This is a genomic window from Pseudomonas pisciculturae (assembly GCF_015461805.1).
Taxonomy (GTDB): Bacteria; Pseudomonadota; Gammaproteobacteria; order Pseudomonadales; family Pseudomonadaceae; genus Aquipseudomonas; species Aquipseudomonas pisciculturae.
Window position 1 is genome coordinate 57,672 of sequence record NZ_JACVZE010000003.1, and the last position, 57,671, is coordinate 115,342.

The window sequence follows — 57,671 nt, forward strand, 5'->3', positions numbered from 1 at the left end:
TTCTGGTTCTACACGGACCCAACCTGAACCTGCTCGGCACCCGTGAACCGGGCGTCTACGGGGCAGTGACCCTGGAACAGATCAACCTCGATCTGGAACGCCGGGCCCGTGAAGCTGGCCACCATCTGCTCTACCTGCAAAGCAATGCCGAGTACGAATTGATTGATCGTATCCATGCCGCGCGCGGCGAAGGCGTGGACTTTATCCTGATCAATCCCGCCGCTTTTACGCATACAAGCGTTGCTTTACGTGACGCGCTGCTGGCGGTGAGCATCCCATTCATCGAAGTGCATTTGTCGAACGTGCACAAACGCGAAGCTTTCCGCCATCACTCTTACTTCTCCGACGTAGCGGTAGGTGTGATCTGCGGCCTTGGCGCCAGCGGTTACCGACTGGCCCTGGAGGCCGCCCTGGAACAACTTGAACAACCGGCCAAGCGCCCCTGACCGACCCTTGGGAGTTGATGATTCATGGATATCCGTAAAGTTAAGAAACTGATCGAACTGCTGGAAGAATCCGGTATCGACGAGCTGGAAATCAAGGAAGGCGAAGAATCCGTACGGATCAGCCGCCACAGCAAGACCCCGGCCCAGCAGTTCTACGCGCCGCAAATGCAAGCACCGGCTCCTGCCGCTGCTGCTCCGGCCGCTGCACCTGCCGCTGCCGCACCTGCTGCGCCAGCCGCACCTGTGCTGAACGGCTTCGTGGTCAAGTCGCCAATGGTCGGTACGTTCTACCGCACCCCGGCACCGACCTCGCCAGCCTTCGTTGAAGTCGGCAAGACTGTGAAAGTGGGCGACACCATCTGCATCGTTGAAGCGATGAAGATGATGAACCACATCACCGCTGAAAAAGCCGGCGTCATCGAATCCATCCTGGTAGAAAACGGTCAGCCGGTTGAGTACGACCAGCCGCTGTTCACCATCGTTTGAACCGCGGAGCGCCTTCGATGTTGAAACCTGCGAAGAAACTGCAAAAAGTCCTGATCGCCAACCGCGGCGAGATCGCGCTGCGTATCCTGCGCGCCTGTAAGGAAGAGGGCATCAAGACCGTCGCTGTTTACTCGACGGCCGATACCGAATTGATGCACGTGAAACTGGCGGACGAAAGCATCTGCATCGGCCCGCCACTGGCCACGAACTCGTACCTGAAAGTGTCCAACATCATCGCGGCCGCTGAAGTGACCGGCGCTGATGGCATCCACCCAGGCTACGGCTTCCTTGCGGAAAACGCCGATTTCGCCGAACAGGTAGAGAAGTCCGGGTTTGCCTTCATCGGCCCGAAAGCCGAGACCATTCGCCTGATGGGCGACAAGGTGTCGGCCAAGGACGCCATGATCGCAGCCGGCGTGCCAACCGTTCCTGGCTCCGACGGCCCGCTGCCGGAAGACGAGGAAACCGCTCTGCGCATTGGTCGTGAAGTCGGTTACCCGGTGATCATCAAGGCCGCCGGTGGCGGTGGTGGTCGCGGCATGCGCGTTGTGCACAAGGAAGAAGACCTGATCGAAGCCGCCAAGCAGACCCGCTCCGAAGCGGGCGCCTGGTTCGGCAACCCGATGGTCTACCTGGAAAAGTACCTGACCAACCCACGTCACGTGGAAGTGCAGGTATTGTCCGACGGCCAGGGCCACGCCATCCACCTGGGCGACCGCGATTGCTCGCTGCAACGCCGTCACCAGAAGGTCTTGGAAGAAGCACCGGCACCGGGCCTGGATGAAAAGGCCCGCGAAGAAGTGCTGGCCCGCTGCGTCAAGGCGTGCATCGACATCAACTACCGTGGCGCCGGTACCTTTGAGTTCCTCTACGAGAACGGCCGCTTCTACTTCATCGAGATGAACACTCGTGTGCAGGTAGAGCACCCGGTTTCGGAGATGGTCACCGGTATCGACATCGTCAAGGAGATGCTGAGCATCGCCGCTGGCAACGTGCTGTCCTTTACCCAGGACGACGTGAAGATGCATGGCCACTCCCTGGAGTGCCGCATCAACGCCGAAGACCCGAAAACCTTTATCCCAAGCCCTGGCCTGGTCAAGCATTTCCACGCGCCCGGCGGCAACGGCGTACGTGTGGATTCGCACCTGTACAGCGGCTACAAGGTTCCGTCCAACTACGACTCGTTGATCGGCAAGCTGATCACCTGGGGCGCCACCCGTGACGAGGCCATGGCCCGTATGCGTAACGCCCTGGACGAAATCGTGGTCGACGGCATCAAGACCAACATCCCGCTGCACCGGGACCTGGTTCGTGATGAAGGCTTCTGCGAAGGTGGTGTGAACATTCACTACCTGGAACACAAGCTGGCCAACCAGTAAGTGCTCCACCCAACAAAACCGCCTTCGGGCGGTTTTGTTGTTTCTGGCACCTGGGTTTTCTGGATGCACACAGGCCAAATGTGGGAGGGGGCTTGCCCCCGATGGCGGTGGATCAGGTACATGTATTGAGACTGACACACCGCTATCGGGGGCAAGCCCCCTCCCACATTTACCCAGTACAGTCGTGTTATTACGCGCGCTCGCGTAAACTTGCGCGCTTTCGCAGCCCCTCCCCGCTGCACATTCAATTTTTTCAAAGGTGCCCGCCATGCCTTGGCTGCAAGTCCGTCTCGCCATCAGCCCAGAACAAGCCGAAACCTTTGAGGACGCGTTCCTGGAAGTGGGCGCCGTCTCGGTGACCTTCATGGACGCCGAAGACCAGCCGATCTTCGAACCCGAACTCAACACCACCCCGCTGTGGTCCCACACCCATTTGCTGGCCCTGTTCGAAGACGGCACCGATGCCGCCAGCGTGCTGGCGCATATGGAGTTGCTCACCGGCGGCCCACTGCCGGAGCATCACAGCGAAGTGATCGAAGACCAGGACTGGGAACGCAGCTGGATGGATAACTTCCAGCCGATGCGTTTCGGCCAGCGCCTGTGGATCGTGCCAAGCTGGCACGCCGCGCCCGAGCCTGAGGCGGTCAACCTGCTGCTGGACCCGGGCCTGGCGTTCGGCACCGGTACCCACCCGACCACCGCCCTGTGCCTGGAATGGCTCGACGGCCAGGACCTGACCAACTGCAACGTGCTGGACTTCGGTTGCGGCTCGGGCATCCTGGCCATTGCCGCCCTGCTGCTGGGCGCCAAGGAGGCAGTGGGCACCGATATCGACGTGCAGGCCCTGGAAGCCTCCCGCGATAACGCAGGCCGTAACAATATTCCTGAAGACAAATTCCCACTCTACCTGCCGGAGCAACTGCCCCAGGTGCAGGCCGATGTGCTGGTCGCTAACATCCTCGCGGGCCCGCTGGTGTCGCTGGCACCGCAGCTGTCGAGTCTGGTCAAGCCGGGCGGGCGCCTGGCGCTGTCGGGCATCCTTGCCGAGCAAGGTGAAGACGTAGCCGCGGCTTACTCGAAGGATTTCGAGCTGGACCCGATCGCTAACCGCGATGGCTGGGTACGCATCAGCGGTCGTCGGCGCTAGAATGAGCGCTTGCCTGAATCGGATAGCCGCATGACCGACAGTTTCGTCACCCAGTGCCCGCATTGCCAAACGCGCTTTCGCGTCAACCACGGTCAATTGAACGTGGCCCGCGGCGTGGTGCGTTGCGGCTCGTGCCTGCAAGTCTTCAATGCCGTTCGCCAGTTGATGGAGCAACGCGCTGCCGACAATGCAGCGCCGGAGCCTGAACTGCCGGCCGCCACCGAGCCTGAGCCGCCACGGGCAATCAGCCAGAAACAATGGACCGCGCAAGACCTGGACCTGGACAACCTGGACCTGGACGAAGAACTGGCCAAGCTGGAACGCCGCGAGATTGCGCACACGCTGCCAGTGGGCGCAGAACGTCGCCAGCCCGGCACCGATCGTCGACAAAAGGACGATGCCCTCAGCGCCAGCCGTGACACGGTCAAGGCCGAAGAGGAAAAGTGGGCCGCCAGCCTGTTCAGCGAGCCCCCCGAAGAACGCGCCCTGGCCGCCGAAGACGCACCCGAACCGATCCCGGCCCCTGCGACCAAGCAGCGCACCGAACCGTCCATGTCGTTCCACACTGACGATCTCGACGATGAACCGCCGCTGCACACCGCGCCGCAAAACGACGATATCGACCCGCCGTTCACGCCTCTGCCCCCAGCCACCGAAGAGGCCGAGCCGCAAGAACGCCCCCAGCCCCGGCGCAAGCGCCCGCATGCCGAAAGCAGTGCTCACGACGACCTGCTCCAGGACCTCGAAGACGACCCGCTGCACCTCTATGCGCAAAAACGCCCGTCGAGCGTGGGCCGCCGCCTGGTCTGGATACTGCTGGTACTGCTCGCCGCCGCGGGCCTGGCCGGCCAATACATCGCCTACCAATTCGACGACCTGGCCCGCCAGGACGCCTACCGCCCGTGGTTCCAGCAGGTGTGCCCAACCTTGGGCTGCACCGTGCCCTCGCGGGTAGATATTGCCCACATAAAGAGCAGCAACCTGGTAGTGCGCAGCCACCCGGACTTCGCAGGGGCGCTGGTGGTGGATGCGATCATCTATAACCGCGCGACCTTCTCCCAGCCGTTTCCCCTGCTGGAGCTGCGCTTTGCCGACATGAACGGCGGCCTGATCGCCAGTCGTCGCTTCAAACCTGCCGAATACCTCAGCGGCGAGTTGGCCGGCGTCAGCGAAATGCCCTCGCAGACGCCGATCCACATCTCCCTGGATATCCTCGATCCAGGCAACAAAGCCGTGAATTACAGCCTGAGCTTCCACTCGCCCGAGTGAAACGGCTTATGTCATTAGGTTTGACGGCGGATTCTTGACTGTGCGCCCGGCAACCAAACCGCTGGCGATAAAGAAATAACTGTTCAGATTTTATCCAATTCAGCCTTTATCCAGTCATCGAGAGCGGGTATCATGCCAACCCTTTTTCGAACTCTAATGATCCGGCCCCACAACAGGGAAGTCCTATGTCGGCGGTACGCATCGGCCCATATACATTGCACAACGGCTTGATTCTCGCCCCGATGGCGGGCGTCACCGACCAGCCCTTTCGTCAGCTGTGCAAGCGTTTGGGCGCAGGTCTTGTAGTCTCGGAAATGGTCACCAGCGACATGAGTTTGTGGAACACCCGCAAATCGCGGATGCGCATGATCCACGAAGGTGATCCCGAGCCCCGCTCGGTACAGATCGCCGGCGGTGATGCGCAGATGCTGGCGGATGCGGCCCGGGCCAACGTGGAGTTGGGGGCGCAGATCATCGACATCAACATGGGCTGCCCGGCCAAGAAGGTCTGTAACAAGGCCGCCGGTTCCGCGCTGTTGAAAGATGAGCAGTTGGTTGCCGAGATCCTGCAGGCCGTTGTCGCCGCAGTCGATGTGCCGGTGACCCTGAAGATCCGTACTGGCTGGGACCGGGACAACAAGAACGGCCTGACGGTGGCGAAGATCGCCGAACAGGCAGGCATTACAGCGCTGGCAGTGCATGGCCGCACCCGCGCCGACCTTTACACAGGTGAAGCCGAGTACGACACCATTGCCGCGATCAAGCAGGCGGTGTCGATGCCAGTCTTTGCCAATGGCGACATCGATTCAGCCGAGAAAGCCCGGCGCGTGCTGCACGCGACCGGTGCCGATGGCTTGTTGATTGGCCGGGCCGCCCAGGGGCGGCCATGGATTTTCCGTGAAATCGACCATTTCCTGCGTACCGGCGAAGTCTTGCCGGCACCGGAGTTGATCGAGGTGGAACGTATTCTGCTAGAGCATCTGGCCGCCCTTCACACGTTCTATGGAGACGTGATGGGCGTGCGAATTGCTCGTAAGCATGTGGGTTGGTATCTCGCAACCCTGCCAGGCGCCAGGGAGTTTCGCGCCGGGTTCAATCGTTTGGATGAAACGCAAGCACAGGTCACCGCCGTTCGTGAGTTCTTTGCCGAACGAGACAAGAGCCTGAGAGCAGGGGACGCAGAAGGGGTGGCCGCATGACGATGATGACCGAGACTTTAGTGAGTGGAACAACGCCCGTGAGCGACAACGTCAATTTGAAACAGCACCTGAACACGCCGAGCGAAGAAGGCCAGACCCTTCGCGGGAGTGTCGAGAAGGCGCTGCACAATTATTTCGCCCACCTTGAGGGCGCTTCCGTCACGGACGTGTACAACCTGGTGCTCTCCGAAGTCGAAGCGCCGTTGCTCGAAAGCGTGATGAACTACGTCAAGGGCAACCAGACCAAAGCCAGTGAGCTGCTGGGCCTTAACCGTGGCACCTTGCGCAAAAAGCTCAAGCAGTACGATTTGTTGTAAGCATTCAATCAAACCAGAAAGGCGCCCGCGTAAAAAACGGTCGCCTTTTTTGCTGACTCCTTTGCTTTTGATGGAAATTGAAATGACCGACCAGACTACCCGCCTGCCGATCCGCCGCGCCTTGATCAGCGTCTCCGACAAGACCGGCATCCTCGAATTTGCCCGGGAGCTGGAAGCCCTGGGCGTGGAAATCCTCTCCACGGGCGGGACCTTCAAACTGCTGCAGGACAACGGCGTGGCCGCAGTGGAAGTGGCGGACTACACCGGTTTCGCAGAAATGATGGACGGTCGGGTCAAGACCCTGCACCCGAAAATCCACGGCGGTATCCTCGGCCGTCGCGGCACCGACGACGCCATCATGGCCGAACACGGCATCAAGCCGATCGACCTGGTGGCCGTTAACCTCTACCCGTTCGAAGCCACCATCAACAAGCCTGGCTGCGACCTGCCGACCGCGATCGAAAACATCGATATCGGCGGCCCGACCATGGTTCGCTCGGCAGCCAAAAACCACAAAGACGTGGCCATCGTGGTTAACGCCAGCGACTACGCCAACGTACTGGAAGGCCTCAAAGCCGGCGGCCTGACCTACGCCCAGCGTTTCGACCTGATGCTCAAGGCGTTCGAACACACTGCCGCCTACGACGGCATGATCGCCAACTACATGGGCACTGTTAACCAAGCCGCCGAAACACTGAGCACCGAAGGCCGCAGCCAGTTCCCGCGCACCTTCAACAGCCAGTTCATCAAGGCCCAGGAAATGCGCTACGGCGAGAACCCGCACCAGAGCGCGGCGTTCTACGTTGAGGCCAAGCCGACCGAAGTCGGCATCGCCACCGCAACCCAGCTGCAAGGCAAAGAGCTGTCCTACAACAACGTGGCCGACACCGACGCCGCGCTGGAATGTGTGAAGAGCTTCGTCAAGCCAGCCTGCGTCATCGTCAAGCACGCCAACCCGTGCGGCGTGGCCGTAAGCCCGGACGCTGAAGGCGGCATTCGCCAGGCGTACGAACTGGCCTACGCCACCGACACCGAATCGGCCTTCGGCGGCATCATCGCCTTCAACCGTGAGCTGGATGCCGAGACCGCCAAGGCGATCGTCGAACGTCAGTTCGTGGAAGTGATCATCGCCCCATCCGTAAGCATCGAGGCCCGCGCCATCGTTGCCGCCAAAGCCAACGTGCGCCTGCTGGCCTGCGGCGAGTGGTCGGCTGACCGCGCTGCTGCGTGGGACTACAAGCGCGTCAACGGTGGCCTACTGGTTCAGAGCCGTGATATCGGCATGATTGGCAGCGAAGACCTGAAAGTGGTGACCAAGCGCGCACCGACAGAGCAAGAGATCAACGACCTGATCTTCGCCTGGAAAGTGGCCAAGTACGTTAAATCCAACGCCATCGTCTACGCCAAGAACCGCCAGACCATCGGTGTCGGCGCCGGCCAGATGAGCCGTGTGAACTCGGCGCGTATCGCCGCGATCAAGGCTGAGCACGCCGGTTTGCAGGTAGTGGGTTCGGTGATGGCGTCTGATGCGTTCTTCCCGTTCCGCGATGGTTTGGACAATGCCGCGAAAGCGGGCGTGACCGCCGTGATCCAACCGGGTGGTTCGATGCGTGATGCCGAGGTGATCGCTGCTGCGGACGAAGCCGGCATCGCCATGGTCTTCACGGGTATGCGCCACTTCCGCCACTGATCCAACATTGCCTGGTGGGCACTGGCTTCTGTGGGAGCTGGCTTGCCTGCGATGCGGGCGACTCGATGTTTCAGATGCACCGAGTCGATGCCATCGCAGGCAAGCCAGCTCCCACAGAAAAGCGGCCCGCATTGCTTCCAGAATTCAGCGTCATCCGAGGTTTTTGAAATGAATGTATTGATCATTGGCAGCGGTGGCCGTGAACACGCCCTGGCCTGGAAAGTTGCCCAGGACCCACGCGTCCAAAAGGTTTTCGTTGCCCCCGGCAACGCCGGCACCGCCATTGAAGCCAAGTGCGAGAACGTCGCCATCGACGTGCTGGCCCTTGAGCAACTGGCCGATTTTGCTGAAAAGAACGTCTCGCTGACCATCGTCGGCCCTGAAGTCCCACTGGTTGCCGGTGTTGTGGACCTGTTCCGCAGCCGTAATCTGGATTGCTTCGGCCCAACCGCCGGCGCTGCCCAGTTGGAAGGTTCCAAGGCTTTCACCAAGGACTTCCTGGCGCGCCACAAGATCCCGACCGCCGACTACCAGAACTTCACCGAGATTGAGCCAGCCCTGGCTTACCTGCGTGAAAAAGGCGCACCGATCGTGATCAAGGCCGATGGCCTGGCCGCCGGTAAAGGCGTGATCGTCGCCATGACCCTGCAGGAAGCCGAAGACGCCGTACGCGACATGCTCGCCGGCAACGCCTTTGGTGATGCAGGCTCGCGCGTCGTAATCGAAGAATTCCTCGACGGCGAAGAAGCCAGCTTTATCGTGATGGTCGACGGCAAGAACGTGCTGCCGATGGCCACCAGCCAAGACCACAAACGCGTCGGCGATGGCGACAGCGGCCCGAACACCGGCGGCATGGGTGCTTACTCCCCTGCCCCGGTGGTCACGGCTGACGTGCACAAGCGCGTGATGGACCTGGTGATCTGGCCGACCGTGCGTGGCATGGCCGATGAAGGCAATGTGTATACCGGCTTCCTGTATGCCGGCTTGATGATCGACAAAGCCGGTAACCCGAAAGTCATCGAGTTCAACTGCCGCTTCGGCGACCCGGAAACCCAACCGGTGATGCTGCGTCTACAGTCGAGCCTGGTACTGCTGGTGGAAGCCGCGCTGGCCCAGGCCCTGGACAAGGTCGAAGCGCAATGGGACCCACGCCCGAGCGTCGGCATTGTGCTGGCAGCCGGCGGTTACCCTGCCGACTACGCCAAGGGCGACGTGATTGAAGGCCTGGACGCGGCGGCTACGCTGGAAGGCAAGGTGTTCCACGCGGGCACTGCGCTCAAGGACGGTAAAGTTGTAACCGCAGGTGGCCGTGTGTTGTGTGCCACCGCCATGGGTGCCAGTGTCGATGCCGCGCAGCAGCAGGCGTACAAGCTGGCCGCGAAGATCGACTGGAACGGCTGCTTCTACCGCAAGGACATCGGCTACCGCGCCATCGCCCGTGAACGGGGCGAAGAGCAGTAAGCAGCGGCCTTCAGTAGCTATCCGTTCGGTTAGGCAAGGGCCTTTGGCCCTTGCCGTATAAAGGCCTGCCGCGCATAGTTAACCTCGTGCATCAACCTACGAAGGGATTTCGCCGTGCGCTGGCTCAGGATCGCCATAGGTTTCACTGTCAGTCTGCTGACACTGCTCTGCTTGTTCCCGGCCCAGGCCGCCGCGCAAGGCAGTGGTTGGGCAGTTTTGCTTGATGAACAGGCCGATCTGCAACTGAGCGACATCCGCTCCTCTCGCTACACCAATCAATTCAGCCCCATCGAACTGGACCGGATCACTGCCGCGCAGCCGGACGGTGCGTTGTGGGTACGTTTCAAGCTGCAACCCGGCAAGCACGAGCAAGTGCTGCGCATATTCGCCCCGGACCTGGCCCACCTGAGCCTCTACGTGCTCGACGGTGACACGCTGGTGGAACAACAGAGCACCGGCACTCGCCAGCCCCAGGCTGAACGCCCGCTGCCCAGCAGCGACTTTATGCTGCCCATGCCCCAAAGCCAGAAACCCCTTGAGGTCTACCTGCGCCTGGTTTCAGAACACGAACTGCGCCCCTATATCACCCTGGAACCGGCCGTGCTGGCCGCTGCCGATCAAACCCAGACGCTGATCTACGGCCTGTTGTTCGGCTGCCTGCTGATGCTGATCCTGCATAACCTCACGCGCTTTGCTTACCATCGCTCCCGCAGCAGCCTGTGGCTGGCGGCCTGCGAAGTGCTGCTGATGCTCAGTCTGGCGCTGCTGCTCAACGTAGTGGGCCCTTGGCTGCCAAACTGGCATGCGATCCAGACACCGGGGGCCTACCTGGCGCTGTTGCTGACCGCGCCATGTGGGTTGATGTTTGCCTATCGCTTCTTCATGCCCTTGGGCCCCCACCCGCTCAACAAGCTGTTGATGGGCGACATCCTGTTTATCGTGCTGTGCGGCCTGTTGCTGTTGTTCGTCAACACCTTGCCGTTGAACTTCATCACCTACGCCCTGGTGGCGCTGGCCGGCTTGAGCATGCTGTTTGTCTCGGCCTATCACTGGCAAAAAGGCTACCGCCCGGCACGCCTGTTCGTGGCGGCGATGGTGGTGTTCAACACCGGCACGCTGATCATTCTGCCCGCGTTGCTCGGCCTGACGCTGCTGGCACCACAGGGTTTGATCATCACGTTGCTCGCCTTCATCTGTCTCAGCGGTTTGCTGATGAGCCTCGCCCTGGGTGAGCGCCAGCGTGCGATTGTCGAGGCACGATTCAGCCTCAGCCGCGACCTGGCTGCCAGCAATGCCGAGATCGCGGCCAAGGCCGAGTTCCTGGCCAAGATCAGCCACGAGATCCGCACGCCCATGAATGGCGTGCTGGGCATGACCGAACTGTTACTGGGCACGCCACTGTCGGTGAAGCAGCGGGACTACGTGCAGACCATCCACAGCGCCGGTAATGAACTGCTCACGCTGATCAACGAAATCCTGGATATTTCCAAGCTCGAATCCGGGCAGATTGAGCTGGACGATGTGCAGTTCGACCTCAATGCGCTGATCGATGACTGCCTGAGCATCTTCCGCGCCAAGGCCGAACAGCAAAACGTCGAGCTGATCAGTTTTATCCAGCCTCAGGTGCCCCGCGTCATCAGCGGCGACCCGACTCGCCTGCGCCAGGCAATGTTGAGCCTGCTGGAAAACGCCCTGCAAAAAACCGACGAGGGCGAAGTGCTGATCGTGGTTGCCCTCGACGACCGCAGCACCAAGCCACGCCTGCGCATTGCCGTGCAAGACAGCGGCCTGCCGATGGAAGCTGCCGAGCGCGACGCCCTTTTGCACAGCGAACTGCACAGCAAGAACTTCCTCTCGGCCACCCGCCTGAGCGGCCACCTGGGCCTGGTTATCGCCCGGCAGTTGATCCTGTTGATGAACGGCGAGTTCGGCATCAAGAGCGGCAGCCTTCAGGGCAGCACGTTGTGGCTGACCTTGCCGCTGGACCCGGAGCGCCTGGAGCACCCCACCAGCGACCTCGACGGCCCACTCAAAGACGCCCGCGTGCTCGTGGTGGACGACAACGACACCTGCCGCAAAGTGCTGGTGCAGCAATGCAGCGCCTGGGGCCTGAACGTCAGTGCCGTGCCATCGGGCAAGGAAGCCCTGGCGTTGCTGCGCACCAAGGCGCACCTGCGCGATTACTTCGACGTGGTGCTGCTGGACCAGAACATGCCCGGCATGACCGGCATGCAACTGGCGGCCAAGATCAAGGAAGACCCGAGCCTGAACCACGACATCCTGTTGATCATGCTCACCGGCATCAGCAACGCGCCAAGCAAAATCATTGCGCGCAACTGCGGCATCAAGCGCATCCTCGCCAAACCGGTGGCTGGCTACACCCTCAAGACCACCCTGGCCGATGAGTTGACCCAGCGCAACAAGGGCAACACACAACCGCGCCTTGCCCCCACCGCGCCAGCCGCCGTTACCGTGCCTGCGGACTTCCGCATCCTGGTGGCCGAAGACAACAGCATCTCCACCAAAGTGATTCGCGGCATGCTCGGCAAGCTCAACCTCAACCCGGACACCGCCAGCAACGGCGAAGAAGCGCTGGAGGCGATGAAAGCCCAGCGGTACGACCTGGTGTTGATGGACTGCGAAATGCCGATCCTCGATGGCTTCTCCGCGACCCAGCAACTGCGGGCGTGGGAAGTCAGTCATCAACGTATTCGCACGCCGATAGTGGCGCTGACGGCGCATATTCTGTCGGAGCATAAAGAGCGTGCACGCCAGGCCGGGATGGATGGGCATATGGCCAAGCCGGTGGAATTGTCGCAGTTGCGCGAGTTGGTGGAGTACTGGGTGGCGCAGCGCCAACAGCGCCCCGAGCACGCCCCGTCTTAAGATTGAAATGCAGTTAACTGTGGGAGGGGGCTTGCTCCCGATAGCGGTGTATCAGCCGATTCTCTATTGGCTGACACACTGCTATCGGGAGCAAGCCCCCTCCCACATTTTGACCGTGCCGCCTGATAGACTCCCTACACTTCCCCCGCCGCGAGCCGTCCCCATGCTCCACGTGTTATTCAGCGTCTACCTGAAAATGCTGGTGCTCTACAGCCCGTTTTTCGTGCTGTCCTGCTTTATCAGCCTTACCCGTGGCTATTCCAACAAAGAACGGCGCCGCCTGGCGTGGAAGGTGGCGTTGGCGACGCTAGTGTCGAGCGTGTTGCTCTACCTGTTTGGCCGGGTGATTTTCAGCGTGTTCGGCATCACCGTGGACGCCTTCCGCATTGGCGCCGGCAGTGTGCTGTTCATCTCAGCCCTGGGCATGGCCCAAGGCAAATCGGCGGTGCAGACCGACAATGTGCAGCAGGACGTGACCATCGTGCCGCTGACCATCCCCCTCACCGTCGGCCCCGGCACCATCGGTGCACTGCTGGTGATGGGCGTGAGCCAGCCCCATTGGGATGACAAGCTCACCGCCATCCTCAGCATTGCCCTGGCCAGCCTCACGGTGGGCGTGGTGCTGTATATGTCCAACCGCATCGAACGAATTCTGGGTGACCAGGGCTTGCAGATTGTCAGCCGCTTGATGGGCCTGTTTGTGTGCGCCCTCGCCGCGCAAATCATCTTTACCGGGGTGCGCGGTTACCTGGTGCCTTAGATGCGGTATTTGGCGATTGCCAGTTGCACCTTGTCACCCGCGCTCTCGCGCATCAGTTGGATGGTTTTTTCGTTGACCACCGAAGTATTCAGCACCAGGCAGGTCTGCCCGCTGAAAGCCTCGAACGAGGCGCTGTCCCATTCCAGGAATGGCAGCCCCACCTGCTTGTTCACGCCGTGTGAGCTGTAAGTCACCAGCACCATCGTCACTTCGCCCGCCGTTTCAGCACAGGACGCCAGGCCAAAATCACCGCCCTGATGCACGGTGCTATTGCGCTTGAACAACTCAAACGTAGCCGGTAGCTGTTTGAGTGCCTCCAGCGCGTCGGCCGCCAGCTTGGGCAGCACAGTGATCAGCGGCCCGCCCAGCGAAGTCGACGCCAACATGCCCGCTATCAAGTTCAACGCCGCCCACTGCACCGTCAAGCCTTTACCCGCACTGGAAACCCGTTCAAAGCTGCTGCGCACCGGCAACCAACCCAGGCTGACCATCACTTTGATAAATTCGTCGTACCAACTTTCGGTGCCTCGGTGGACCTTCAATACATCGCTGACGTAACTGCTCGCCAGCAGGTAGCTTTTGCGGATGTATTCGCGGTTCAGTGCAGACACACCCTCAACAAACGAAATGACGCCGTTGTTGACCACGGCCGCGTTGCTGTCATCTGTCGCGTCCACCGGCAACGACGCAGTCAACTTCCGTGCCCCCGGTAGCGTGTACGCGGCAATCAACTTGCGCCGTTTCGCACTGATAATCCTTTTGTGATGTCGCTCCATTTCCAGATCTCCACAAGCACCCCAACATGGGGCTTGCTCCAACACTAGACCAGCTGCCGACGGGCTTTCCATGCCCCAAACATGCCTTGCGCAATGCGCTCCCCAGCGATCACTGGACGCCTTTGAGTTTCGTCGACAAAAAAAGAAAAAGCCCCGGACAACCGTGGGCAATGACCCACCGTCGTTCGGAGCTTTCCGGCATTGGCCAAGTCGTTTTCAGGAGACCGGTTTTTCGCCATACCAGCGCGGCGTGTATACCCACTCACCGCCACCGGCTCGCGGGAAGACGCACGTGGTGGACGAGCCGATCAGCACCATGGTGCGCATGTCCACCTGTTCGGGCGTCAATTGCCCAAGCGTAGTGACACGCAGTGTCTGGCCCGGACGACCGATATCACGACCCAGCACTACCGGCGTTTCAGGCCTGCGGTGCAATGCAACGATTTCCAGCGCGCGGCCCAACTGCCACGGCCGCGAGCGGGAGATCGGGTTGTAGAACGCCAACGCCAGGTCGGCCTGGGAAGCGAGGTCCAGGCGTTTTTCGATGATCGACCAGGGCTTGAGGTTGTCCGACAGCGACATCACACAGAAGTCATGCCCCAACGGCGCACCCGCCTGGGCCGCAGTGGCCAGAGAGGCCGACACACCCGGCAGGATCTCCAGGTCGACCTGATGCCACGCCGGGTCGCTGGACTCGTGCAACGCCTCGATCACCGCAGCGGCCATCGCGAACACGCCCGGGTCACCAGACGACACCACCACCACCGATCGGCCTTGGGCCGCCAGCTCAAACGCATGGCGTGCGCGCTGCATCTCTTCGCGGTTATCGGTGCAATGCTGCACTTGATCGTCACGAAACGGGCCGGCCATGCGCACGTAGGTTTCGTAGCCCAGCACATCGGTGCAGCGCGCCAGTTCAGCCTTGACCGCCGGCACCATCAACTCGGCAGCACCGGGGCCCAGGCCGATCACGGCGAGACGACCACGCACGCGGCCCACTTGCGACAGGTCCAGCGGCTGTTCAGCCACATCAATGACGATATCGGCAGCTTGGCTGACGTGGGTAAAACGCAGGGGCACGCTCAGTTCCAACGCAGCTTCATGCAACGACGCTTGAGCCATCTGCGTATCACTGGCCAACAGGCACGCCAGCGATTGCAAAGCGATACCGGCCTCATGCAACGCCGCGCGCACGCGCTCAGCCAGTTGCGCGCCGGGCTTGCAGGTCACGCTGACGTTTTTCGGGTAGATCAGCAATTCATTGGCCGCAGGTAAGCGCGCGGCACTGCCCACGTGAATGGCCAAACGTGCCTGCTCATCCTGCGGCAAATTGGCTTGATCCAGCCACGGCGCAGCGCCTTCGATGCGCACGCTTTCACCGGCCAGCAGGTCGCTGACGAAGCGCTTGCCCAGTTCCAGGTCGGCCAGTTCATAACCCTGCGGCGGGTTGAGCAGGCAGGTGCCAAACCGCAGCTCGCCACTGGTAGTGATCGCGGCGGCGACATTCAATGCAGCGCCGATTTCCCGCGCCATGACATTCACACCGCCCAGGCCACCGAGCAACGGCACCACGGCGCTACCGTCTTCGGCAACGGCCAGCACGGCGGGCTCTTCGCCTTTCTCCAGCAGCAGCGGCGCCAGGGTGCGAATCACAATACCGGCGGCACACAGCGCAATCAGCGGCGTGCCTTGCTGGTAAAGCTGACGCAGGGTGGCGCCGAATTCGTTATAGGCCAGGTCTGCACCTTCAACGCGGCCCGCCAGGCCATGGATCAACGCGTCGGGGTAAACCTGCTGGATCTTGCGCGCCGTCGCCAGGCTGCCCTGGCCGAGGATGACAATCGCCGGGCGCATCAACCTTGCCACCGTTCACCGGGCACGATGATCAGCGAGAAGTACGGCGACGACGATGGGTCGACTTGATCCAGCGGCACGATCTTTTGATTGGCCATGGTGGCGCGTTCTACATACAGCGCACGCCCGGCCAAGCCGAGTTCTTCGAGCACTTGGCGCACTTTGGGGAAGTTGCGCCCCAGCTTCATGATCACCGCCGCATCGGCGTCCGCCAGGCGACGTTTGAGATCGTCATGGGGCAGCACGCCCGAGAGCACCGACAGGCTCTGGTTGCGATACACCAACGGCGCGCCGAGCACCGAGGCGCCGCCGAGCATTGAGCACACGCCCGGAATCACTTGCGCTTCGTAACGCTCAGCGAGGCGGTCGTGCAGGTACATGTAGGAGCCGTAGAAGAACGGGTCGCCTTCGCAAATCACCGCCACATCGCGGCCGGCATCCAGGTGCGCAGCCACGTCGACGGCAGCTGCGTCGTAGAAATCGCTGATCACTTGCTCATACGACATCGGCGCCGGCAACACTTCGGTGGTCACCGGGTACACCAGCGGCATTAGGGTCTGCTGCGCCACCAAGTGGTCTTCGATAATGCCGAAGGCGTTGCCCTTTTTACCCTTGGCCACGAAGTACGCCACCACGGGTGATTCGCGCAGCAGGCGCAAGGCCTTGAGGGTGATCAGTTCCGGGTCGCCGGGGCCTACGCCCAGGCCGATCAAACGTCCGCGAGCCGGCATTATTCGACCTCCGTGGCCAGGGCATTCACCGCAGCGGCGGCCATGGCACTGCCGCCCAGGCGACCTTGCATGATCACGAACGGCACGCCACGGCTGTCGGCGGCCAGCATCGCCTTGGATTCGGCGGCGCCGACGAAGCCCACCGGGAAGCCGAGGATCAACGCCGGTTTCGGCGCGCCTGCGTCAATCATTTCCAGCAGGTAGAACAAGGCGGTCGGCGCGTTGCCGATCACCACCACACTGCCCTCCAAGTGTGGGCGCCACAGTTCCAGGGCGGCGGCGGAACGGGTGTTGCCCAGTTCCCGCGCAAGCTCCGGCACGCTGTCGTCGCGCAGGGTGCAGATCACTTCGTTGTTGGCCGGCAAGCGCGCACGGGTCACGCCTTCGGAGACCATTCGCGCATCGCACAGAATCGGCGCGCCAGCGGCCAGCGCATCGCGCCCGGCCTTGCCTGCGCCTTCGGAGAATTGCAGGCCGTCGATGGCATCGACCATGCCGCAGGCGTGAATCACCCGCACCGCGAGTTTTTCCAGGTCGGCCGGGATGCGGTCCAACTTGGCTTCCGCGCGAATAATGGCGAAGGAGTTGCGATAGATCTCCTGACCGTCGCGGATGTAATCAATCATCGGTGTTGCTCCGTGGGCGGGCGCGCAGCAAGGCGCCCGTCGCTTCAATGGAAAGGGCGTGCGCGTGCAGCCGGCCGAAACCTGGGTAGGCTGCATCGCGAAAATAGAGGTCGTAGTGGCCGGGGCTCACCGCCAGCAAGGTGACGGGCGCGGTGTGCGCAGCGGCGCAGGAACGCGGGCAGCCGGACAGGTGCACGTCGAGCTCGGGGTGCAGCGCAGCCAGTTGCACCGCGTCGGCCTTGGTATCGGCCAGGGCTTTGCCGCAGCCACTAGAGCCGGTGCAGGCCGTCATGCGCGCCAGGGGCTGGTCGACTGAACACAGAAAACCAAGCTGCGCCAGGCGCTCGGTCACGGCGTGCGGTTTTTCGAGGTTGGGCAGTAGCACGCCCTGCCAGGGGGTGAAGCGCAGCGTGCCGTCGCCGTAGTCGCTGGCCAGTTGTGCGGCGCCTTTGAGCATCGTCGAATCCAGACGACCCAAGGGCGCGATGGCGGCGACGTAGAACTGATTCTTTTGCGCCTGTGGATAAGTGCCGAGGTGCAGCAATGCACCGCTGGGCGGGCGTTTGAAGCCATCCGATGGCAGCAACGGCAGCCTGAGGCGGCTCGACAACTTATCCACAGCCAGATGACGCATACGCGTTTGCTCTGGCGTGGCGAGATCGAGAAACGCCTCCAGCACAGCCACCACCAGTGCGTGGCCCTGCTCCAGCGGCACAGCGGCTACCGGCGCATCCAGCCCCGGGCAACCAGCAAGACCGAACGCAAGCAGCGTCTGGCCATCTCGCACAAACGCCGACAGCCACAGGTCATGGTGATGTTCGAGCATCGCCAGGTCCTCGCCGCCATCCAGTTGCACGGCAAACTTGGCCGACAACTCATGGAAGCGCGGGTGGCTTTGCAGGGTATTGAGGATCTGCTCGGCCAGCGGGCGCGTGTCGAACAGCATCTGCGGGTCGATACCGGCGCTGGGGCTGAGCATCAGGTTGCGTACATCGTCACCGGCGGCGTTGTTGGGGCCGAGGTCGGCCGCCAGCAACATCGCAATCAACGCGTTCTCTTCAGTGCCAATGCCGCGTATCTGCAGGTTGGCGCGGTTGGTCGCCTCGATCACCCCGCCGGCATAGGCCTGAGCGGCGTCCGCCACCGCATGGGCCTGCTGTGCGGTGATGGAACCACCGGCCAGTTTGATCCGGCAAATGCCGCCGTCCAACGCCTGGACAATACGCAGCAACCCCGGACAAGCCGAGGGGCGCAAGGTATTTACAGCGGGCATTGGTTTCACGGGGCTACCGGTTGACGGGTAAAGGCGCGGTATTATGCCTGCTTTGTCCGGTGGCATGAAAAGCCTGCCCGTCGGATGTCGTTCAAGGAATCTTTATGTCGCCCTGGCTGACGGTTGTAGGCATCGGTGAAGACGGCTTCAAGGGGCTGGGCAGGAATGCCCGGCATGCCCTGTTGCGCGCCACGCGGATTATAGGTGCTCAGCGCCAGTTAGACCTGTTGCCGGTGTGTATTCGTGGCGAGCGCGAGTTGTGGCCGAGCCCGTTTTCCCTGGAGCCGGTGTTAGCGCGGCGTGGTGAGCCGGTGTGCGTGCTGGCGAGCGGCGACCCGATGTTTTATGGGGTGGGCGCCAGCCTATCGCGCCAGGTAACGGCTGATGAGCTGCTGATTTTGCCGGCGCCCTCGTCGGTGTCATTGGCGGCCGCGCGCTTGGGCTGGCCGTTGCAGGAAGTGGTGACATTGTCCGTGGTGGCCCGGCCGTTGGCGGCGTTGAATGCGCATTTGGCGAGCGGCGTTCGGCTGTTGGTGTTGAGTAACGATGGCGGCAGCCCTGCTTTGATTGCGGCCCTATTGGCTGAATCCGGGTTTGGTCCAAGTCGTGTGAGCGTATTTGAACACTTGGGCGGCGCGGATGAACGGCGTCTCGATGGGCTGGCTGTTAATTGGCAACACGCTGGCGTCGCCGACTTGAACCTGGTCGCCATCGACTGCGTGGCTGAGCCGCAGGCGCTGCGCCTGTCGCGTCTGGCCGGGCTGCCCGACTCTGCGTTCAAACACGACGGCCAACTCACCAAACGCGATGTACGCGCCATGACCCTCGCCCGCCTCGCCCCCATGCCCGGTGAACTGCTGTGGGACGTAGGCGCTGGCAGTGGCTCCATCGGGATTGAATGGATGCGCGCCCACCCCAGCTGTCGCGCCCTGGCGATTGAAGCCGACGAAGGCCGCCAAGGCCTGATCGAACACAACCGCGACGCCCTCGGCGTGCCCGGCCTGCAACTGATCCGCGGCAAAGCACCGGATGCCCTGCAAGGCCTGGAAGCCCCAGACGCCATCTTCATCGGCGGTGGCGTCACCCGCGACGGCGTGCTCGACACCTGCTGGCAACACCTGCGGCCCGGTGGCCGTTTGGTCGCCAACGCCGTGACCCTGCAAAGCGAAATGACCTTGATGAACTGGCGCGCCCAGCATGGCGGCGAACTGACGCGCATCCACGTGGCCCAGGCGCAGGCGTTGGGGGCGTTCGATACCTGGCGCCAGGCGCTGCCGATCACCTTGCTCGAAGTGGTCAAGCCGCTATGAAACGCATCCTGCTGCTGGGCGGCGTGACGGAAGCCCTCGCCATCGCCCGCACCCTGGGCCCGGAACATATCTACAGCCTGGCCGGAGTTGGACGGGTGCCGACCGACCTGATCTGCCAAGTCCGCGTTGGCGGTTATGGCGGGGCTGAAGGCCTGGCGCAGTTTGTTCGGGATGAAGGGATCAGCCTGATTCTCGACGCGACCCACCCGTACGCGGCGCAGATCAGTCGCAATGCAGCCGAGGCTGCACGGTTGAGCGGCGTGCCTTGTTGGGCGCTGCGCCGACCGGCGTGGCAGCCGCAGGTCGGGGATGACTGGCGTGAGGTTGGCGATTGGGCTGAGTTGATTGAGGCGCTGAAACCGTTCAAGCGTCCGCTGTTCACATTGGGGCGTGAGCCGTTGCAGCACCTCGATGAAATCCCGCCGGAGCAGTTCTGGACACTGCGGGCGCTGGATGTGTACCCGGGGAATGAGCGGTGTGAAGTGATAGGCGCACGCGGGCCGTTTCTGATCGAGGATGAGCGGGTGTTGTTCGAGCGCCGTGGCATTGATGTGTTGATCAGCAAGAACAGCGGCAGCACAGCGACGGAGCCGAAGCTGGAAGTGGCGCGGGAGCGTGGGGTGCCGGTGTTGGTGTTGAAGCGGCCGGTGTTGGCTTCGGTGGACCGAGAATTCACTACCGTGCCTGCATTACTACAGGCAATCACCCATATCTAGACACCACAGATCCAATGTGGGAGGGGCGGTGCGACGATTCGACTTGCCCCCGATAGCTGTGGATCAGTCAGCACATTTTCAGCTGACACACCGCCATCGGGGGCAAGTCGAATCGTCGCACCGCCCCTCCCACATTTTGAGCTACGTTGTTAGCAGCTAGCGGCGTACTCCTGCCCAATGCCAGCGTGCACACGATCAGCCAACAACTGCGCCAGCTCAATCAACTGCGCAACGCTCAGCAACTCCTCTCGTTTAGAACCTTCCAGACCAAACGCAAGATCACAGCTCAGTGCATTGGCCGAGGCGAGAGTTTCGCTGAGGTTGATTAGCAGGTCTTCGGTGCTTATGCCGTCGGCTACGGTGAATAGCCGGATGGGGGCTTTAGAGTTAAGGGTTGATTCAGTCATGGTGACGCTCCGTGAGAAAAAATAGAGGCGCCTTAATGCTTGCGGGCCGCGACGCCCGGCCGCTGCGTTTGCAGCGGTGTACGAAGACTAGAGATCGAGTGTCCTAGGGACAACCTCAAAGGCTTGTCGGAAATTTCTGCTTATCCAATTAACCCGCCTAACCGCCATCCACTTGGCCTCGCCCCGAAAAGCCGAATCATCCTACAAACCCTTCCGAACTGGCTGGCTAGCTCAGCCAAAAGCCCCCGCCCTAACCTCCCCGCTCGCGGTTTTGAGTCAACCAGCCGCAGTGGGGATGCCTGCTTTTGCAGTGCGTCGCAACTTGCCATCGTGTATCCCAAGGAATACGATCAAAGATGATTCATTTCAAGAAATCCAAAGAATTTCAGGAGTGGTTCGTATCATTACGCAGTAATCCTGCCCGCGTCCGTGTGATGACAAGGATAGATAACGCAACATATGGAAATTTTGGCGACTGTGAGTCTGTAGGAAACGGCGTATCAGAAATGCGCATCCACTACGGACCCGGGTACCGGATTTACTTCACGCGTAAGGGCGATGTGGTTTACCTCCTGCTGATAGGAGGTGATAAATCAACACAGAAGCGCGACATCCAACACGCGAAGAAAATTGCTGATGACTTTGAAAAACGGAGTAACCCATGACCGAATTTACTGATTTCGACGTCGCGGAATACCTCAAGACCCCCGAAGACATGGCCGAGTATCTTGAAGCCGCCTTCGAAGAGGATTGCGGGGATGGACTGCTGATTCGTACAGCCCTGAACAACATCGCCCGCGCCCAAGGCATGACCCAAGTAGCCCGCGACGCCGGCCTCGGACGAGAAAGCCTATACAAAGCCCTATCCACCACTGGCAACCCCGAGTTTGCGACTATCATGAAAGTCATGAAAGCGCTGGGCCTCAAACTTCACGCCACGGCGGTCTGACTGCGACACCAAACCACACCACCCCTTTTTACTTATCCCCTACGATCAGGCTAAATACCCGCCTGATCGTTTAACCCTACGGATTGTCCGCCATGGCCCGTCAACGCTTTGCAATCGTCTGGATCGCCTGCTTCGCAGTGTTGTTCAACGCCTTTGCCATGCCGATGGCCGGTGCAATGCAGCAGTCGGATGACCCGGTCAAGCAACTGATGTGGGGCGGTTTCTGCTCCTCCAACGGCGCCAGTCTCAAGACCATCGCGCTGGGCAAGCTGGAAATTCCCGCGCCGCAGCAGGACGATCACTCCACCATGCAGCATTGCTGGTGTTGCTCGGGCTCGGCGCCGTTGGTGGCGTTGCCGGGGCATGTGCCGCAGTTGTATGTCGCGCACTTCAATACCTCACAGAGCTTGCCGCCGCCCCAGCTGCAAAACCCTACCCCGCGCCAGCAATGGCCGAGCCTCAACCCCCGCGCCTCTCCCACGGTCTGATTTATTCGCAAGTGAACTGCGTTTAAAACCGTTTTGGAGAACTGCCATGCTCAAATCTTCCCTGCTTCTGGCCGCGTTGTTGCTGCCGGTGTTCAGTGCTGCCAATGCCGATGACTACAAGGCCGGCGACCTGTTGGTCAGCGATCCGTGGTCCCAGGAGTTGCCGCCGAATGCGCCGACCGTCGCGGCGTACTTTGTGATTCATAACACCGGCGAAAGTCCCGACCGCCTGCTCAGCGTCGAGACGCCGGTGGCAGACAAGGCCGAGCTGCATGAACACGTCATGCAGGGCGACTTGATGAAGATGCAGCAAGTACCCAGCGTGGCCGTACCGGCCAAGGGTGACCTGACCTTCGCGCCGATGGCTTATCACGTGATGCTTGTGGGCCTCAAAGACCGCAGCCTGTTGGCCGACGGCAAGCAATTCCCGCTGACCCTCACCTTCGAAAACGCCGGCAAGGTCGAGGTCGAGGTGTCGGTACAGAAAGTACCGCCGATGGCCAGCCACATGCACAAGCACCCTCAATAGGCTGACACTCGATGGGCGCCCCTCGCGCCAGGTTGTCTCCACGCCCACGCTTGATGCGCGGCAGCTGGATCAGCCTGTTCGCCATGCTGATGATCTTTATCGGTCCGCTGATTTCCCAAGCGATGCCGATGGATCATCACGCCGGTATGTCCATGGACATGCCGATGGAACACGGCGAATCCCATCACTCCAAAGCACCGGCCGAACATCACGCCCTCTGGTCCAAGTGCGGCTATTGCGACCTGCTCTACAGCTGCCCCGCCCTGCCCGGCGGTGTATCAACGTTCACCCTCAACCCCCCACCACCCGCCAACGCCCTTACCCCCGCCACGCGCCTGGGCCATGCCCGGCAGAGCATCTTCCCCGGCGCCCGCAGCCGCGCGCCCCCCATCAATGCGTAAGCACTTCACATAGCGCTACTTCACACCGGCCGACCCCAGATAGACAGCCGCAGGCTGCTGGCCGTGTTGTTTACGATTGATTGATGGAACGTGTCATGTCCAGATTGACTGCTGACTCCCGTTTGGGATGTACCCCCGTGCTCGCTGCCCTGTGCGGCGCGCTACTGACCCCCTATGTTCAGGCTGACGAGCACGCCGAGCATGAACTGACCCCCACGGTGATCACTGCGATTGCCCCTAGCTCGCCGCTGACCGTGGTCACCAACCCCAAGGACCCGCGCCAACCGGTGCCCGCCAGCGACGGCGGCGACTACCTCAAGACCATCCCCGGCTTCGCCCTGGTGCGCAACGGCGGCACCAACGGCGACCCGGTGCTGCGCGGCATGTTTGGCTCGCGCCTGAATATCCTCACCAATGGCAGCATGATGCTCGGTGCCTGCCCTGGCCGCATGGACGCGCCCACCTCGTACATTTCCCCGGAAACCTACGACAAACTCACCGTGATCAAAGGCCCGCAAACCGTGCTGTGGGGCCCAGGCGCATCGGCCGGCACCATCCTGTTCGACCGCGAACCGGAGCACTTCGGTGAGCTGGGCACACGCCTCAACGCCAGTGTGCTGGCCGGTTCCAACGGGCGCTTCGACAAGGTCATCGACGCCGCCGCCGGAGGCCCATTGGGCTACGTACGGGTGATCGGCAACCAGGCCCACGCCGACGACTATAAAGACGGCAACAACGACACCGTGGCCTCGCGCTACGACAAGTGGAACGGTGACGTGGCGGTCGGTTTCACCCCCGACACCGACACCCTCCTGGAACTCACCGCCGGCCGTGGCGATGGCGAGGCGCGCTACGCCGGGCGCGGCATGGATGGCTCGCAGTTCCTGCGTGAAAGCCTGGGGCTGCGGTTCGAAAAATCCAACCTCGGCGAAGTGCTGGACAAGGTCGAGGCCCAGGTCTACTACAACTACGCCGACCATGTGATGGACAACTACAGCCTGCGCACGCCGTCGGGCACCGGGATGATGGCCGGGCCGATGGCGTCCAACGTCGACCGCCGTACCCTTGGCGCACGCGTCAAAGCCACCTGGCGCTGGGAAGATGTGCAATTGATCGGCGGCCTGGATGCCCAGACCAACGAACACCGCCAGCGCAGCAGCATGGGCATCGACACCTACAAGGCATTGCCGCGCACCAAAGACGCCAACTTCCACAACTACGGCGTGTTCGGCGAACTCACCTGGTACGCCGCCGACCGCGACCGGCTGATCACCGGCGCCCGCCTGGACCGCGCCTCGGCCAAAGACTTCCGGCAAACCAGCGCCACCGCCGACAAGACCCGGGCCGACACCTTGCCGTCAGGTTTCGTGCGCTATGAGCACGACATCGCCGACACCACCCTCTACGCGGGCCTGGGCCACTCGGAACGCTTTCCCGACTACTGGGAGCTGTTTTCGCCCAATACCGGCGCAGTCGGTTCGGTCAATGCCTTCGACGGTGTGAAGCCAGAGAAGACCACCCAGCTCGACTTCGGCGCGCAGTACAAAGCTGACGACCTCGAAGCCTGGGCCTCGGGCTACATCGGCCGCGTGCAGGACTTCATCCTGTTCGACTACAAGCCCGGGATGATGGGCACCACCTCCCAGGCCCGCAACGTCGACGCGCGCATCATGGGCGGCGAACTGGGTGCGGCCTACAAGCTGACGCGCCACTGGAAAACCGACGCCACCCTGGCCTACGCCTGGGGCAAAAACAGCAGTGACGGCAAGGCCCTGCCGCAAATGCCGCCACTGGATGCGCGCCTTGGCCTCACCTACAGCGAAGACGACTGGAGCGCCGGCGCGCTGTGGCGCGTGGTCGCCGCGCAAAACCGTATCGACCAAAACAAGGGCAACGTGGTCGGCAAAGACTTCGACAGGAGCGGCGGTTTTGGCGTGTTCTCGCTGAACGCTGCGTACCGCATCAATAAAAACTTCAAGGTCAGCACCGGCGTCGACAACCTGTTCGGCAAAGCCTACGCCGAGCACTTGAACCTGGCTGGCAACGCCGGCTTCGGCTACCCGGCCAGCGACCCACAGGCCATCAAGGAGCCGGGGCGCACCCTCTGGACTAAAATCGACATGAGTTTCTAAAGCACCGCAGTAGGCGTCGGCCTTACCGACAAAGGGGTTGCCTGGCAGCCCCACTTACAAGATCCATCACCTTGCGGAGCACAACCTGATGAGCACTCAAAAAATCTCGTTCTACAACCTGGCCTGGCGCTGGCATTTTTATGCCGGGCTATTTGTGGCCCCTTTTATGGTGCTGTTGGCGCTGACCGGCATCATCTACCTGTTCAAACCCCAGCTTGACCCGCTGATGTACGGCGACCTACTCACCGTGCCGGCCGCCGAGCACGCGCTAAGCGCCGATGAACAACTGGTGCGCGCCAAGCTGGCCTATCCCCAGGGCGTGGTCAGCCAATACCTGCCCCCGGTCAGCCCCACCCGCAGCGCGCAATTCGTGGTGCACAACGAGGGGCGCGAACTGACGGTATTCGTCGACCCCTACCGCGGCACCGTGCTGGGCGAACAGGACGCCAAATACAACCTGCAAGCCATCGCCCGCGCGCTGCACGGCGAATTGATGATCGGCACCACCGGCGACCGGCTGATCGAACTCGCCGCCGGTTGGGGCGTGATGCTGGTGGTGTCGGGCCTGTACCTGTGGTGGCCGCGCGGCAAGTCGTCGGCCGGGGTGCTGTGGCCACGCTTGAGCAGTCGTGGCCGGGTGTTCTGGCGCGACCTGCATGCAGTCACCGGCTTCTGGGGTGCGGGTCTGTTGCTGGTCATGCTGCTCAGCGGCATGACCTGGACCGGTTTCTGGGGTAAGCAATACGCCGAACTGTGGAATAAATTCCCTGCCGCGATGTGGACCGACGTGCCGAAGTCGGACCAGCAGGCGGGTGCACTCAATAGCGCCCATCAACAGACCGTGCCCTGGGCCATGGAAAACACGCCGATGCCCGTGTCCGGCGCCCACGCCGAACACATGAACCATGGCGCGATGCACTCAGGCCCTGCCGCGCCAACCGTACGCCTGCAACAGGTGGTCGACCTGGCCACCTCGCGCAAGGTCGAGCCCGGCTACAGCATCACCTTCCCCACCACCGCCGAGGGCGTTTTCACCATCGCGGTGTTCGCCGACGACCCTCGCAATGACGCCACCCTGCATGTGGACCAATACACCGGCAAAGTACTGGCCGATGTGCGCTGGGAGCACTACAACCTCGTCGCACGCGCCACCGAAACCGGCGTGATGCTGCACGAAGGCAAGATGTTCGGCTGGGTCAACCAACTGATCGTATTGCTGATCTGCCTGATGATCCTGCTCAGCGCCGTCAGCGGTGTGGTGATCTGGTGGAAGCGTCGCCCGCAAGGCGGCCTTGGCGTTCCGCCGTTGCGCCATGACCTGCCGAAGTGGAAAACCGCGATGGTGATCATGCTCGCACTGGCGATCATTTTCCCGTTGGTGGGCGCTTCATTGATCGCGGTGTGGGCCTTGGATCGCCTGATCCTGTCGCGCTTTTTTGCGCAACATGAATCCGCCTCAGGTTCGGCATGAACCCGGCGAGATGCCCGACACAGAGCACTTCTGTAGCCTTGCGCGACTTTTGTCCCGCAGCGAATAAGTGTTAACTTATAACACTTACTGCGTTATTGTTGCCCGCCGCGCCGAGCGGCGGGCAACCCTCCAAGAAGACTGACCGACCCATGACCAAGTACCTTGCGTGCGGGCTGTGCCTGCTCGCCCTGCATAACAGCGCCCAGGCCCTGACCCTGCCCGCCAGCGCCGTCAACGCGACAGCGGTAGACGACGAACACGTCGACCCCAAGACCCCGACCACCGCCGGCTCACGTCTAAATCTCACAGCCCTGCAAACCCCGGGCAGCGTCGAAAGCCAGACCGGCACGCAGATTCGCGAACGCGGCGACGCCAGCGTGCAGGACGCCATCTCCCGCGCCACCGGCATCAGCCGCACCGGCACACCCGGCGATGGCGGCACCTCACTGTCGGCCCGTGGCTTTACCGGCCAGGGTTCGGTGATGCAGTTGTACGACGGCAACCGCATGTACATGGGCATGGGCACCTCGACCTTCCCGGTAGACACCTGGTCGGTGGAGCGGGTGGACGTACTGCGCGGCCCCGCCTCGGTGCTGTACGGTGAAGGTGCCACGGGTGCGGTGATCAACACCGTGCCGAAAAAGCCGTTTGAAGGCGAGATCGAAAACCACATCCGCCTGGGCTACGGCTCTTACGATCGCCAGCAACAAGCCCTGGACAGCGGCGGTTCGCTGACCGACACCCTGAGCTATCGCCTGAACCTCAACCGCCTGCGCAGCAACGGTTTTATCGACCATGGCGACTCCAGCAGCGACTTCGTCAGCGGCGCGCTGCGCTGGCAGGCGGCAGACAACCTGAGTTTTACCCTGGCCAGCGACTACGGCGACCAACGCCCGCAGAACTACTTCGGCACGCCGCTGATCAACGGCCAATTGCATAAAGGCCTGCGGGACAAAAACTACAACGTCAGCAACGACACCCAGCACTACAACGACCAGTGGACGCACCTGAGCAGCGAGTGGCAGTTGAGCGACAACGTCAGCGCCACCAACGAGCTGTACTACCTGAAAAACCAGCGTCGCTGGCAAAACGCCGAGAACTATAATTTCACCAACGGCCAGCTCACCCGCAGTGGCAACTACGCCATCAAGCACAATCAGGAGCAGGTGGGCGACCGTCAGACGTTCACCTTCAAGCACAGCCTGTTCGGCCTCGACAGCCAGACCGTGGCCGGCGTGGAATACAACCGTATTCGCTTTCGCCTGGCCAGTAACTCGCCGTTTACCGACAGCTTCAGCGACGGCCAAGCCATCGACGTGAACCACCCGGCAGCCGGGCAGTTTGCGAGCAACGACCCGTTCAAGCCGCTGTTCGCGACGACCACCAAAACCGTTGCTGCCTTCGCTGAAAACCGTCTGCAACTCACCGACAAGTTGGCACTGGTGACCGGTATCCGCCGTGACTACGCCCACGTCGAGCGCGATGATCTACGCGATGGCAGCCAGGCTGACAAAACCCTCACCGGCAATAACTGGAAGGCCGGGCTGGTGTATGCGATCACACCAGACATCTCTATCTATGGTCAGCAAGCCACCAGTACCGATGGGGTCGGCGGCTTGATTTCCTTGAGCCAGGGCCAGCAACAATTCGACCTGTCCACCGCCAAGCAGACCGAAATCGGCATCAAGCAAACCTTCTGGGACCAGCGCGGTGAATGGACCCTGGCCGCCTACCACATCGTCAAAAAGAAACTGCTCACCGACGTACCCGGCAACCCGGACCTCAAGCAGCAAGTCGGCCAGCAATCCTCCCGTGGCCTGGAAGCAAGCCTTGATCTGCAACTGCCACACGCCTGGCAGCTGCAAGCCAACGCGGCCATCGTGCATGCGCAGTACGACGACTTCGATCAGGCGGTGAACGGCGTACAGGTCTCCCGCGACGGCAACCGCCCGGTGGATGTACCGCGCCGCACCGCCAACCTGTGGTTGAGCAAGGCGGTGACCGACGACATCCGCGCCGGTGCCGGGGTGCGTTATGTGGATGCGCGATACGCCGACATGGCCAATCAGAACGAGCTGCCGAGCTACACGGTAGTGGATGCCACGGTGTCGTGGAAAGCCATGCGCAATACCACCCTGGGCCTGCAGTTGAATAACCTGTTTGATCGCACCTATGCCGTCAGCCAATACAATGACGGCCAACAGTGGATTCTGGGCGAACCGCGCTCGTTCTTCGTCACGGCGGACTACACCTTCTAACCACACTCAACACCGTTCAAATGTGGGAGGGGGCTTGCTCCCGATGGCGGATTACCTGTGCAGGATGTGTTGACTGACACACTGCTATCGGGAGCAAGCCCCCTCCCACATTTGGACTGTGTTGGACTTGAGAGAAACGATGACATCGCTAAGCCTCACCGACCTCAACTGGTCCCCAACCAGCCACTGCCATCACCAGTTCCACCTGCGTGACGCCAGCCTGCAAGTCGGTGCGGGGGAATTCGTCGGCCTGATCGGCCCCAATGGCAGCGGCAAGACCAGCCTGCTGCGTTGCGCGTATCGGTTCACTAAACCGGCACAGGGTGACGTGCTGCTCGAACATCAAAACGTGTGGAAACAGAGTGCCAAGTGGTGCGCCCAACGCATCGCCGTGGTGCTCCAGGAATTTCCCGACGCCTTCGGCCTGCGCGTAGACGAAGTGGTCGCCATGGGCCGCACACCCCACAAGGGTTTGTTCGATGGCGACACGTTACGCGACAGACAGCTGGTGCAAACCGCCTTGGAGTCGGTGGGCATGCAGGGCTTTGAAGACCACGCCTTCGCCACGCTCTCCGGCGGTGAAAAGCAACGCGTGATCCTGGCTCGCGCCCTGGCCCAGCAGCCTCAATTGCTGATCCTCGACGAACCCACCAACCATCTCGACCCGCGCTATCAGCTTGAACTGCTCAGGCGGGTCAAGCGCCTGAACATCGGCACCCTGGCCAGCATTCACGACCTCAACCTGGCGGCTGCATTTTGTGATCGCCTCTACGTGATCAACCACGGGCGCATCGTCGCCTGCGGCACGCCCCATCAAGTGCTGACGGTCGAGTTGCTGCGCGATGTGTTTGGCGTCGAGGCCTTGATAGACACCCACCCCCTGTCCGGCTACCCCCGAATCACCTGGATAACCCAACCATGATCCTGCGCGCTTTACTGTCCCTCACCGTGCTGTTCGGTACGGCCCAAGCCTTCGCTGAAGCCACCCATTACCCGCTGACGATCAAAAGTTGCAACCGCAACGTGACCTTCCAGCAAGCACCGCAACACGCGGTCAGCCACGACATCAACATGACCCAGATGATGCTCGCCCTGGGCCTCAAGCCGCGCATGGTCGGCTACAGCGGGGTGACCGGGTGGAAGTCGGTCACCCCGCAAATGGCCGAGACGCTGGACGGCCTGCCGGAACTGGCGAGCAAATACCCCTCGGTGGAAACCCTGCTCAATGCCAATGTGGATTTTTTCTTCGCCGGCTGGGACTACGGCATGCGCGTGGGCGGCGACCTCACGCCGAGCACCCTGCAACCGCTGGGTATCAATGTGTATGAGCTGACCGAATCCTGCGCCTTCGTGATGAAGCGCCCGGCCGCGACGTTGGAAGACACCTATAACGACCTGCGCAACCTGGGCAAGATCTTCGACGTGCAAGACCGCGCCAATACCCTGATCGCGCAGATGCAGGCACAGGTCGGCGAGGTGCAAAAAGACCTGCCTGCCGACAAACCGCGCGTGTTCCTCTATGACAGTGGCGAAGACCGCGCCATGACGTCCGGCCGCCTGGACATGCCCCAGGCGCTGATCGAGGCGGCGGGTGGGCGCAATATCCTCGATGACATTGACGCCAGCTGGACCCGCGTTAACTGGGAGACCGTGGTAGAGCGCAACCCGCAGGTGATCGTGATCGTCGACTACAGCGAAATCACCGCCGAACAAAAGCAGGCCTTTTTAATGAATAACCCGGCGCTGCAAGCCGTAGACGCCATCAGGAATCAGCGCTTTATCGTGATTCCCTATGTGCAAGCCACGCCGGGTATCGATAACGTGCTGGCCGTCGAGACCTTGGCCAAGGGGTTCCACGGCGAATGATGACTCGTCGCTACGCCTTGTTGCTTACCGCGTTGGCGGCGGTGTTGCTGGTGTCTTGCATCATCTCCCTGGGGTTTGGCCCGGCGCGGGTGCCGGTCGAGGTGGTGTGGCGCATCGTAGCGTACAAGGCCTTCGGCGTCGGCGAGGTCAATTGGTCGGCGGGGCAGGAACACATCGTCTGGCTGATCCGCGTGCCGCGCATGCTGCTCGGCGCCTTGGTTGGGGCTGGGTTGGCGTTGATCGGGGCGGTGTTGCAGGCCGTCACGCGCAACCCGCTGGCCGACCCGCACTTGCTGGGCGTGACCTCCGGCGCCACGCTGGGCGCAGTGGTCGTGGTGCTGCATGTGGGTGAAGTGATCGGCCTGCTGACCTTGCCTATCGCTGCGTTTATCGGCGCATTGGCGAGCATGCTGGTGGTCTTGGCGGTCGCCAGTCGCAATGGCCGCCTGGAGAGTGATCGCTTGCTGTTGTGCGGGGTGGCGGTGTCATTTGTGATGATGGCCGCCGCCAATCTTTTACTGTTTATGGGCGACCACCGCGCCGCCTCGGCGGTGATGTTCTGGATGCTCGGCGGCCTGGGCCTGGCGCGCTGGGAACTGCTAGCCATCCCCGCCGCCACGGTCGTGTTGGGGCTGTTGGTATTGCTAGGCATGGCGCGCCCGCTCAACGCCTTGATGGCCGGTGAGCAGACCGCCGTGACCCTGGGCCTTAACGCACGCACCGTGCGCTTGAAGGTGTTTGTGGTGGCGTCATTGATGACCGGCGTGCTGGTCTCGATCAGCGGCTCCATCGGCTTTGTCGGGCTGATGATCCCGCACATTGCCCGACGCCTGGTGGGCGCCGAGCATCGACGGTTGCTGCCGGTGTGCGGGGTGCTGGGCAGTCTGTTTCTGGTGTGGGTGGATGTGGCGGCGCGCACCCTGATCGCCCCCGAAGACCTGCCCATCGGCGTCGCCACGGCGGCGATTGGCGGGTTGTTTTTTATCGGTTTGATGCGCAAACACTGAATGCGCCCCGTTGTGGCGCACCCCCCTGCACTCAAGCGCCTCCGGCGCCATTTGATGGTGCGCCTCACTACCCACGCGCGCGGCCGACGCGACGGTTTCATGCCTTTGTGCGACTAGGCACAGCCCTTGCAAACCCTCTTGTATCTGTCCAATAACAACACTTGGGTTCTCGGAGATCGCACCATGAAGCGTCGCAGCTTGATCAAGGCTTTCACTCTTTCGGCATCCATCGCCGCCATGGGCATGACCTGGACAATCCAGGCCGCAGAGACCATCAAGGTCGGCATCCTGCATTCGTTGTCCGGCACCATGGCCATCTCTGAAACGTCGCTTAAAGACATGGCGCTGATGACCATCGACGAGATCAACGCCAAGGGCGGCGTCAACGGCAAAATGCTTGAGCCTGTGGTAGTGGACCCTGCGTCCAACTGGCCGCTGTTCGCCGAAAAGGGCCGCCAGTTGCTGACCCAGGACAAGGTCGCCGTGGTGTTCGGCTGCTGGACCTCGGTGTCGCGCAAATCGGTATTGCCGGTGTTTGAAGAACTCAACGGCCTGCTGTTCTACCCGGTGCAATACGAAGGCGAAGAGATGTCGCCGAACGTGTTCTATACCGGTGCGGCGCCGAACCAGCAGGCGATCCCTGCCGTGGAATACCTGATGAGCGAAGAAGGCGGCGCGGCCAAGCGCTTCTTCCTGCTGGGCACCGACTACGTGTACCCGCGCACCACCAATAAGATTTTGCGCTCGTTCCTGCATTCCAAAGGCGTGGCAGACAAAGACATCGAAGAGGTCTACACCCCGTTCGGCCACGCCGATTACCAGACCATTGTGGCCAACATCAAGAAGTTCTCGGCCGGCGGCAAAACCGCAGTGATTTCCACCGTGAACGGCGACTCCAACGTGCCGTTCTACAAAGAGCTGGCCAACCAGGGCTTGAAAGCCACCGACGTACCGGTGGTAGCGTTCTCGGTGGGTGAAGAAGAACTGCGCGGCATCGACACCAAGCCACTGGTGGGCAACCTCGCGGCCTGGAACTACTTCCAATCGGTGGAAAACCCGGTGAACAAAAAATTCGTCGCCGACTGGAAAGCCTACGCCAAGAAACACAACCTGCCGGGCGCTGACAAAGCCGTGACCAACGACCCGATGGAAGCCACCTACGTGGGCATCCACATGTGGGCGCAGGCAGCGGAGAAAGCCAAGTCCACCGACGTCGACAAGGTGCGTGAAGCACTGGGCGGGCAGACCTTTGCCGCACCGTCGGGCTTTACCCTGACCATGGACAAGACCAACCACCACCTGCACAAGCCGGTGATGATCGGTGAGATTCAGGCCGATGGGCAGTTCTCTGTTGTGTGGCAGACCAACGAGCCGATTCGTGCACAGCCGTGGAGCCCTTACATTCCGGGCAATGACAAAAAGCCGGATCACGCCGTCAAGAGCAACTAAGAACCATGTGGGAGGGGGCTTGCTCCCGATGGCGGAGTGTCAGTCAACACAGTTTTCGCTGATCCACCGCCATCGGGGGCAAGCCCCCTCCCACATAAAGCCAGTCCGTGCATGATCAGGACATTTTGTTATGCCCACTGCCCTCTGCCGCTTCATCCTCACGGCCCTGCTGTTGCTGCCTTTCGCCGCACACGCCAGCGACGCCGAAGACTTCCTGTCCGCCAACCCCAGCCAACAAGCCAAGCTGCTCCAGGACTGGGCCGCCCAGCCCGACCCGGCGCGTATCGAGTTGGTGGATGCCCTGCAACAAGGTCAACTGACGGTCAACGGTGAAACCAGGACCGTGCGCCTGAACAACCGCCTGCGCGGCCTGATCGACAACGTCCAGGCCAGCCAGCAGTTGCTCGCCGCTGACCCCAAAGTACGCCTCGCTGCCGCGCAAACCCTGCAAAAAAGCGCACAACCTGCGCAGCTCAAATTCCTCGACCAGCAGGTCGCCAGCGAAAGCAACGAGGACGTACACACCGCCCTCAGCCTGGCCCTGGCCAACCTGCAACTGGTCGACCCAGACCCAGCGGTGCGCCTCGCTGCCGTGCGCCTGCTGGGCAATACCGGCGACCCACTGGCCCGCACGCGCCTGGAAGCCCTGCTCGCCCCCGGCGTCGAAACCGATGCCGCCGTGCACACCGCTGCCGAAACCAGCCTGGCCCAGGTCAAACGCAAACTGATGCTCGGCGAGATCCTCGGGCAAGCCTTCAGCGGCATGTCCCTGGGCTCGATCCTGTTGCTGGCGGCCCTGGGCTTGGCGATCACATTCGGCCTGCTCGGCGTGATCAACATGGCCCACGGCGAGATGCTGATGCTCGGCGCCTACTCCACCTATGTGGTGCAGTTGATGATGCAGCGCTATGTGCCGCAAGCCATCGAGTTCTACCCGCTGATCGCGCTGCCGGTGGCGTTTTTTGTCACCGCCGCCATCGGCATGGCGCTGGAACGCACGGTGATTCGCCACCTCTACGGCCGGCCGCTGGAAACCCTGCTCGCCACCTGGGGCATCAGCCTGATGCTGATCCAGTTGGTACGTTTGGTGTTCGGTGCGCAGAACGTTGAGGTGTCGAACCCTGAGTGGCTGTCCGGCGGGATTCAAGTACTGCCCAACCTGGTGCTGCCGTACAACCGCATCGTGATCATCGCCTTCGCGCTGTGCGTGGTGGTACTGACCTGGCTGCTGCTGAACAAGACACGCCTGGGCCTTAACGTGCGTGCCGTCACCCAAAACCGCAACATGGCGGCATGCTGCGGCGTGCCCACCGGGCGCGTGGACATGCTCGCGTTTGGCCTGGGCTCCGGCATCGCCGGCCTGGGTGGCGTGGCGCTCAGCCAGATCGGCAACGTCGGCCCGGACCTGGGCCAGAGCTACATCATCGACTCGTTCCTCGTGGTGGTACTCGGCGGTGTCGGCCAGTTGGCCGGTAGCGTGATGGCCGCCTTCGGGCTGGGCATCGCCAACAAAATCCTGGAACCGCAGATCGGCGCCGTGCTCGGCAAGATCCTGATCCTCGCGCTGATCATTCTGTTTATCCAGAAACGCCCGCAGGGACTCTTCGCACTGAAAGGACGGGTGATTGACTGATGAACCAGCCATTGATGCTCACGGCCGCGCAGAAGGCCGGCCCCAAGGTGACGATTGCGGTGGGTGCGGTGATTCTCGCGCTGCTGCTGGCACTCCCGTTGTGCTCGCTGCTGCCTGCGGAACACCCGCTGCATGTATCGGCCTATACCCTGACGCTGGTGGGCAAGATCCTCTGCTACGCCATCGTCGCCCTCGCCCTGGACCTGGTGTGGGGTTACGCCGGGATGCTCTCCCTCGGCCACGGTTTGTTCTTCGCCCTCGGCGGTTATGCCATGGGGATGTACCTGATGCGCCAGGCCTCGGGGGATGAGTTACCCGCGTTCATGACGTTCTTGTCGTGGACCGAATTGCCCTGGTATTGGGTTGGCACCGAGCACTTCCTCTGGGCCATGTGCCTGGTGGTGTTGGCGCCGGGGTTGCTCGCGTTGGTGTTCGGGTTCTTTGCCTTTCGTTCGCGGATCAAGGGCGTGTATTTCTCGATCATGACTCAAGCGCTGACCTTTGCCGGGATGCTGTTGTTCTTTCGCAACGAGACTGGTTTTGGCGGCAATAACGGCTTCACTAACTTTCGCAGCATCCTCGGCTTTGGCATTACCGAGCCGGGCACGCGGGCGGTGCTGTTCGTCGCCACAGTGCTGTTGCTGGTGGCGAGCCTGTTCATTGGCTGGCGCCTGGCCCGAAGCAAATTCGGCCGGGTGCTGACAGCGTTGCGCGATGCCGAAAACCGCCTGATGTTCTGTGGCTACGACCCACGCGGCTTCAAGCTATTTGTGTGGGTGCTGAGCGCGGTGCTGTGTGGTTTGGCCGGGGCGCTGTATGTGCCGCAGGTGGGCATTATCAACCCCAGCGAAATGTCGCCGACCAACTCCATCGAAGCTGCCGTCTGGGTGGCCCTCGGTGGGCGCGGCACGCTGATCGGCCCGCTGCTGGGCGCGGGTGTCGTGAACGGCATGAAGAGCTGGTTCACCGTGGCCTTCCCGGAATACTGGCTGTTCTTCCTGGGCGCGCTGTTCATCATCGTCACCCTGTACCTGCCCAAGGGCGTGATCGGGCTGCTGAAGAAGTGAGGAACGTCATGCTTGAACCTATTTTCGATGCCGGCAGCGGCCGCGATGCCATCGGCATTGGCCAGGCGGCAGGCCCGGGCCTCAACACCCGCCACGGCACCATCCTGACCCTTGAAGACATCAGCGTCAGCTTCGACGGTTTCAAGGCCCTCAACGACTTGAACTTGTACATCGGCGTCGGCGAATTGCGCTGCATCATCGGCCCCAATGGCGCGGGCAAGACCACACTGATGGACGTGATCACCGGCAAGACCCGCCCCAGCCACGGCACCGCCTGGTTTGGTGAAAACATCGATTTGACCAGCATGAGCGAAGTGCAGATCGCCCAGGCTGGCATCGGCCGCAAGTTCCAGAAGCCCACGGTGTTCGAAGCCTTGAGCGTGTTCGAAAACCTGGAGCTGGCGCAGAAGACCGACAAGTCCGTGTGGGCCAGCCTGCGCGCACGCCTGAGCGGCGAGCAGAAAGACCGAATCGACGAAGTGCTCGACACCATCCGCCTGACCGCCTCGGCACAGCGCCCGGCGGGGCTCTTGTCCCACGGCCAGAAGCAGTTCCTGGAAATCGGCATGCTGCTGATGCAAGACCCGCAACTGTTGCTGCTGGACGAACCGGTGGCGGGCATGACCGACGCCGAAACCGAATTCACCGCCGACCTGTTCAAGCGCCTGGCGGGCAAGCACTCGCTGATGGTGGTGGAGCACGACATGGGGTTTGTCGGCGCGATTGCCGACCATGTGACCGTGCTGCACCAGGGCAGCGTGCTGGCCGAGGGGTCGTTGGAGCAGGTGCAGGAAAACGAGCGGGTGATCGAAGTCTATCTCGGTCGCTGAGGTGCTTTATGTGGGAGGGGGCTCGCCCCCGATTGCAAAGTGTCAGGCACCAAAGATGCCGACTGATCCACCGCCATCGGGGGCAAGCCCCCTCCCACAAGGGATTTGAGGAGGTTTTGAGAATGTTGCAAGTCGACAAGTTGCACCAGTACTACGGCGGTAGCCACATCCTGCGCGGGCTGACTTTTGACGCGAAAATCGGCGAGGTCACCTGCCTGCTCGGTCGTAACGGCGTGGGCAAGACCACCCTGCTCAAATGCCTGATGGGCCTGCTGCCGTCCAAGGAAGGCGCGGTGAATTGGGAAGGCAAGGCCATTACGGGTTTCAAGCCACACCAGCGTGTGCATGCCGGCATTGCCTATGTGCCCCAGGGCCGGGAGATTTTTGGACGGCTCACGGTGGAAGAAAATCTGTTGATGGGTCTGGCCCGCTTCCCCGGTGCCGAAGCCACGGAAGTACCCGTGTTTATTTACGAACTGTTCCCGGTGCTGCTGCAAATGAAACACCGACGTGGCGGCGATCTCTCCGGTGGTCAGCAACAACAGCTCGCCATCGGCCGCGCCCTGGCTAGCCGCCCGCGCCTGTTGATTCTGGATGAGCCCACCGAAGGTATCCAACCCTCGGTGATCAAGGAGATTGGTGCAGTGATCAAGAAGCTCGCCGAGCGCGGCGATATGGCGATTTTGCTGGTGGAGCAGTTCTACGATTTTGCTGCCGAACTGGCCGACCAATACCTGGTGATGTCGCGGGGTGAAATCGTCGCGCAGGGCCGCGGCGAAAATATGGAAGGCGACGGCGTGCGCCGGCTCGTCGCCATTTGATCGGTGCAGATTTAAGCCGATGATGCCTTGTATAACTCGCGCAACAACCGAGTACCAACATGGCCGCGAGGTTGCCAGAACGGGTCAGTTTCCAGAATGTAGAGCCGGCCGGAATTAATCAGTATCGTGATCACCTCGCTCGGCGTCGAGACCCGCTTTTCACTGGTAGGATCAATCCAACCGGAAAACAGCATGTTGGTTTCAGCGCTTTGAAAACTGGGCAGGTAGAGCAACAGCGCGCCGTCTCGGGGGGTGAAGTAATAACGCGCCCCCGTCACATTGTTGCCTCGGAACATATCAATGAATGTGCCGATTTCCGGGCGCCCGATGAAGTTATCGGCGAGCGCCTGTTGATGGCGGTTCGCCTGAGGCGGCTGATTGTCAGATAGCTTGTTCAACTGTTGCGCGCCGATGATCCGGTAACCCTGTGGGTAGCGAACGTCACGGGCCGGACGCTGGGGGTTGATCGCACCGGCAAACAAGCGTCGGGCCGCGGGCGTTTCCCCCCGCGCCCATCCAGTACTCAGGCCACTGTCGACCAGGGCTTCGCTCACCAGGAACGTGTCATCCGCGACATTGGCCAGTACGCAGGCCAATCGCGGCGTGCTGCGTTCGTGACGATGGTGACGCCACTGGTAGCGGGCCGCATCATCAGCGTGAGCAAACAATGGTCCCAAGGCGACTCGCTCGCTGTCACCTGGCGTGAAGGTGAACGCCTGCCGTGGCAGCCAGCTGGAACCGACTATCCCCGGAGTTGCCCAGATCTCCCCGATGCTCAATACCTTCAATTCACCCGCCCGAGCCACCTGGCGGATATAGTCGACCGGGTTGAAGGCTGCATTGAGTTTTTGCACATAGCTCTGCAACCGCAGCTCACTGCCCCAGTCAGCGTCGATGGAGGTGGCTCGATAGCTGAGCAACGCACCGTCAGCGCAAGACAGATAAAGCGGTAGGTGTTCAACAACGCGCGCAGTGTTGCGCGTCAACACGCCGATTGCTGCACTCAGCAGGCGTGGCGGGATGAAACTGCGGTAGACCGGCGATGCGGTCAGCTCGTCCGGTTGGCGTGTCGGAGCACACAGGTAGAGCCCTTGGATTGTCCAGCCGGTGGGCAATTGGCCTCGAAAAAATACCTGGTCTGGCGATAGTTGTAAGTTATGCACCTTGACCGGCAGGGTGGTGATCCAGTGATTATTTGCCGACTTGAGAATAAAGCCGTACCTCAGTTCAGTGCGTGCGCCGGCCTGGTGATGGGCAAAGCGTGCCACATCATCGATATGGCTGAACACAGGGCTTAAGGCGCGGTTCGCGATCGCATGAAGGCCATCTTCAGGGGCGGTAAAACCGTAGGAATAGAACCAGCCCGCAGGCAGTTTGCGTGCGCTCCCCCACATACTGTTGCCCTCCACAACCGTCATAGAGGCCGCTTTCAGCACGAGATTGACATACTCGGTCGGCGTTTTGAGCCCGTCACGCAGTTGTTGCTCAATCTCATTGCTCTGAGGATTGTGCGGCGTTCGGCTGGAGGGCGACAGGACTTGCTTGAACTGTTGAAAGCTCAAGGTTCGCTGCGTTCGCTGCGCAACGCTGAGCAGGTCCTCGTCGGGGTCGTTGCAGGTAAAACTGATCACCGAACCATCCGGCCCGAACAAGTATTCACGGCTCCACAGATGATTACACTCGAGTGCTTTGCTCAGCACCTCAGTGGAAAACATATTGCGATACACCGCCAGTTCTTTTTCAGCGAGCGGGAAACCGGGCAAAGTGTCAGGGCGAGACCGATAACGCGCCACCATTTTCATGCTTGGCGCGAGAAAGTCCATGCGCACATCTTCATCCGGCAGAATCCATTTTGGGTCGAAATTTTCAGTCGTGACGGGGAGAGGTTCGGTGGCGACATACTGACCGTCCACTCGCCGGAGTATCAGCCCTCCATATACGTGATCTTGGTGATCCTTAATCAGTGCTTTGGCGTAACGTGCGGCGTCGTCCTCACTGAGAAACGCCGGGCTCAGGGCACGTCGACTGAAATCGGCGAAAGGCACCCAGTCCGTGCCCAGCTTGCCTGTTTCATCCCAACATTCGCTGGGCTGGATGACGCTCAACCAAGACTCTGCAATAACCTTGCGCACAAACTCCTTCGCCGTCAATTGCCCACTGGCCAGCAGGGTGTGAACGTCTTCGAAACTGCCAGAAGCGTGCGGTCTTGCATCAAATAGACGAGTCGCCACTGGCGTCTGGAATTGAAGCAGCGCATTGTCCAGCGTGGAGATATACACGGGCAATGTGATCTTCAAATCCTTGTCGCGCCAACGCTTAGCGACGGAGAAAGCCTCACTCAGGTCCGAAGACGAGAGGAAATACCTCGCAAGCCAACGCTGCGCACCCTGCAGTGATTCCGGCATCCACTGGCGCGCGTAGAAGAGCCCATACAGGGTGAAACCGGAAGGAAAAATGAAGCTGCCGCCCGCGTCGGTCTTGAACAGGCTAGCCACATTGAGCAACGGGTTCTTGTCATCACAAGGAACGGCCTCGGACACGACATAGGCGTCTTTATGGCCATGCTTCAACACAAAACGAAAATCTGTCTGCGAGGTTAGGTAACTACGCGTCTGTCGCGAATGAACATCAAGGACAGCCTCCTCGACACTGGAAAATATCGCCCCGAAGGCCACTTGGTCGGGTCTTGCATAGGCTGTCTCGGCGGCAAAGGGTTGCCAGTCTTGCGCCAGCTCAACGCTGCGGCCCCACAGTGGGTTGCCCCGCACAACGCGTAGCCCGGTGGCGGCCAGCTTCCTGACCCATTCCTGCGGGTCAAGCTCCTCCCGAGCGCGCTTGAGGTCCAGTCGACTGCCCTGGGGTCCTGGCTCCAGCAGTTCGCGCAATTCTCTTTGTGCAGCCGAAGCGGTGACGTCATAGGCGATCAAGGCATCTTCAGCGCTGGACAGATAAGCCACCGACAACCCGTAACGATTGTCCATGATGTGGCGCAGGCCGGTATCAGCGAACAGTTGCCAGTCGATCAACGCTTGCGTGCGCGACCAGCGGTACCGAACCATCCGCTCGCTGCTCATCATTGCAAGCGCCCGACACGAGGCGTACTGCCCATAAAGGGTGTGCAGAGGTGGCAAAATGAGCGCCCCAGCGTGGTCTGCGGCAAAGATACCCCGGATTGCAAACCGGTCATCCGCGCGACAGGGTCGTGGCAGGGTAGCGACAAATCGTTGGTCAGCGGTTTTCAGTATGAGCCCGCACAGCTCACCGTAACGCTGCGAGCCAATTTGCTCATGGACGAAGCGCGCGGCATCGTCGGCCGTTAGAAACGGCGCGCTGAGGGCGGGCTGAGGATAGAGCGCAAAGGGTTTCCATCGTTCGTCGACCAGGCCGACGACGTCCCACAACGTGCCGGTTTTCAACACCGACAAGCGACCTGCGGCGGCGACCCGCATGACGAACTCACTCGGGGTCAGCGTATCTGCCAACAGCTCTGCCAAGATGCCACTGTCGGTCACCGCGCCGGTAGGCGTTACGCCATAAAGCTGACTTTCCAGCGCGGTCCCACTGAATTGATATTCCAGTTGCGCACCGTCACGCGTATTGAAGTAAAGGGTCTTAACGGTAGCGCCTGATTCACGAGAAGCTGCGATCGCCACCGCCAGCTCGCCCGGCGCCAGAAAACACTCATACAACCAGCGTTGTTCGACATTTTGGCCCAACGCTGGGCGGGATGAAAAACACATCCCGTGCAGCTCAAACCCACCGACCAGCACTGGGCGCCCAAGTGAATCACCCGAATAAACTCTCAAGCCTGAAGCGGTGTCCGCAAGCGCCGCCACATACTGGTCAGCCCCTGGGTCTTTAAGGATAAATACGACAGATTGATTGCCAGCGGTTAGCGCCAACTGTTCGTGGCCGTATGTTGCAGCCGTGGGTGCATCCTGAAATATCCAACTGTATACGGGCGGGACAGCCGATGCGGCGACGAAAGGCTTGAACGGCGCCCAATTTGCTGGCACACGACCTCGGCTACCCCCCCAGACCCGGCTCGTAACCAGAACGGAAAACTCACCCAGACGTGCAAGTTTTCTGATCATTTCAATCGGCGTGCCGTCAAATCCATCCAGTTGGACCTTAAACGCTCCGGTGCGTATAGCCTCCTGCAGAAACGCGCCGAAGGCGCTCTCAGCTTGCGATCCACTGCGGACATATTTGACCAATGAGCCAACAGAGCTCGAATGATAAAACGCAGGTATCTTTTGGTCGATTCGCAGCATGCCTGCCACTGAGAGATGAACAGGTATAGCGTCGGACAGCGCTGCAAGTTCGCCTGGCGAGAGTTCGGACCGCACCGTCTCATCAGATAGGGGAGGCAACTGGGTCTCGTCAAAGAGGCTGTGGGCGACAAAAAAACCGTGGACCCGATAGCCTGGCGGCAATGCCATGGTGTCGAAGGTGCTGACATCCGCGGGGCCCAGATACTTGACCATATCAGGCTCGGAAATCGGAGGGGTTGACACAAACCGGCCATCATTTCGCTGAAAGACCAGACCAAGCATGTCCCCGCTGCGATCGAGGACGCGATCATGCAAATAACGGGCGGCATCGTCTGCCGTGATAAATGCCGGGCTCATGACCGCCCGCAACTGATCGACCAGAGTCACTTCCGGCAAAACTCGACCGACGGTTAGCCATGAACTGCCAGCCCTCAAAGTCTCCAACTCGCCAATGCCAGCCATATGCGAGATGAACTGGTGCGCGGTTAGACGACCGTCTTTCAGTTGAGCTTTAGCGGTCTCGGCGCCCCTACCCAGATACTGCACTTCGCTATCACTTGCAGAAAACCGGTAAGACAGCAATGCGCCATCGCCGCTTAACATGACTAGTCGCAGACGTGGCTCCTGCAAGTACAGCTCAGGCGATGTGCGCAGTTGTTCCGCTACTCCGGCAATTAGCGTCGGGGAAAAGAAGTGGCCACTACTCGGGGTTTCGCGTGTGCCCTCCCAACAGTAAAGGGAACTGATTCGAAAATTGGCAGGCAGCCTTACCCCGCCATCCGGGTTCAGTGGGAACAACTGCTCTGGGGGGGTCAGCCTAGTGGGCTCCCACTCCTTCACCGTGACGAGGTATTCCTCTTTGTCGATGGACTTGAGTTGGTAGCCGACCAAGGACGTTGCCCTCTCCCACAAGAGGTCGCCGAAGTTCGGGCTGGATGTGATCTTTTCGAAAAGCGGCTGCAACACCTCTGCCGCCAGCGGTACGCCCACCCGCCAATCTTCGCCGACACGCCCACGAATACCACCCCATGCCTTGCTGGCAAACACCACACTCAACTCGCCGGCCCCAGCCATCAACGGGATGTAATCGGTAAAAAAATCAAACGGCCGACGGTCTTCGGGCCGCAGACGACTGATGAGTTCATGCTCTCTTGCCGAACCGCTGACCACGTACTTGATCAGCGCGCCTTCCGGTCCAGATAGGTAATGAGCGGGCACATCGGAGCCATTCTCGATGATCAACTCAATGTCGGTGTAAGAAAACATCCCGGAATAAACAGACCACATCTCATCGGGCACAGTAGGCTGTCCAGCCGGTTGGGTCTGCTTCGGATGTGAATGGTAAAACGCGTACGGTGTGTAGCCATCGGGGAAAATCATCTTGCCTTCAGGGCTTACCGTGACTAGATCGCTACGAACAAACTGCCCTTTACTCGGCTGAGGTATCGAGGCGAAAAACCGCGTGCCTTTCTTTAGAATTACACCGCCGTACTCAACGCTACGCCCACCACCAATATGCCGATGCGCCCAATACGCAGCATCGTCCGCGTGTAAAAAAGGCCCTTCCAGCACCGTTTTGTCTACTGAGGGGGAGGGATTATCGTTTTGACTCAATTGATCCAAGGTCACCATGGGCTCCTTCAGGGTTAAGGATTAAGTTCAAACATCCTCAACCAACCACGCCGACGCAGTGCACTACATAGATTACGACCTCTTGACTGGACGATGCCCCAGCCCTGGAATCTCCTGCGGCAAGCATGACCTGGCACCAAAACAATGCAGCCGCAGAGCTTCGCCCCAAACAAGTGCAAAACGGGTGCCGGTGACCTGTCGTTGCCTGCGCAGCCACGCCCTAAAGTCAAAGCGGGCATAGCCCTTGCTAGCACAAACGGAACCCAAAGATATTTGCATAGCGAGGGCGCGCGCCTCATGTTGCTGCGCACTAATCTGTAGCATCCTGACGACAATCACTACGCCATGAACCTGCCCATTACCCCCGCCCTGCTCACTCCCAGCTGGCATGCCGAGCTGGAACTCGGCTACGCGCGTTTCGGCGACACCACGCGCCCGGTGATGCGCCGCCACCTCGGCCCGCTGCGGGTGCAAAAACACCTGTACGCCGAAGGCCCCGAAGTGTGCCAACACATCATCGTGCACCCACCCGGCGGCATTGCCGGCGGCGATCGCCTGGACATCAGCGCCCATGTGGCCATCGGTGCCTGGGCGCAGTTGACCAGCCCCGGCGCGGCCAAGTGGTATCGCGCCAGCGGCCCGGCATTTCAGCAAGTGGACCTTACGGTAGAAGCCGGCGCCACGCTGGAGTGGCTGCCCCAGGAAACCATCGTATTCAGCGCAGCCCAGGCCGAACTCACCACGCGTATCGAACTCATGGGTGATGCGCGGCTTTTCTACTGGGACGTGATCGCCCTCGGCCGCCCCGCCAGTGGCGAGCGTTTTGACCTGGGCCACTTCCAATCCCACCTGGATATCCGCCGCGACGGCCAATTGCTCTGGCATGAACGCCAGCGCATTGTGGGTGCCGATGGTTTGCTCGATTCGCCCATTGGGCTGGATGGGCAGCCGGTGTTTGCGACGTTGTTGCTCACCGGTGATATCGACCCTGAACTGCTTGAGCAATGCCGCGCCCTGCCCAATGCCGTGCGTGGCGACCTGACCCAGTTGCCCGGCTTGCTGGTGGCCCGTTGTCTGGCCAGTGAGGCACTGTTGGCGCGGGGTTGGTTAATTGATTTATGGACATTGCTGCGCCCGGCAGTGCTAGGCCGGGAGGCCGTTGCACCCCGAATTTGGAGCACATGAAGATCAAAATGTGGGAGGGGGCTTGCTCCCGATAGCGGCCTATCAGTATCAGATGTATTGACTGACACACTGCTATCGGGAGCAAGTCGAATCGTCGCACCGCCTTTCCCACATTGGATCTCTGGTGTATTTGAGAATGTATTTATGAAGGATCTTGAGCCATGGACCTGACCCCACGGGAAAAAGACAAACTGCTGATCTTCACCGCAGGCCTCGTCGCCGAGCGCCGCCTCGCGCGCGGCGTGAAGCTCAACTACCCGGAAACCATCGCCTACATCTCCGCCGCCCTGATGGAAGGCGCCCGCGATGGTCGCACCGTGGCCGACCTGATGCATTTGGGCACCACCCTACTCAACCGTGAACAGGTGATGGAAGGCATCCCGGAAATGATCCCGGATATCCAGGTGGAAGCCACCTTCCCCGACGGCACCAAGCTGGTCACCGTCCACCAGCCGATCGCGTGAGGCCGATGATGATTCGTGACGCAACCCAAAACGATTTGCCGGCGATCCGCTCGATCTACAACGACGCGGTGCTCAACACCACGGCGATCTGGAACGAACAACCGGTCGACCTGGGCAACCGCCAGGCCTGGTTCAGTGCACGGCATGCCCAGGGTTATCCGATTTTGGTGTCGGTGGAAAACGATGAAGTCACCGGCTACGCCTCGTTCGGCGACTGGCGGCCGTTCGAGGGCTTTCGCTATAGCGTCGAGCACTCGGTGTATATCCGCAGCGACCAACGCGGCAAGGGCCTAGGCCCACGTCTGATGCAAGCGCTGATCGAACGCGCACGCGACGGCGGCAAACACGTGATGGTCGCCGCCATCGAAAGTGGCAACCAAGCCTCGATCCGCCTGCATGAGCGCCTGGGTTTCGTCACCACCGGGCAGATGCCGCAAGTGGGCATCAAATTTGGCCGCTGGCTGGACCTGACCTTTATGCAACTGGCCCTGAACCCGGGCGCCGAACCGCCCAAGGAGTGAACTCATGAGCGCTGCGCAACTGCGTCGAGTCAATGCTGAAAGTTTTGCCCACTACCGCCTGGGGTTGGTCGAGCTGTTGCTGGACGCGGTCAAGCACGGCGCCTCGGTCGGGTTCATGGCCGACTTCGATGAAGCCCAGGCCCGCATCTATTTGAGCGGCGTACAGGCCAGCATCGAAGACGCCAGCCTGTTGCTGTGGGTGGTGGTGCGTGACGAACACGTGGTCGCCAGCGTGCAGTTGGCACTGTGCGTCAAAGCCAACGGCCTGAACCGCGCCGAGGTACAAAAACTGCTGGTACACAGCAGTGCGCGCCGCCATGGCCTGGGCCAACAGTTGATGAACACCCTGGAACTTGCCGCGCGCCAGCACAAGCGCGGCCTGCTTTACCTGGACACCGAAGCCGGCTCACCGGCGGAGGCGTTCTACCAGTCGCTGCGCTACACCAAGATCGGTGAACTGCCCGACTACTGCCAAAGCCCGGACGGGCGCTACAGCCCGACCGCCATCTACTTCAAGACCCTGGGGCAACCTGCATGATTCCTGGCGAATATCAGATCCAGCCTGGCGAGATCGAACTCAACGTGGGCCGCCGCACCGTCACCCTGAGTGTGGCAAACAGTGGCGACCGGCCGATCCAGGTGGGCTCGCATTATCATTTTTTCGAGACCAATGACGCGCTGACGTTTGATCGGGCGGCGAGCCGGGGCATGCGCTTGAATATTCCGGCGGGGACGGCGGTGCGGTTTGAGCCGGGGCAGAGTCGGGAGATTGAATTGGTGGATTTGAGCGGGGGCAGGCGGGTGTTTGGGTTTGCCGGGCGAGTCATGGGTGACCTCTAGGGCCTCATCGGGGGCAAGCCCCCTCCCACATTTTGACCGCGTTCGCCTGAACAACACCGACCCCATGTGGGAGGGGGCTTGCCCCCGATAGCGGACTCACATTCAACACACATTTTTCAGGGCACACACACATGAAAATCACCCGCCAAGCCTACGCAGACATGTACGGCCCCACCGTCGGTGACAAGGTCCGCCTGGCCGACACCGAGCTGTTCGTCGAGGTCGAAAAAGACTTCACTGTCTATGGCGAAGAAGTCAAATTCGGTGGCGGCAAAGTCATCCGCGACGGCCAGGGCCAAAGCCAGTTGCTCGCCCATGAGGTGGTCGACACCCTGATCACCAACGCACTGATCATCGACCACTGGGGCATCGTCAAGGCCGACGTGGGCCTGAAAAACGGCCGCATCCATGCCATCGGCAAGGCCGGCAACCCGGATATCCAGCCCGGCGTGACCATGGCCATCGGTGCCAGCACCGAAGTGATTGCCGGCGAAGGCATGATCCTCACCGCCGGCGGCATCGACAGCCACGTGCACTTCATCTGCCCGCAGCAGATCGAAGAAGCGCTGACCAGCGGCGTCACCACCATGATCGGTGGCGGCACCGGCCCGGCCACCGGCACCAACGCGACGACGTGCACCTCGGGCCCATGGCACCTGGCGCGCATGCTCCAGGCCAGCGATTCGTTCCCGATGAACATTGGTTTTACCGGCAAGGGCAACGCCAGTTTGCCGGAACCGTTGATCGAACAGGTCAAGGCTGGCGCCATCGGTTTGAAGCTGCATGAAGACTGGGGCACCACCCCCGCCAGCATCGACAACTGCCTGAGCGTGGCCGATGAATACGATGTGCAGGTGGCGATCCACAGCGACACCCTCAACGAGTCGGGTTTTGTTGAAACCACCCTGGCCGCGCTCAAGGGCCGCACCATCCACACCTACCACACCGAAGGTGCCGGTGGCGGCCACGCGCCAGACATCATCAAGGCCTGCGGTTTCCCCAACGTATTACCGAGTTCGACCAACCCTACGCGCCCCTTCACCCGCAACACCATCGACGAACACCTCGACATGCTGATGGTCTGCCATCACCTCGACCCCAGCATCGCCGAAGACGTGGCCTTCGCCGAAAGCCGCATTCGCCGCGAGACCATCGCCGCCGAAGATATCCTGCACGACCTCGGTGCGTTCTCGATGATCAGCTCCGACAGCCAGGCCATGGGCCGCGTCGGCGAAGTCATCATGCGCACCTGGCAGACTGCCGACAAAATGAAAAAACAACGCGGCCCGCTGCCCGGCGACGGCCCCGGTAATGACAACTTCCGCGCCAAGCGCTACATCGCCAAGTACACCATCAACCCCGCGATCACCCACGGCGTGAGCCACATTGTCGGTTCCATCGAAGTGGGCAAGTGGGCCGACCTAGTGCTGTGGCGCCCGGCGTTTTTTGGCATCAAGCCGACCCTGATCCTCAAGGGCGGCGCGATTGCTTCAAGCTTGATGGGCGACGCCAACGCCTCGATCCCCACGCCGCAGCCAGTGCACTACCGCCCCATGTTCGCCAGTTTTGGCAGCTCGCTGCACGCCACCAGCCTGACCTTTATCAGCCAGGCCGCCCAGGACGCCGGATTGCCCGAAGCCCTGGGGTTGAAGAAGCAGATCGCAGTGGTCAAAGGCTGCCGCGATGTGCAGAAAACCGACCTGATCCACAACGATTACCTGCCGGACATCGAGGTGGACCCGCAGACTTATCAGGTCAAGGCCGATGGGGTGTTGCTGTGGTGTGAGCCGGCCGAGGTGCTGCCGATGGCTCAGCGGTACTTTTTGTTTTAAGGAGGGTCAATTAACCCTGAATGTGGGCTTACCTTCAGGGTTGATCGTCAGCAAGCAGGATCAGGGAAACTTGATACTGATCATTCGTTCGCTATACCCATAGTCCATGCGCAGCTCAACACCGGCCGGGATGTCTTCAGTCGCAAACACGGCATTCAGCATATAGGGTGTTCTGACACCTGGGCGACTGGTCGAATGTTCGGCTTCAATGTGAAAAGGCACACCCTCGACGTTGTACCCACCCGGCGCTTGCCTTATCGGCTTGCCACTGGCGTCATACTCGAAATTGGTATTGATTCTGGACGTGATGTTGTCGCCCACGATAAAAATGGGTTCGGGTTCTAGGGTCAGCGAATCCGGTTTCATCTGGTGGCCGACGACCATGCCAAACGTACTCTCCGAAGCGACAGACACGCCAGGGGGAATAATGACACCGCCGTAAAGACCGACGGTTTCCCCTTTAGCGATACGGCGGTTGGCAACCACCATCGATTGACCGATCAACGCTTTTTCCCCTGGGACTTTCACGTCTTCGGCGGTGAACGTTCGCCACTGCAGCTTCTCTTCATACAGTGCCCCGACGCGCTCATACCCTTCAAACCTGATGTACGGTTTGAGTGGTGCCGAAGAGTAGGTACGACCCGATTCCATTTTTGCCTGTGTCTCCAGGCCCTTGATGCGAATGGGTCTGCCCTGAAGATCACGCAGTGGGTATTTACCGTTGTTGGCGCGGTTATACGTACCCAGCTCATTGGTCAGGGTTGCAAAGTGCGTCTCCTGCCTCATGAAGCGCAGTTCTGCCGAGGTGTAGGGCGACACCGGCATGGACTCCGATGCCGGTTCAAACTCATCGTCAGACGAATCCGTGCGCATCCCCCCGACCTGGCCTCTACGCCTCCAAACCCCTTTTACATCGGGCTTGGCCACAATCCCACTGCTGGCCAATTCGAACGGGTTATTGGGGCTCTGCACCCGTAGCAGGTAATGCTGCCCATCACCGGCATCCGGCATGCTCGTTATAAAATACCGCTTGCCGTTGAACTCAATGGCTTGCGCCTCTGACAGCGCCAACGCAAATCCAGGTCGCTCAGTGGGGTCCGTCAGGGTTTGAAGGGGCTCTCGAGGCAGCAGGCGCTCAGCGATCTCTTGGCGACTCAGCGCATCGATCAACGCCGCATCTTCAATCACAAGGCGAGCCTGCAAGTCCTTGGCCTGTGCGTCATACGCGGTGGCCGTGAGACTGCCGTCGGAAAAGCTCTCGTGCAAAGCGGCCAGCGCCTCTTGGTAAGGTTTGCCCTGTGACTCGAATTGCGGCCGGTATTTCTGGGTCACGTAGTCCTGCCAAAATTCCCGGGACAGCAGCGCCTGAAACTCTTCAGGCGAGTTATCCAACGCGACGATTCTGTCGTAGGCCGCGTCCAGCATCGCTTGGGTAACGTTGCCCAGCGCCGTGAACCTGACTTGCGATGGTTGCCCTGGCAACTGGAGCCGATCCTTTAGGCCATAGCGATAGGCCAACCTGATTTCGACTTCCTCCAATTGTGCCAACTGGTGGTTTCTTTGCTCCGTCGTCAGGTTCAGGTTGTTGTTAATCTTGGTTCTGCGCTGATCGATGTCGTTCAACGCGACCTTCTCGACTTCGTCCAGTCGGAACATGCCTCTGGACAAGGTTGACAGCGCGACACCCTGGGTTGAATCCATAGCCTGGAGCCTGGCCTTGTAAACCATCGTCATGATTTCCAGGTTACTGAAAGACAGTGCGGCACGATCGCAACAGGCTGCCCGGCCCGACCACTCGAACATTTGCTCGCGCAGGCTTTCGGATTCGGCGGAGTTTTCGGTGATGCTGTCGATGACCTCCCACACTCGCCGTTGAAGGTCTTCATGACCTGCGCCCGCCGCTTGCAGGTCTCGCAGTACATTGAAGAAGCCGTCTGTGCCCGCCTGCCCACGCAGATCATCCCACTGGGCTTTTCTGGTAGCCGCCTGCTCGGTGGACAAGCCTGCGGACCAGCGTTGGAACGGTGCATCGTAAGTCACCGCTCGAGCGGCGACACGGCTTGCGTTCAAAGGCACAGAAGCGACCAGCCGATTGGGTTGATTGGGCGAGGCTAATCCGGCCTGCTCAAGGCGCTCGCCATACTCTCGCACCTGCTGCAATGTGGCCTCTGACCAGGGATTGCCGCTCGCGTCGGTTACGTTATTGACCCGTGCACTCTGGGCCAGAAGCTCTTGCGGTGGCGAGATGACTGACGCCGGGATCGTCGTCATCTGGTTGCCGATGAGGTCTATGCGGTCCAGCAGCGGTTGCTCGGCCAAACCGGTCGGCCAGGCAGTCAGACCTGCGTGCGCCATATTGAGCGTGCGCATATCGGTTATCTGGCTGAAATCGGGGGAAATACGCAGGTCATTATCATTGACGATTAACGCCCTGAGCGTCACACGTTCCGACAATATCCTGGCCGTTTCCGGGCTCAAGCGAATACGGTTGTTCTGTAGAAACAGACGCGTCAACCCCGGCATTCCCCCCAAAGCTGGCGGTAATTCACGCAGTTGGTTGCCAGACAAATCCAGCCAGCGCACGCCCTGGAACCTTGCGAGAAACCCCTCAGGAGACGTGGCCAGGTTCATGCGGCTCAATTTGAGCGAGCCGACATGGCTGAAGTCAGTGTCCAGGTCCGGCAGGCTCGGCAGGTTCAGGCCACTGAGGTCGAGCTCAAGGCCAATCGGTGTACCGTCGGTGGCGTGCACTTGAGGCGTCTGCCGTCTCCAGCACTTCAGAATGCGCTGCCCCGCCTCGAAACGGGCATCCTGAATCGTCGTACCGAAATCAAACAAATGCGGCCGCAAATACCGCTGATTCGCACCACGTCCGGAGAATTCCCAGGCCTGAAGCTGAGTGGTAAGCGAATCGTATTCCTGCTTGAGCCGGGCCAACTCCACATCCGCCCCTTCGCCCAGGCGCCAGATGATCTCCCTGAGCGGTTGATCGGATAAGACCTGATAGATCTGCCGCGCAGCCTCGAACCTGGGATTGCCAGAGTCAAACGCTCCAATTCTCGCACCCTCGACCAAATCGGGCCGGGTCTCACCCAAGCGCTTCCAGTACGCATCAAATATCTGCCAGTAATCCTCGGGAAAAGGATTCCCCTGCAGCGTTGTGACGCGATTGACCCTGGCCATCGCCTCTACCCGTTCGAGCGGCGGGTTCAAGTGAGCCTGGGGTACTTCGCGTAACTGGTTGAACTCAAGGTCGATCGACTCCGCAGCGGCAAGGTTCTGCAAGCCCGCTGGCCACTGGTCCAGTTGCGTCGCGTAAAGATTCAGCTCTTTGAGCCGGGTCATCGCGCTGACATCCGGGGAGGTGCCCAGCGGGTTGAGGTGCAAGTCAAGCGTCTCAAGGCCACTGAGACCGCTTAGTCTTGTGGCATTTGGCGGGGTCAGTCGGATTTGATTTCGTGGCAGCTTTAAAGAGGTCAAGCCTTGCATGTCAGCGACCGTCGCCGGCACCTCGGTAAGCTTGCAACTGAAGATCTCCAAACGTTTAACCTGAGTAAATTGTTTGAGGAACGTGTCGCCGCTCTCCGACCACTTGAAGAATCGCAACTCAAGCGTCTCGACATGACTAAAATCCCCGCTCAAGGCCGGTAATGGAAGGTCCGAAACGGGGCCTAACAGGCTTAATTTATTCCCCGTCTCCCGGCGCCAGCAGCGCCTGATTTCATTGGCCTTGACGGCCACCGCACCACCAGCACGGTCAAACTCGGTCAGCGCCGACTGCGGTGCATGTTCCGTCACCCAGGCTTTCAACGTGTTGTCCAAAGCCTCGTATTCAGCCTCCAATCGCGTGAGTACACGGAAGATATTCACGCCCGCTGAACGAATGAACTCGTTCGTTTGTGCCTCGCTGAGCGCCGGGTAGAGCTTGCGCAGCCGCGCCTCGGGAGAATGCAGTGTACGGTCACTCACACGACGCAATCGGCTACATCCAGGCCCACCGCCCAACAGGCGCATCGTAGGATCATAGGGTGGCTTAAGGATCGGATGTTCCAGCAGCACCGTGCGTAATTGAGGCCGAGGCAAAGGTGATTGCCTAATGGCTTGCTTGAGCTGCGAACTGTCACTCAGGCCCATGGCCTGCTGCTCCAGGGGCGACATTGCCTCCCAGGCCGCTGTGTAAAAGTCCCCTGGGCCCTGGGTCAAAAACTCACCGTTCTCCTGGATAACCAGCGTCCTGGCCGGCGTGATATCCGGGGAACCGATGGCATCCAATGTCGCCCCTTGCGCCGAATACTGACGTAACTCGACCCGTGTTCCACGCTGCCACCCCGGCAGGGTTTCAAGGGTACGCAAGGCCAGCCGTTGGCTGTCGATGTCCGCCAACGTATCCAGGTGCAACCCTTCATAGGCGCGGGATACGCGGGTTTCCTGCTCAAACCACTGCGCTTGCGCGACCTGGGTTTCAGGCAGGCGACCGGTGCGGCGAAATACCTGCAAATCATCAGCGCCCAGCGTTTCAAGCACATGCGCAGCCACCGCTGGCGACAGTTTTGGATAAGCGTCCAGCACCCGTTGAACATCTGGATCATCGGTGCGGGTAAAGGCCTTGAAACGTTCTTCCACCAACGTGCCTTTGAGAGACGCCGCCGTGCTGGCGATGAACTGGCGCAGTTGCTGAGCCCGCGAATGCAATGAGTCTTGAGGGCCGCCGGGAAATTCCGTAAGCGCAGGGTCATCCCCTTGCAGGGTGTACAGGACCTCGTTGAGCAGTTCGCCCCGGTCCATATTGCCCTGGCTCAGCGCCACTACTTTCCTTGGGATCGACGCCGGGCCGGCGCTTTCCCAGAGAACGTTGGCGCTACTGTCCATGATCCGAAGCAATGGCCTGTCGGGCAGCAGGCCACGGCGCTGCATGAGGTCGAGTTGCAACGCAGGGTCGGCTTTTGCATAAACCAGTGGATCGGTACTGTTCATCTGCTCGACGAACGTCGTAAGCGCTTGATGGATCTCGAAGCGATTGAGGGTTTCCTCAAGCACCCGCGGGAGCGGTTCATGATTGACGAAGGTTTCCCGCAAGGTATCCGGCTCTACCCCGCTGATACGGACTTGATCCGCGTGCTCGGCCAACCCCAGTCGCTTGAGCAGTGTAGGGTCGTCCCAGGTTAACGGTTCTTCAAGCTCATGGCTCCAGACACCCTGATGGTTATGCTCCAGTTTTGGCGCATAGGCGTCGGGCCGTGACGGGTGCTGAATGCGGTATTGGCCGGTCTCGGCGTCTTGTTTGACCTGATAATGCTTGCCCTCCAGCGGCAACACCGTCTGGTCGTTGACCGCATGCAGCCCCAGCTTGTCGGCTTTGGACTGCGGTGCCAGTTCGACCGTGGACGCGTACGGGTCAAGGTCCGCCTTCCACAACATCTGTTTGCCCGACGGCATCGTGACCGGTTTGAGATTATCCAGCGTGTTCACGTATTTGACGTTGGGTAACACTTTGGCACCGGCGGCAAAAAACGCCACATTGAGTGCCACCGAGGAGAAGTGTGCCCATGCCTCTTTCGTATCCCCCTGCTCAGCCGCTGCGATCCCTTCGTATACCTCGTAACACATCTGCGCCGCGCCAACGGCCAGCATGATCGGACCCAGGCCCGGCACCACAAAAGCAGCCACGTTTAGAATACTGAGTACCGCATCGAGATAGCTTTGCAACCGCTCGGTTCGAGCCTTGGCATCCTCGTCTCCTGTCGGCACGGCGACCGCTCGTGCATCGGCATAAATCTTCGAGGTATGCGCGTTGGCCATGCGCTCCCACAGATTGCCCCACAGGTACCTTTCACCCAGATGCAATTGCCCAGGGTTGGGCTGCAGCGGGTAATCGAGCGTTGCATCGTCGTTGCCCGCAGGCTGATACAACCGGTTGAACTGCTTGAAGAACTTGCCCTGCTCACGCTTGGGGATAAACCGGCTGAAAAAGCGCCGGTAAGAGGCGCTGTGCAGGCGCGTCCTGAGGTCTGCCATGAAATCGGCGCTTGAGGCGTATTCCCTGAGCGGTTGCTGTGGGTCATTTGGGAGATACACCAGCAGACGTTCGACCCGGGTACTATCAGCACGATCCGGGCCGATCAGCAAGGGCCCGACCAGCTCGATCCCGAAGACTTTTAATGCCGCGAAAGTGACCCGCCGGCCATCCAGGCTCACGTTCGGCGTATCGGCCAGCACTTGCTTGAGCATCTCGTAGGCAGTGTCGCTGATACCCGCCAAAACACGGCCACTGCGATGATCCGTGACGAGCTGTAGATGGGCGACCTCAACGCTGAGCACCAGTTGCTGGCGGTGATGCTCTTGCAGCTGTTGGTCGAGGGCATCGCGCTCGGCCTTCGTCGCGGGGTACAGCACCTCTTTGAGGTGTGCTTGATAACGCGCGCCCAGGTCCAGGGTGCGGCAGAGCTTGGCAAAGGCATGCGCAGGGATGGCCACGGCCTGGGAAGTGACCGCGTAGACCGTTGGAATGATTTCGCCGTCGTATGCGCTGAAGGTGGTGATGACACGGCAATCGGCACAGGTCAGCGGCTGCTCATCGTCAGGCTCAAAGTTGGCCAGTGCGGCTTCCAGCAGGGAAATGCCCTGATACCGGTCGTTGAGCGTCGAATTGTCCCGCTGCTCCAACACAAAAGCCCCGAACATGTCGGTGCGGCCGCGTGATGCCCGGTACTTTCGGGCGAAGTAGGTGTTACGAACATCGATGTCCAGCTTGAATTCTTTTTTGATCGCCTCTTTCAGCAGCTTCTCAGCAAAGTCCGCAATATCGGTGAGGCTGCCCAGGCGAGTTTCGATGGTGTTCAACGTCTCGCGATAGCGGGTGTGGGCGTCTCCCAGGATACCTTTGGCTTCAGTTGAAACGGCCCGATACCAACTGGGCAGTTGGTGCATTTCATGGTTGGCGAGTTCTTCCTGGCGTTGCGTGCTCGCGCGGTTGAACCAGGCAGGCACGCGGTCTTTCAGGAAGTCGTAATGAACACCGCGAGCGTCGGCGTTGAACACGCCGACGAGCGTGGCCGTTGAGTTGGGTTGTAACATGACGGATCGTCCTTGAGGTGAGGTTAAGACCCCAGCCTATCGAGCGATCCGGTGTTGATGGCCTGCATAGTTATGGCTTGATTTCAGCGCTTTTCCGGCCAGTCGCTTCGTCGCAAAGCCTGCGCAAAATGTTTTGGGTTTCCTCGGCCAGCGTGGCGTAGTCAGCGGTGTATTGCTCATCCGTCATCACCTGGCCAGGGCGGATATCCTGAGTGGGCTTACCCAAAGTACGCCCTGCCATGTCGATGGTTTTGCGCAAGGCGGCTTTTTCTGTGCCCGATAAGCGCCCATCGGCGGCCCATGCGTTTTGTGCCACCCGCAAATCTTCCAGCGCATTGCCTTTGTTGAGCACCACCTCGAACGCTTTGGCGTTGGACGCTTCAAGGTAAACTCGCCAAAAGTCCTGCTTGAGCAGTGACTCCCTGAGCAGGTCGCCCTCCTCCAGACTGATGACTCGCGTAAAAGCGTCATCCAGCATCCTGGGAGTCACATCAGGCTCGTCAAACTTCATGCTTCTGGATTGCCAAGGCAAATCCAGCGTTTGGGCAAGCCCGGTTGTGTACGCCAGGTAAATCTCCACCTCATCCAGCGTACGCACTGGATTGCCCTCGGTGTCGTAGCGGGTGATCAAATGCCCTTGCTCATCGTATTCGGGAAATAGCCGCCCCTGCGTCTTGAGCTCAGCCACCCGAGCACGGGCAATGCGGCCCAGTTCGTCCAGGCGTGACTTGCCCTTGGCCAAGTCCAGCAGTTCGAGCTTGACCAACGCGGGACGGCCCGCTGCATGGGCTTCCCACTCCATCACCTCAACCCCCATGGCGTTGAACAACTGCGCGCCAGCGTCTACGCAGGTAGTCGGTGCCTTGGCCATCAGGAACAGTCTGTCGCGCAGCGTGGGTTCGGCGTCAGCAGCCTCCAGCATGCGCCACACCTTGGCGGTTAGCTCGGCCTTGTATTCATCAGAGACGGCATCGGACGACTTCAATAGTTTTCTGATTTCGTTAAAAAATGGTTCCGAACCGGGCGCATCTTCCAGGGCCTCCCATACCGGCTGTTTAGCTTGCCACTCCTCTTGCGTCATTCCCGCCTTCCAAAAAGAACTGTCCCCGGCCCCCTTGGGCGGGAACTGCCGAGTTGGGTCAATACCGGTAGATTCGGCATAGCGGTCGATTGCGCGCAACACTTCAGGCGTCAACAACTCACGGTCAACCACCGTGCGGGCAATAATGGCGGCGCGATCAGACCCTGGGGCAACCTCGGGGATGCGACTGAGCCTGTTCGCGCCCAGGTCCAGCATGAATGTGCGCGGGCGTTGCGACGAGAAGAGCCCTTCTGGCCAACCCGTCAGCCTGGTGTCGGCCAGCCAGAGCATTCGCAAACCAGGCATTTGACCGACATCAGGCGCCAGGCCCAGAGGGTTACCGTCCAGCTCGATCCGCCTTAATTGCCTCAGCGACCTCAACCGCGCGACCGCCTCGGCATCCAGAGCGATCTGGTTCTCCGCCAGCCCCAACTCCCAAAGGCGTGACATCTGCGTGATAGCTGGAGGCAGTTGCGTCAACTCGCACCCTTCAAGATTCAAGCTGATCAATCGGGAAAAGTTCGTCAGAAAGGGCACGTTTGCATCGTTGAAGCCTGTGCGCGAAAAATCCAGCCGGGTAACGTGTGAAAAGTTGGCGCTCAATGCGGGCAAGCTTTGCAATTGCAGTTGAATCGCCACATCTTCCAAGTGAATCAATTGGCCCAGGTATCGGCCAGTAGCGTCATAGTGCCTGGGGCCAATTTGTCGCCAAGCATCCTTGAGTGCACGAACAATAGCGCTCCTGATCCCCAACTGTTCACGATAGGCAGGGCTGCCGAACTCACCCACCCCTTCAATTTTGGTGCTCAACCAGGTTTGCAGGGTGGCATCCAGGGTTTTGTACTCACGCTCAAGCGCCTTGAGCCACGTATCGTTATGGGGGTCGTTGGCAGCTCGCAGCGCCGTCAATTTTTCATCGGTAAAGTCCGGGTACAGGCTGCGCAGGCGCTCCAGCGTGATTCGGTCCCAGTCACTCTGGCCAGCGCCTCGACCACTTAACGGGTACCCGACGCGATTGCCTGGCAAGGCACTGGGCGGCACGAAAAACGGCCGGCTCTCAGGCACCATATGCAGCACCCTGCTCAGTTGTGGCCGAGGCAAGGCATGTTGCTGGATCAACGTCTTCAACGCCTG

General features: G+C 60.7%; 44 protein-coding genes (2 of these 44 cut by a window edge). 35 read left to right on the plus strand and 9 right to left on the minus strand.

What is annotated here, in order from left to right; translation table 11 throughout:
* The 11 genes from aroQ to ICY20_RS09430 all read left to right on the plus strand — a co-directional run.
* Window positions 1-446, plus strand: partial view of a type II 3-dehydroquinate dehydratase gene (aroQ, locus tag ICY20_RS09380; RefSeq protein WP_056860456.1) — the 3' portion only. Its footprint begins 10 nt before the window's first position; 446 of the gene's 456 nt are visible here — the last part of the coding sequence; its start codon lies off the left edge, out of view; its stop codon occupies window positions 444-446.
* A gap of 24 nt (window positions 447-470) precedes the next feature.
* Window positions 471-932: an acetyl-CoA carboxylase biotin carboxyl carrier protein gene (gene accB, locus ICY20_RS09385; RefSeq protein WP_034117521.1), complete on the plus strand. Its 462-nt coding sequence runs from the start codon at window positions 471-473 to the stop codon at window positions 930-932.
* A gap of 17 nt (window positions 933-949) precedes the next feature.
* Complete coding sequence (gene accC / locus ICY20_RS09390) at window positions 950-2,311, plus strand: acetyl-CoA carboxylase biotin carboxylase subunit (RefSeq protein ID WP_116627259.1); 1,362 nt, start codon at window positions 950-952, stop codon at window positions 2,309-2,311.
* A gap of 268 nt (window positions 2,312-2,579) precedes the next feature.
* The gene (gene prmA / locus ICY20_RS09395; protein WP_159962934.1) at window positions 2,580-3,458 is read left to right on the plus strand and encodes a 50S ribosomal protein L11 methyltransferase; all 879 of its coding nucleotides are present in this window, start codon (window positions 2,580-2,582) and stop codon (window positions 3,456-3,458) included.
* A gap of 30 nt (window positions 3,459-3,488) precedes the next feature.
* A complete protein-coding gene (locus tag ICY20_RS09400) occupies window positions 3,489-4,727 on the plus strand; it encodes a DUF3426 domain-containing protein (protein ID WP_159962933.1) in 1,239 nt (412 codons plus the stop codon).
* A 185-nt stretch (window positions 4,728-4,912) separates the two neighbouring features.
* The gene (gene dusB / locus ICY20_RS09405; RefSeq protein WP_159962932.1) at window positions 4,913-5,926 is read left to right on the plus strand and encodes a tRNA dihydrouridine synthase DusB; all 1,014 of its coding nucleotides are present in this window, start codon (window positions 4,913-4,915) and stop codon (window positions 5,924-5,926) included.
* The gene (gene fis / locus ICY20_RS09410) at window positions 5,923-6,243 is read left to right on the plus strand and encodes a DNA-binding transcriptional regulator Fis (RefSeq protein ID WP_002555375.1); all 321 of its coding nucleotides are present in this window, start codon (window positions 5,923-5,925) and stop codon (window positions 6,241-6,243) included. Before dusB ends, fis begins: the two co-directional genes overlap by 4 nt.
* A gap of 82 nt (window positions 6,244-6,325) precedes the next feature.
* Window positions 6,326-7,933, plus strand: coding sequence for a bifunctional phosphoribosylaminoimidazolecarboxamide formyltransferase/IMP cyclohydrolase (gene purH / locus ICY20_RS09415; RefSeq protein ID WP_159962931.1), 1,608 nt, complete (start codon window positions 6,326-6,328; stop codon window positions 7,931-7,933).
* Between the two features lie 168 nt (window positions 7,934-8,101).
* Window positions 8,102-9,394, plus strand: coding sequence for a phosphoribosylamine--glycine ligase (purD, locus tag ICY20_RS09420; RefSeq protein WP_159962930.1), 1,293 nt, complete (start codon window positions 8,102-8,104; stop codon window positions 9,392-9,394).
* A 114-nt stretch (window positions 9,395-9,508) separates the two neighbouring features.
* Window positions 9,509-12,280 (plus strand): hybrid sensor histidine kinase/response regulator, encoded by a 2,772-nt coding sequence (locus ICY20_RS09425; protein WP_194937342.1) that lies wholly within the window; start codon window positions 9,509-9,511, stop codon window positions 12,278-12,280.
* Between the two features lie 163 nt (window positions 12,281-12,443).
* The gene (locus ICY20_RS09430) at window positions 12,444-13,040 is read left to right on the plus strand and encodes a MarC family protein (protein WP_159962928.1); all 597 of its coding nucleotides are present in this window, start codon (window positions 12,444-12,446) and stop codon (window positions 13,038-13,040) included.
* On the opposite strand, the gene ICY20_RS09435 is transcribed toward ICY20_RS09430, so the two are convergent.
* From ICY20_RS09435 to cobG, 5 genes are all read right to left on the minus strand, one after another.
* On the minus strand, window positions 13,037-13,816 hold the full coding sequence (locus tag ICY20_RS09435) for a hypothetical protein (RefSeq protein ID WP_194937343.1): 780 nt from the start codon (window positions 13,814-13,816) through the stop codon (window positions 13,037-13,039). The two genes, ICY20_RS09430 and ICY20_RS09435, sit on opposite strands and share 4 nt — an antisense overlap.
* A gap of 216 nt (window positions 13,817-14,032) precedes the next feature.
* Window positions 14,033-15,670, minus strand: a complete 1,638-nt coding sequence (gene cobJ, locus ICY20_RS09440; RefSeq protein WP_194937344.1) for a precorrin-3B C(17)-methyltransferase — start codon at window positions 15,668-15,670, stop codon at window positions 14,033-14,035.
* The gene (locus ICY20_RS09445) at window positions 15,670-16,401 is read right to left on the minus strand and encodes a precorrin-2 C(20)-methyltransferase (protein ID WP_159962925.1); all 732 of its coding nucleotides are present in this window, start codon (window positions 16,399-16,401) and stop codon (window positions 15,670-15,672) included. The genes cobJ and ICY20_RS09445 overlap by 1 nt, the downstream gene beginning before the upstream one ends.
* Complete coding sequence (locus ICY20_RS09450; RefSeq protein WP_122487415.1) at window positions 16,401-17,027, minus strand: precorrin-8X methylmutase; 627 nt, start codon at window positions 17,025-17,027, stop codon at window positions 16,401-16,403. Before ICY20_RS09450 ends, ICY20_RS09445 begins: the two co-directional genes overlap by 1 nt.
* Complete coding sequence (gene cobG / locus ICY20_RS09455; RefSeq protein WP_194937345.1) at window positions 17,020-18,366, minus strand: precorrin-3B synthase; 1,347 nt, start codon at window positions 18,364-18,366, stop codon at window positions 17,020-17,022. Before cobG ends, ICY20_RS09450 begins: the two co-directional genes overlap by 8 nt.
* Window positions 18,367-18,404: 38 nt before the next feature.
* Between cobG and cbiE the strand changes: the two genes are divergently transcribed.
* Window positions 18,405-19,610, plus strand: coding sequence for a precorrin-6y C5,15-methyltransferase (decarboxylating) subunit CbiE (gene cbiE / locus ICY20_RS09460; RefSeq protein WP_159962923.1), 1,206 nt, complete (start codon window positions 18,405-18,407; stop codon window positions 19,608-19,610).
* The gene (locus ICY20_RS09465; protein ID WP_194937346.1) at window positions 19,607-20,326 is read left to right on the plus strand and encodes a cobalt-precorrin-6A reductase; all 720 of its coding nucleotides are present in this window, start codon (window positions 19,607-19,609) and stop codon (window positions 20,324-20,326) included. Before cbiE ends, ICY20_RS09465 begins: the two co-directional genes overlap by 4 nt.
* 149 nt (window positions 20,327-20,475) lie before the next feature.
* Here ICY20_RS09465 and ICY20_RS09470 read toward each other — a convergent pair whose 3' ends face one another.
* Complete coding sequence (locus ICY20_RS09470; protein ID WP_194937347.1) at window positions 20,476-20,733, minus strand: DUF6124 family protein; 258 nt, start codon at window positions 20,731-20,733, stop codon at window positions 20,476-20,478.
* Between the two features lie 356 nt (window positions 20,734-21,089).
* Here ICY20_RS09470 and ICY20_RS09475 point away from each other — a divergent pair, with 356 nt between their 5' ends.
* The 16 genes from ICY20_RS09475 (at window position 21,090) to urtE (ending at window position 37,634) form a co-directional block, all read left to right on the plus strand.
* Window positions 21,090-21,398 carry a type II toxin-antitoxin system RelE/ParE family toxin gene (locus ICY20_RS09475; RefSeq protein WP_194937348.1) on the plus strand — a complete coding sequence of 103 codons (309 nt, stop codon included), beginning with the start codon at window positions 21,090-21,092 and terminating at the stop codon, window positions 21,396-21,398.
* Window positions 21,395-21,682 carry an addiction module antidote protein gene (locus ICY20_RS09480; RefSeq protein ID WP_122487420.1) on the plus strand — a complete coding sequence of 96 codons (288 nt, stop codon included), beginning with the start codon at window positions 21,395-21,397 and terminating at the stop codon, window positions 21,680-21,682. Before ICY20_RS09475 ends, ICY20_RS09480 begins: the two co-directional genes overlap by 4 nt.
* Before the next feature lie 92 nt (window positions 21,683-21,774).
* A complete protein-coding gene (locus ICY20_RS09485) occupies window positions 21,775-22,170 on the plus strand; it encodes a DUF2946 domain-containing protein (protein WP_194937349.1) in 396 nt (131 codons plus the stop codon).
* A 46-nt stretch (window positions 22,171-22,216) separates the two neighbouring features.
* Window positions 22,217-22,699: a copper chaperone PCu(A)C gene (locus tag ICY20_RS09490; protein WP_194937350.1), complete on the plus strand. Its 483-nt coding sequence runs from the start codon at window positions 22,217-22,219 to the stop codon at window positions 22,697-22,699.
* 11 nt (window positions 22,700-22,710) lie between these two features.
* Window positions 22,711-23,100: a DUF2946 domain-containing protein gene (locus tag ICY20_RS09495; protein WP_194937351.1), complete on the plus strand. Its 390-nt coding sequence runs from the start codon at window positions 22,711-22,713 to the stop codon at window positions 23,098-23,100.
* Window positions 23,101-23,195: 95 nt separating this feature from the next.
* Entirely contained in the window at window positions 23,196-25,232 is a 2,037-nt protein-coding gene (locus tag ICY20_RS09500) for a TonB-dependent copper receptor (RefSeq protein ID WP_194937352.1), read from the plus strand.
* A gap of 88 nt (window positions 25,233-25,320) precedes the next feature.
* Window positions 25,321-26,703: a PepSY-associated TM helix domain-containing protein gene (locus tag ICY20_RS09505; RefSeq protein WP_159962683.1), complete on the plus strand. Its 1,383-nt coding sequence runs from the start codon at window positions 25,321-25,323 to the stop codon at window positions 26,701-26,703.
* Window positions 26,704-26,852: 149 nt separating this feature from the next.
* Window positions 26,853-28,961, plus strand: coding sequence for a TonB-dependent receptor (locus ICY20_RS09510; protein ID WP_159962684.1), 2,109 nt, complete (start codon window positions 26,853-26,855; stop codon window positions 28,959-28,961).
* Window positions 28,962-29,100: 139 nt separating this feature from the next.
* Window positions 29,101-29,883, plus strand: a complete 783-nt coding sequence (locus ICY20_RS09515) for an ABC transporter ATP-binding protein (RefSeq protein ID WP_194937353.1) — start codon at window positions 29,101-29,103, stop codon at window positions 29,881-29,883.
* On the plus strand, window positions 29,880-30,827 hold the full coding sequence (locus ICY20_RS09520; protein WP_194937354.1) for an ABC transporter substrate-binding protein: 948 nt from the start codon (window positions 29,880-29,882) through the stop codon (window positions 30,825-30,827). The genes ICY20_RS09515 and ICY20_RS09520 overlap by 4 nt, the downstream gene beginning before the upstream one ends.
* Window positions 30,824-31,834 carry a FecCD family ABC transporter permease gene (locus ICY20_RS09525; RefSeq protein WP_194937355.1) on the plus strand — a complete coding sequence of 337 codons (1,011 nt, stop codon included), beginning with the start codon at window positions 30,824-30,826 and terminating at the stop codon, window positions 31,832-31,834. Before ICY20_RS09520 ends, ICY20_RS09525 begins: the two co-directional genes overlap by 4 nt.
* A 183-nt stretch (window positions 31,835-32,017) precedes the next feature.
* Window positions 32,018-33,283: an urea ABC transporter substrate-binding protein gene (gene urtA, locus ICY20_RS09530; RefSeq protein ID WP_194937356.1), complete on the plus strand. Its 1,266-nt coding sequence runs from the start codon at window positions 32,018-32,020 to the stop codon at window positions 33,281-33,283.
* A 130-nt stretch (window positions 33,284-33,413) separates the two neighbouring features.
* A complete protein-coding gene (gene urtB / locus ICY20_RS09535; protein ID WP_159962689.1) occupies window positions 33,414-34,916 on the plus strand; it encodes an urea ABC transporter permease subunit UrtB in 1,503 nt (500 codons plus the stop codon).
* Window positions 34,916-35,983 (plus strand): urea ABC transporter permease subunit UrtC, encoded by a 1,068-nt coding sequence (gene urtC / locus ICY20_RS09540; protein ID WP_194937357.1) that lies wholly within the window; start codon window positions 34,916-34,918, stop codon window positions 35,981-35,983. Before urtB ends, urtC begins: the two co-directional genes overlap by 1 nt.
* 8 nt (window positions 35,984-35,991) lie before the next feature.
* Window positions 35,992-36,813: an urea ABC transporter ATP-binding protein UrtD gene (urtD, locus tag ICY20_RS09545; RefSeq protein ID WP_159962691.1), complete on the plus strand. Its 822-nt coding sequence runs from the start codon at window positions 35,992-35,994 to the stop codon at window positions 36,811-36,813.
* 122 nt (window positions 36,814-36,935) lie between these two features.
* The gene (gene urtE / locus ICY20_RS09550) at window positions 36,936-37,634 is read left to right on the plus strand and encodes an urea ABC transporter ATP-binding subunit UrtE (RefSeq protein ID WP_159962692.1); all 699 of its coding nucleotides are present in this window, start codon (window positions 36,936-36,938) and stop codon (window positions 37,632-37,634) included.
* A gap of 11 nt (window positions 37,635-37,645) precedes the next feature.
* Here the strand turns inward: urtE and ICY20_RS09555 are convergent, their stop codons facing one another.
* Window positions 37,646-43,537: a DUF4329 domain-containing protein gene (locus ICY20_RS09555; protein WP_194937358.1), complete on the minus strand. Its 5,892-nt coding sequence runs from the start codon at window positions 43,535-43,537 to the stop codon at window positions 37,646-37,648.
* Window positions 43,538-43,885: 348 nt separating this feature from the next.
* Between ICY20_RS09555 and ICY20_RS09560 the strand changes: the two genes are divergently transcribed.
* The 6 genes from ICY20_RS09560 to ureC all read left to right on the plus strand — a co-directional run bounded on the left by ICY20_RS09560 (window position 43,886) and on the right by ureC (window position 48,382).
* A complete protein-coding gene (locus ICY20_RS09560; RefSeq protein ID WP_194937359.1) occupies window positions 43,886-44,725 on the plus strand; it encodes an urease accessory protein UreD in 840 nt (279 codons plus the stop codon).
* Window positions 44,726-44,886: 161 nt separating this feature from the next.
* Complete coding sequence (locus tag ICY20_RS09565; protein ID WP_159962695.1) at window positions 44,887-45,189, plus strand: urease subunit gamma; 303 nt, start codon at window positions 44,887-44,889, stop codon at window positions 45,187-45,189.
* A gap of 8 nt (window positions 45,190-45,197) precedes the next feature.
* Window positions 45,198-45,710 (plus strand): GNAT family N-acetyltransferase, encoded by a 513-nt coding sequence (locus ICY20_RS09570; protein ID WP_159962696.1) that lies wholly within the window; start codon window positions 45,198-45,200, stop codon window positions 45,708-45,710.
* A 4-nt stretch (window positions 45,711-45,714) separates the two neighbouring features.
* A complete protein-coding gene (locus ICY20_RS09575; RefSeq protein WP_159962697.1) occupies window positions 45,715-46,248 on the plus strand; it encodes a GNAT family N-acetyltransferase in 534 nt (177 codons plus the stop codon).
* Window positions 46,245-46,550, plus strand: a complete 306-nt coding sequence (locus ICY20_RS09580; RefSeq protein WP_159962698.1) for an urease subunit beta — start codon at window positions 46,245-46,247, stop codon at window positions 46,548-46,550. Before ICY20_RS09575 ends, ICY20_RS09580 begins: the two co-directional genes overlap by 4 nt.
* 131 nt (window positions 46,551-46,681) lie before the next feature.
* The gene (gene ureC / locus ICY20_RS09585; RefSeq protein WP_159962699.1) at window positions 46,682-48,382 is read left to right on the plus strand and encodes an urease subunit alpha; all 1,701 of its coding nucleotides are present in this window, start codon (window positions 46,682-46,684) and stop codon (window positions 48,380-48,382) included.
* A gap of 60 nt (window positions 48,383-48,442) precedes the next feature.
* Here the strand turns inward: ureC and ICY20_RS09590 are convergent, their stop codons facing one another.
* Window positions 48,443-55,456, minus strand: coding sequence for an NEL-type E3 ubiquitin ligase domain-containing protein (locus ICY20_RS09590; RefSeq protein WP_194937361.1), 7,014 nt, complete (start codon window positions 55,454-55,456; stop codon window positions 48,443-48,445).
* Window positions 55,457-55,526: 70 nt separating this feature from the next.
* On the minus strand, window positions 55,527-57,671 hold the end of the coding sequence (locus tag ICY20_RS09595; protein ID WP_194937362.1) for an NEL-type E3 ubiquitin ligase domain-containing protein. The gene runs 3,039 nt beyond the window's last position; 2,145 of the gene's 5,184 nt are visible here — the last part of the coding sequence; its start codon lies off the right edge, out of view; its stop codon occupies window positions 55,527-55,529.

Bases quoted from the DNA above. Each gene is read 5' to 3' on its own strand.
- urtA (WP_194937356.1), top strand. From the start codon at position 32,018: ATGAAGCGTCGCAGCTTGATCAAGGCTTTCACTCTTTCGGCATCCATC.
- ICY20_RS09575 (WP_159962697.1), top strand. From the start codon at position 45,715: ATGAGCGCTGCGCAACTGCGTCGAGTCAATGCTGAAAGTTTTGCCCAC.
- ICY20_RS09520 (WP_194937354.1), top strand. From the start codon at position 29,880: ATGATCCTGCGCGCTTTACTGTCCCTCACCGTGCTGTTCGGTACGGCC.
- purH (WP_159962931.1), top strand. From the start codon at position 6,326: ATGACCGACCAGACTACCCGCCTGCCGATCCGCCGCGCCTTGATCAGC.
- ICY20_RS09430 (WP_159962928.1), top strand. From the start codon at position 12,444: ATGCTCCACGTGTTATTCAGCGTCTACCTGAAAATGCTGGTGCTCTAC.
- cobG (WP_194937345.1), bottom strand. From the start codon at position 18,366: ATGCCACCGGACAAAGCAGGCATAATACCGCGCCTTTACCCGTCAACC.
- ICY20_RS09570 (WP_159962696.1), top strand. From the start codon at position 45,198: ATGATTCGTGACGCAACCCAAAACGATTTGCCGGCGATCCGCTCGATC.
- ICY20_RS09565 (WP_159962695.1), top strand. From the start codon at position 44,887: ATGGACCTGACCCCACGGGAAAAAGACAAACTGCTGATCTTCACCGCA.
- ICY20_RS09475 (WP_194937348.1), top strand. From the start codon at position 21,090: ATGATTCATTTCAAGAAATCCAAAGAATTTCAGGAGTGGTTCGTATCA.
- ICY20_RS09580 (WP_159962698.1), top strand. From the start codon at position 46,245: ATGATTCCTGGCGAATATCAGATCCAGCCTGGCGAGATCGAACTCAAC.
- purD (WP_159962930.1), top strand. From the start codon at position 8,102: ATGAATGTATTGATCATTGGCAGCGGTGGCCGTGAACACGCCCTGGCC.
- ICY20_RS09560 (WP_194937359.1), top strand. From the start codon at position 43,886: ATGAACCTGCCCATTACCCCCGCCCTGCTCACTCCCAGCTGGCATGCC.
- ICY20_RS09495 (WP_194937351.1), top strand. From the start codon at position 22,711: ATGGGCGCCCCTCGCGCCAGGTTGTCTCCACGCCCACGCTTGATGCGC.
- ICY20_RS09465 (WP_194937346.1), top strand. From the start codon at position 19,607: ATGAAACGCATCCTGCTGCTGGGCGGCGTGACGGAAGCCCTCGCCATC.
- accC (WP_116627259.1), top strand. From the start codon at position 950: ATGTTGAAACCTGCGAAGAAACTGCAAAAAGTCCTGATCGCCAACCGC.
- urtE (WP_159962692.1), top strand. From the start codon at position 36,936: ATGTTGCAAGTCGACAAGTTGCACCAGTACTACGGCGGTAGCCACATC.
- ICY20_RS09515 (WP_194937353.1), top strand. From the start codon at position 29,101: ATGACATCGCTAAGCCTCACCGACCTCAACTGGTCCCCAACCAGCCAC.
- urtC (WP_194937357.1), top strand. From the start codon at position 34,916: ATGAACCAGCCATTGATGCTCACGGCCGCGCAGAAGGCCGGCCCCAAG.
- urtB (WP_159962689.1), top strand. From the start codon at position 33,414: ATGCCCACTGCCCTCTGCCGCTTCATCCTCACGGCCCTGCTGTTGCTG.
- fis (WP_002555375.1), top strand. From the start codon at position 5,923: ATGACGATGATGACCGAGACTTTAGTGAGTGGAACAACGCCCGTGAGC.
- ICY20_RS09525 (WP_194937355.1), top strand. From the start codon at position 30,824: ATGATGACTCGTCGCTACGCCTTGTTGCTTACCGCGTTGGCGGCGGTG.
- ICY20_RS09510 (WP_159962684.1), top strand. From the start codon at position 26,853: ATGACCAAGTACCTTGCGTGCGGGCTGTGCCTGCTCGCCCTGCATAAC.
- dusB (WP_159962932.1), top strand. From the start codon at position 4,913: ATGTCGGCGGTACGCATCGGCCCATATACATTGCACAACGGCTTGATT.
- ICY20_RS09480 (WP_122487420.1), top strand. From the start codon at position 21,395: ATGACCGAATTTACTGATTTCGACGTCGCGGAATACCTCAAGACCCCC.
- ICY20_RS09470 (WP_194937347.1), bottom strand. From the start codon at position 20,733: ATGACTGAATCAACCCTTAACTCTAAAGCCCCCATCCGGCTATTCACC.
- accB (WP_034117521.1), top strand. From the start codon at position 471: ATGGATATCCGTAAAGTTAAGAAACTGATCGAACTGCTGGAAGAATCC.
- ICY20_RS09500 (WP_194937352.1), top strand. From the start codon at position 23,196: ATGTCCAGATTGACTGCTGACTCCCGTTTGGGATGTACCCCCGTGCTC.
- prmA (WP_159962934.1), top strand. From the start codon at position 2,580: ATGCCTTGGCTGCAAGTCCGTCTCGCCATCAGCCCAGAACAAGCCGAA.
- ICY20_RS09400 (WP_159962933.1), top strand. From the start codon at position 3,489: ATGACCGACAGTTTCGTCACCCAGTGCCCGCATTGCCAAACGCGCTTT.
- ICY20_RS09490 (WP_194937350.1), top strand. From the start codon at position 22,217: ATGCTCAAATCTTCCCTGCTTCTGGCCGCGTTGTTGCTGCCGGTGTTC.
- ICY20_RS09505 (WP_159962683.1), top strand. From the start codon at position 25,321: ATGAGCACTCAAAAAATCTCGTTCTACAACCTGGCCTGGCGCTGGCAT.
- ICY20_RS09435 (WP_194937343.1), bottom strand. From the start codon at position 13,816: ATGGAGCGACATCACAAAAGGATTATCAGTGCGAAACGGCGCAAGTTG.
- ICY20_RS09450 (WP_122487415.1), bottom strand. From the start codon at position 17,027: ATGATTGATTACATCCGCGACGGTCAGGAGATCTATCGCAACTCCTTC.
- urtD (WP_159962691.1), top strand. From the start codon at position 35,992: ATGCTTGAACCTATTTTCGATGCCGGCAGCGGCCGCGATGCCATCGGC.
- cobJ (WP_194937344.1), bottom strand. From the start codon at position 15,670: ATGCGCCCGGCGATTGTCATCCTCGGCCAGGGCAGCCTGGCGACGGCG.
- ICY20_RS09445 (WP_159962925.1), bottom strand. From the start codon at position 16,401: ATGCCGGCTCGCGGACGTTTGATCGGCCTGGGCGTAGGCCCCGGCGAC.
- ICY20_RS09485 (WP_194937349.1), top strand. From the start codon at position 21,775: ATGGCCCGTCAACGCTTTGCAATCGTCTGGATCGCCTGCTTCGCAGTG.
- cbiE (WP_159962923.1), top strand. From the start codon at position 18,405: ATGTCGCCCTGGCTGACGGTTGTAGGCATCGGTGAAGACGGCTTCAAG.
- ICY20_RS09590 (WP_194937361.1), bottom strand. From the start codon at position 55,456: ATGTTACAACCCAACTCAACGGCCACGCTCGTCGGCGTGTTCAACGCC.
- ureC (WP_159962699.1), top strand. From the start codon at position 46,682: ATGAAAATCACCCGCCAAGCCTACGCAGACATGTACGGCCCCACCGTC.